Annotated in this window: 56 protein-coding genes, 2 tRNA genes, 1 pseudogene and 1 riboswitch (1 of these 60 only partly in view); of the genes and pseudogenes, 23 read left to right on the top strand and 36 right to left on the bottom strand. The window is 59.8% G+C overall.

The genetic code is table 11. The features are described 5' to 3' along the window. Positions 1-29, bottom strand: the 5' portion of a protein-coding gene (locus G5380_RS03860) for an NAD-dependent malic enzyme (RefSeq protein ID WP_421352391.1). Its footprint begins 1,666 nt before the window's first position; the window shows 29 of its 1,695 coding nt (coding positions 1-29); its start codon is at positions 27-29; its stop codon lies off the left edge, out of view. Positions 30-98: 69 nt separating this feature from the next. Continuing rightward, on the bottom strand, positions 99-956 hold the full coding sequence (locus tag G5380_RS03855; protein ID WP_421352390.1) for a helix-turn-helix transcriptional regulator: 858 nt from the start codon (positions 954-956) through the stop codon (positions 99-101). Positions 957-1,076: 120 nt separating this feature from the next. Here G5380_RS03855 and G5380_RS03850 point away from each other — a divergent pair, with 120 nt between their 5' ends. Next, positions 1,077-2,456, top strand: coding sequence for an MATE family efflux transporter (locus tag G5380_RS03850; protein WP_103251498.1), 1,380 nt, complete (start codon positions 1,077-1,079; stop codon positions 2,454-2,456). Between the two features lie 123 nt (positions 2,457-2,579). Continuing rightward, complete coding sequence (locus G5380_RS03845) at positions 2,580-2,828, top strand: DUF2498 family protein (RefSeq protein ID WP_043818864.1); 249 nt, start codon at positions 2,580-2,582, stop codon at positions 2,826-2,828. 32 nt (positions 2,829-2,860) lie between these two features. Here the strand turns inward: G5380_RS03845 and G5380_RS03840 are convergent, their stop codons facing one another. Further along, the gene (locus tag G5380_RS03840; RefSeq protein ID WP_421172541.1) at positions 2,861-3,982 is read right to left on the bottom strand and encodes a GGDEF domain-containing protein; all 1,122 of its coding nucleotides are present in this window, start codon (positions 3,980-3,982) and stop codon (positions 2,861-2,863) included. 246 nt (positions 3,983-4,228) lie between these two features. On the opposite strand from G5380_RS03840, the gene G5380_RS03835 reads away from it, so the two are divergent. Further along, positions 4,229-5,626 carry a nucleobase:cation symporter-2 family protein gene (locus tag G5380_RS03835; protein WP_421316587.1) on the top strand — a complete coding sequence of 466 codons (1,398 nt, stop codon included), beginning with the start codon at positions 4,229-4,231 and terminating at the stop codon, positions 5,624-5,626. A 103-nt stretch (positions 5,627-5,729) separates the two neighbouring features. Beyond that, entirely contained in the window at positions 5,730-6,446 is a 717-nt protein-coding gene (locus G5380_RS03830) for a lipoyl protein ligase domain-containing protein (RefSeq protein ID WP_421352389.1), read from the top strand. Positions 6,447-6,560: 114 nt separating this feature from the next. Here the strand turns inward: G5380_RS03830 and G5380_RS03825 are convergent, their stop codons facing one another. Beyond that, positions 6,561-7,937: an alanine/glycine:cation symporter family protein gene (locus G5380_RS03825; protein ID WP_005338391.1), complete on the bottom strand. Its 1,377-nt coding sequence runs from the start codon at positions 7,935-7,937 to the stop codon at positions 6,561-6,563. A gap of 107 nt (positions 7,938-8,044) precedes the next feature. Then, positions 8,045-8,160, bottom strand: a riboswitch (glycine riboswitch). A gap of 507 nt (positions 8,161-8,667) precedes the next feature. Between G5380_RS03825 and G5380_RS03820 the strand changes: the two genes are divergently transcribed. Continuing rightward, the gene (locus tag G5380_RS03820; RefSeq protein WP_058059164.1) at positions 8,668-9,834 is read left to right on the top strand and encodes a type III PLP-dependent enzyme; all 1,167 of its coding nucleotides are present in this window, start codon (positions 8,668-8,670) and stop codon (positions 9,832-9,834) included. A gap of 68 nt (positions 9,835-9,902) precedes the next feature. Here G5380_RS03820 and G5380_RS03815 read toward each other — a convergent pair whose 3' ends face one another. After that, positions 9,903-10,871, bottom strand: coding sequence for a calcium/sodium antiporter (locus G5380_RS03815; protein ID WP_216951830.1), 969 nt, complete (start codon positions 10,869-10,871; stop codon positions 9,903-9,905). A gap of 125 nt (positions 10,872-10,996) precedes the next feature. After that, positions 10,997-11,470 (bottom strand): peroxiredoxin, encoded by a 474-nt coding sequence (locus tag G5380_RS03810; protein WP_100646526.1) that lies wholly within the window; start codon positions 11,468-11,470, stop codon positions 10,997-10,999. A gap of 126 nt (positions 11,471-11,596) precedes the next feature. Here G5380_RS03810 and G5380_RS03805 point away from each other — a divergent pair, with 126 nt between their 5' ends. Then, complete coding sequence (locus G5380_RS03805) at positions 11,597-12,523, top strand: phenylacetate--CoA ligase family protein (protein WP_216979277.1); 927 nt, start codon at positions 11,597-11,599, stop codon at positions 12,521-12,523. A gap of 83 nt (positions 12,524-12,606) precedes the next feature. Here G5380_RS03805 and yfcD read toward each other — a convergent pair whose 3' ends face one another. Further along, a complete protein-coding gene (gene yfcD / locus G5380_RS03800; protein WP_047435956.1) occupies positions 12,607-13,089 on the bottom strand; it encodes an NUDIX hydrolase YfcD in 483 nt (160 codons plus the stop codon). Between the two features lie 203 nt (positions 13,090-13,292). Between yfcD and G5380_RS03795 the strand changes: the two genes are divergently transcribed. Further along, a complete protein-coding gene (locus tag G5380_RS03795; RefSeq protein WP_005338403.1) occupies positions 13,293-13,511 on the top strand; it encodes a DUF1107 family protein in 219 nt (72 codons plus the stop codon). Positions 13,512-13,563: 52 nt separating this feature from the next. On the opposite strand, the gene G5380_RS03790 is transcribed toward G5380_RS03795, so the two are convergent. The 12 genes from G5380_RS03790 to G5380_RS03735 all read right to left on the bottom strand — a co-directional run bounded on the left by G5380_RS03790 (position 13,564) and on the right by G5380_RS03735 (position 24,028). Further along, a complete protein-coding gene (locus G5380_RS03790; RefSeq protein ID WP_005338404.1) occupies positions 13,564-13,878 on the bottom strand; it encodes a DUF2845 domain-containing protein in 315 nt (104 codons plus the stop codon). Between the two features lie 188 nt (positions 13,879-14,066). Continuing rightward, the gene (locus G5380_RS03785) at positions 14,067-14,678 is read right to left on the bottom strand and encodes an FKBP-type peptidyl-prolyl cis-trans isomerase (protein ID WP_005338405.1); all 612 of its coding nucleotides are present in this window, start codon (positions 14,676-14,678) and stop codon (positions 14,067-14,069) included. Positions 14,679-14,828: 150 nt separating this feature from the next. Continuing rightward, complete coding sequence (locus tag G5380_RS03780) at positions 14,829-15,554, bottom strand: copper homeostasis protein CutC (protein WP_421209561.1); 726 nt, start codon at positions 15,552-15,554, stop codon at positions 14,829-14,831. Positions 15,555-15,595: 41 nt separating this feature from the next. Next, positions 15,596-16,498 carry an ROK family protein gene (locus G5380_RS03775; protein ID WP_421209563.1) on the bottom strand — a complete coding sequence of 301 codons (903 nt, stop codon included), beginning with the start codon at positions 16,496-16,498 and terminating at the stop codon, positions 15,596-15,598. A 108-nt stretch (positions 16,499-16,606) separates the two neighbouring features. Then, positions 16,607-17,113, bottom strand: a complete 507-nt coding sequence (locus tag G5380_RS03770) for a GNAT family N-acetyltransferase (protein WP_005358874.1) — start codon at positions 17,111-17,113, stop codon at positions 16,607-16,609. Further along, positions 17,101-17,907 (bottom strand): M48 family metallopeptidase, encoded by an 807-nt coding sequence (locus G5380_RS03765; protein ID WP_216951834.1) that lies wholly within the window; start codon positions 17,905-17,907, stop codon positions 17,101-17,103. The genes G5380_RS03770 and G5380_RS03765 overlap by 13 nt, the downstream gene beginning before the upstream one ends. A gap of 181 nt (positions 17,908-18,088) precedes the next feature. Then, positions 18,089-19,063: a PstS family phosphate ABC transporter substrate-binding protein gene (locus tag G5380_RS03760; protein WP_216951835.1), complete on the bottom strand. Its 975-nt coding sequence runs from the start codon at positions 19,061-19,063 to the stop codon at positions 18,089-18,091. 178 nt (positions 19,064-19,241) lie between these two features. Further along, the gene (phoR, locus tag G5380_RS03755) at positions 19,242-20,537 is read right to left on the bottom strand and encodes a phosphate regulon sensor histidine kinase PhoR (protein ID WP_421209566.1); all 1,296 of its coding nucleotides are present in this window, start codon (positions 20,535-20,537) and stop codon (positions 19,242-19,244) included. Between the two features lie 8 nt (positions 20,538-20,545). Then, positions 20,546-21,235 (bottom strand): phosphate regulon transcriptional regulator PhoB, encoded by a 690-nt coding sequence (gene phoB / locus G5380_RS03750; RefSeq protein ID WP_026457670.1) that lies wholly within the window; start codon positions 21,233-21,235, stop codon positions 20,546-20,548. Between the two features lie 101 nt (positions 21,236-21,336). After that, the gene (locus G5380_RS03745; protein ID WP_167572379.1) at positions 21,337-21,750 is read right to left on the bottom strand and encodes a VOC family protein; all 414 of its coding nucleotides are present in this window, start codon (positions 21,748-21,750) and stop codon (positions 21,337-21,339) included. A 35-nt stretch (positions 21,751-21,785) separates the two neighbouring features. Then, complete coding sequence (locus G5380_RS03740) at positions 21,786-23,066, bottom strand: diguanylate cyclase (protein ID WP_421352388.1); 1,281 nt, start codon at positions 23,064-23,066, stop codon at positions 21,786-21,788. 167 nt (positions 23,067-23,233) lie between these two features. After that, entirely contained in the window at positions 23,234-24,028 is a 795-nt protein-coding gene (locus G5380_RS03735; protein ID WP_421206202.1) for an AraC family transcriptional regulator, read from the bottom strand. A gap of 233 nt (positions 24,029-24,261) precedes the next feature. Here G5380_RS03735 and G5380_RS03730 point away from each other — a divergent pair, with 233 nt between their 5' ends. Then, positions 24,262-25,161: a DMT family transporter gene (locus G5380_RS03730; RefSeq protein ID WP_421352387.1), complete on the top strand. Its 900-nt coding sequence runs from the start codon at positions 24,262-24,264 to the stop codon at positions 25,159-25,161. Positions 25,162-25,237: 76 nt separating this feature from the next. On the opposite strand, the gene G5380_RS03725 is transcribed toward G5380_RS03730, so the two are convergent. From G5380_RS03725 to G5380_RS03710, 4 genes are read right to left on the bottom strand one after another with little or no spacing between them, the layout of a single operon-like run. Then, positions 25,238-25,933: a response regulator gene (locus G5380_RS03725; RefSeq protein WP_075115718.1), complete on the bottom strand. Its 696-nt coding sequence runs from the start codon at positions 25,931-25,933 to the stop codon at positions 25,238-25,240. A 3-nt stretch (positions 25,934-25,936) separates the two neighbouring features. Further along, positions 25,937-27,505, bottom strand: a complete 1,569-nt coding sequence (locus G5380_RS03720; RefSeq protein WP_069526286.1) for an ATP-binding protein — start codon at positions 27,503-27,505, stop codon at positions 25,937-25,939. A gap of 17 nt (positions 27,506-27,522) precedes the next feature. Beyond that, positions 27,523-29,073 (bottom strand): NAD-dependent malic enzyme, encoded by a 1,551-nt coding sequence (locus G5380_RS03715; protein ID WP_421209571.1) that lies wholly within the window; start codon positions 29,071-29,073, stop codon positions 27,523-27,525. A gap of 23 nt (positions 29,074-29,096) precedes the next feature. After that, positions 29,097-30,413 carry a 2-hydroxycarboxylate transporter family protein gene (locus tag G5380_RS03710; RefSeq protein ID WP_421209573.1) on the bottom strand — a complete coding sequence of 439 codons (1,317 nt, stop codon included), beginning with the start codon at positions 30,411-30,413 and terminating at the stop codon, positions 29,097-29,099. Between the two features lie 986 nt (positions 30,414-31,399). Here G5380_RS03710 and G5380_RS03705 point away from each other — a divergent pair. The 5 genes from G5380_RS03705 (at position 31,400) to G5380_RS03685 (ending at position 35,490) form a co-directional block, all read left to right on the top strand. Then, a complete protein-coding gene (locus tag G5380_RS03705) occupies positions 31,400-31,912 on the top strand; it encodes a MarR family transcriptional regulator (RefSeq protein WP_421312437.1) in 513 nt (170 codons plus the stop codon). Position 31,913: 1 nt separating this feature from the next. After that, complete coding sequence (locus G5380_RS03700) at positions 31,914-32,969, top strand: HlyD family secretion protein (protein WP_376888632.1); 1,056 nt, start codon at positions 31,914-31,916, stop codon at positions 32,967-32,969. Beyond that, positions 32,959-34,056, top strand: coding sequence for a DUF2955 domain-containing protein (locus tag G5380_RS03695; protein ID WP_421352386.1), 1,098 nt, complete (start codon positions 32,959-32,961; stop codon positions 34,054-34,056). Before G5380_RS03700 ends, G5380_RS03695 begins: the two co-directional genes overlap by 11 nt. A gap of 171 nt (positions 34,057-34,227) precedes the next feature. Next, a complete protein-coding gene (locus tag G5380_RS03690) occupies positions 34,228-34,992 on the top strand; it encodes a substrate-binding periplasmic protein (protein WP_043818896.1) in 765 nt (254 codons plus the stop codon). Positions 34,993-35,133: 141 nt separating this feature from the next. Continuing rightward, positions 35,134-35,490: an MliC family protein gene (locus G5380_RS03685; RefSeq protein ID WP_421352385.1), complete on the top strand. Its 357-nt coding sequence runs from the start codon at positions 35,134-35,136 to the stop codon at positions 35,488-35,490. Positions 35,491-35,546: 56 nt separating this feature from the next. Here the strand turns inward: G5380_RS03685 and G5380_RS03680 are convergent, their stop codons facing one another. The 4 genes from G5380_RS03680 to nrdD all read right to left on the bottom strand — a co-directional run bounded on the left by G5380_RS03680 (position 35,547) and on the right by nrdD (position 39,079). Continuing rightward, positions 35,547-35,939: a TonB family protein gene (locus G5380_RS03680; RefSeq protein ID WP_108542479.1), complete on the bottom strand. Its 393-nt coding sequence runs from the start codon at positions 35,937-35,939 to the stop codon at positions 35,547-35,549. A gap of 177 nt (positions 35,940-36,116) precedes the next feature. Next, entirely contained in the window at positions 36,117-36,287 is a 171-nt protein-coding gene (locus tag G5380_RS03675) for a YqaE/Pmp3 family membrane protein (RefSeq protein ID WP_005338440.1), read from the bottom strand. Positions 36,288-36,351: 64 nt separating this feature from the next. Continuing rightward, positions 36,352-36,861, bottom strand: a complete 510-nt coding sequence (gene nrdG / locus G5380_RS03670; RefSeq protein ID WP_421206197.1) for an anaerobic ribonucleoside-triphosphate reductase-activating protein — start codon at positions 36,859-36,861, stop codon at positions 36,352-36,354. 100 nt (positions 36,862-36,961) lie between these two features. Then, complete coding sequence (nrdD, locus tag G5380_RS03665) at positions 36,962-39,079, bottom strand: anaerobic ribonucleoside-triphosphate reductase (protein ID WP_257687142.1); 2,118 nt, start codon at positions 39,077-39,079, stop codon at positions 36,962-36,964. A gap of 445 nt (positions 39,080-39,524) precedes the next feature. On the opposite strand from nrdD, the gene G5380_RS03660 reads away from it, so the two are divergent. Continuing rightward, positions 39,525-40,499 (top strand): ABC transporter substrate-binding protein, encoded by a 975-nt coding sequence (locus tag G5380_RS03660; RefSeq protein WP_216951845.1) that lies wholly within the window; start codon positions 39,525-39,527, stop codon positions 40,497-40,499. A gap of 73 nt (positions 40,500-40,572) precedes the next feature. On the opposite strand, the gene G5380_RS03655 is transcribed toward G5380_RS03660, so the two are convergent. The 3 genes from G5380_RS03655 to G5380_RS03645 all read right to left on the bottom strand — a co-directional run bounded on the left by G5380_RS03655 (position 40,573) and on the right by G5380_RS03645 (position 42,666). After that, a complete protein-coding gene (locus tag G5380_RS03655; RefSeq protein WP_216951846.1) occupies positions 40,573-41,124 on the bottom strand; it encodes a hemerythrin domain-containing protein in 552 nt (183 codons plus the stop codon). A gap of 72 nt (positions 41,125-41,196) precedes the next feature. Continuing rightward, on the bottom strand, positions 41,197-41,874 hold the full coding sequence (gene ung, locus G5380_RS03650) for a uracil-DNA glycosylase (RefSeq protein ID WP_266134094.1): 678 nt from the start codon (positions 41,872-41,874) through the stop codon (positions 41,197-41,199). A 69-nt stretch (positions 41,875-41,943) separates the two neighbouring features. Next, entirely contained in the window at positions 41,944-42,666 is a 723-nt protein-coding gene (locus G5380_RS03645; RefSeq protein WP_421352384.1) for a substrate-binding periplasmic protein, read from the bottom strand. A gap of 384 nt (positions 42,667-43,050) precedes the next feature. Between G5380_RS03645 and grcA the strand changes: the two genes are divergently transcribed. Next, positions 43,051-43,431, top strand: a complete 381-nt coding sequence (gene grcA, locus G5380_RS03640) for an autonomous glycyl radical cofactor GrcA (RefSeq protein WP_216951849.1) — start codon at positions 43,051-43,053, stop codon at positions 43,429-43,431. Positions 43,432-43,575: 144 nt separating this feature from the next. On the opposite strand, the gene kdsA is transcribed toward grcA, so the two are convergent. The 6 genes from kdsA to hemA all read right to left on the bottom strand — a co-directional run bounded on the left by kdsA (position 43,576) and on the right by hemA (position 49,093). Next, on the bottom strand, positions 43,576-44,430 hold the full coding sequence (gene kdsA / locus G5380_RS03635) for a 3-deoxy-8-phosphooctulonate synthase (RefSeq protein WP_421352383.1): 855 nt from the start codon (positions 44,428-44,430) through the stop codon (positions 43,576-43,578). A gap of 97 nt (positions 44,431-44,527) precedes the next feature. After that, positions 44,528-45,328 carry a SirB1 family protein gene (locus tag G5380_RS03630; RefSeq protein ID WP_005334938.1) on the bottom strand — a complete coding sequence of 267 codons (801 nt, stop codon included), beginning with the start codon at positions 45,326-45,328 and terminating at the stop codon, positions 44,528-44,530. 12 nt (positions 45,329-45,340) lie between these two features. Continuing rightward, positions 45,341-45,724, bottom strand: coding sequence for a SirB2 family protein (locus G5380_RS03625; protein WP_005334939.1), 384 nt, complete (start codon positions 45,722-45,724; stop codon positions 45,341-45,343). 56 nt (positions 45,725-45,780) lie between these two features. After that, complete coding sequence (gene prmC, locus G5380_RS03620; protein WP_144714537.1) at positions 45,781-46,632, bottom strand: peptide chain release factor N(5)-glutamine methyltransferase; 852 nt, start codon at positions 46,630-46,632, stop codon at positions 45,781-45,783. Between the two features lie 61 nt (positions 46,633-46,693). Further along, the gene (gene prfA / locus G5380_RS03615) at positions 46,694-47,782 is read right to left on the bottom strand and encodes a peptide chain release factor 1 (RefSeq protein ID WP_005353897.1); all 1,089 of its coding nucleotides are present in this window, start codon (positions 47,780-47,782) and stop codon (positions 46,694-46,696) included. Positions 47,783-47,833: 51 nt separating this feature from the next. Further along, entirely contained in the window at positions 47,834-49,093 is a 1,260-nt protein-coding gene (hemA, locus tag G5380_RS03610; protein ID WP_120415613.1) for a glutamyl-tRNA reductase, read from the bottom strand. A gap of 126 nt (positions 49,094-49,219) precedes the next feature. Here hemA and lolB point away from each other — a divergent pair, with 126 nt between their 5' ends. From lolB to G5380_RS03570, 8 genes and pseudogenes are all read left to right on the top strand, one after another. Beyond that, the gene (gene lolB / locus G5380_RS03605) at positions 49,220-49,798 is read left to right on the top strand and encodes a lipoprotein insertase outer membrane protein LolB (RefSeq protein WP_005334955.1); all 579 of its coding nucleotides are present in this window, start codon (positions 49,220-49,222) and stop codon (positions 49,796-49,798) included. Next, a pseudogene (ispE, locus tag G5380_RS03600) lies at positions 49,798-50,668 on the top strand (4-(cytidine 5'-diphospho)-2-C-methyl-D-erythritol kinase). Before lolB ends, ispE begins: the two are co-directional and overlap by 1 nt. Further along, a tRNA-Gln gene (locus G5380_RS03595) sits at positions 50,648-50,722 on the top strand. Before ispE ends, G5380_RS03595 begins: the two are co-directional and overlap by 21 nt. Before the next feature lie 195 nt (positions 50,723-50,917). Then, positions 50,918-51,865: a ribose-phosphate pyrophosphokinase gene (locus G5380_RS03590; RefSeq protein WP_005343846.1), complete on the top strand. Its 948-nt coding sequence runs from the start codon at positions 50,918-50,920 to the stop codon at positions 51,863-51,865. 116 nt (positions 51,866-51,981) lie between these two features. Further along, positions 51,982-53,970 carry a bifunctional metallophosphatase/5'-nucleotidase gene (locus G5380_RS03585; protein ID WP_421352382.1) on the top strand — a complete coding sequence of 663 codons (1,989 nt, stop codon included), beginning with the start codon at positions 51,982-51,984 and terminating at the stop codon, positions 53,968-53,970. A 218-nt stretch (positions 53,971-54,188) separates the two neighbouring features. After that, complete coding sequence (gene pth / locus G5380_RS03580) at positions 54,189-54,785, top strand: aminoacyl-tRNA hydrolase (protein WP_005334960.1); 597 nt, start codon at positions 54,189-54,191, stop codon at positions 54,783-54,785. Between the two features lie 116 nt (positions 54,786-54,901). After that, the gene (gene ychF, locus G5380_RS03575; protein ID WP_005353921.1) at positions 54,902-55,993 is read left to right on the top strand and encodes a redox-regulated ATPase YchF; all 1,092 of its coding nucleotides are present in this window, start codon (positions 54,902-54,904) and stop codon (positions 55,991-55,993) included. Between the two features lie 234 nt (positions 55,994-56,227). After that, positions 56,228-56,304: transfer RNA gene (locus G5380_RS03570), tRNA-Met, on the top strand.

The following is a 56,304-nucleotide window of genomic DNA, read 5'->3' as shown; positions in this document are numbered from 1 at the left end:
GGACGTTTCTGGTTATTATCTTCAAACATGGATCTTGGTACCTAAACGGTTAGCTAGACGCAGGGACCCGCCGATCCTAGGGGCTTGTGTCATTAATTTCAAAGAGTTTGCACATCCGTTGCAAAAGGTTTGCGACCCAGTCGACGAAAGGCGCCGGGGGTCTGACCAGTCAGACGGCGAAAGCAGTTGGCAAAGTTGGCCCCATCGCTGTAACCGACCCGGGCCGCCAGCTCGCCAAGTGGCCAGTTGGTATAGAGCAGCAGCTGGCGTGCCTTGTTCATTCTGAGCTCGGTCACCCTCGCCATCGGCCCCATACCGAACACTTGCTGACAAAGCCGGTGCAGATGGGGGACGGAGCAGGCCATCTGTCGGGCCAACAGGGCGACACTCCAGGGCTCGTCCAGGCGCGCCTCCACCCGGCGAAACAGCGCCTGCAATCTGAGTTCAGGGGTGCCGCGCACCTCCCCTTGCAGGGTACGCTCCAGCAGCGCCAGCAACAGGCTAAGCAGTTGGGGTTGCAGCGAAGAGCGAACCCCCTCCCCCTGCATCAGGCTGAGCAGATGATAGAGCCGATCGCCGCCATCCCCTTGCCAGATACGGTGACCAAGGCGGTGCAGGTGCTGCCAGCGCGGCACGTCATCGAGCAGAATCCAGCTGATCTGCCAGCTTTCGCCAATCAGCTTGAGACCACCGGGCACGGCGGCGGGCAGGAAAATCAGCGACCCGGCCGGAATGGCTTGCTCCCCCTCGTCGGTGAGCAGTGCGCCCCCCTCATCGTGACTCACCATCAGGATGTGAAACTCGGGGCGATTGCGACGGATCAGGTAGTGATCCCGCACCCGAGAGAGGCCGGTCAGGAAGATCCCCGCCTCGCCGAGCAGGGGCAGCCCTTCACGTCCCAGCATCTGCTCTTCACAGGCTGGCGCTATCTCCAGACACTCGCTGGCAAATGGCATAACACCTCAACAGGATAGTTTTACACAAGAAAACCGAGAGCTACTCACAGTGAGAAGAGCCTCGTCAGCCCCTATCATACCCCTGACAAACCTTGCTTTTCTCATACCCGGTTAACAACTATGAATTATTGGCAAGCGATTTTAAAACAAACCACCGATCGCGAGTTCATGACCCGATTGTGGCGGCTGGCCCTGCCTGTCTCGCTGCAATCCATGATGTTCTCCCTGCTCGGCCTCATCGATATCATGATGGTGAGCCAGCTTGGCACCACGGCTGTGGCGGCGGTCGGCTTGGGTAACCGGGTCTTCTTCTTCAATCTGCTGGTGATAGCGGGCCTCGCGGGCGGGGTCTCGGTATTGGCAGCACAATACTTCGGGCGCGGTGAGATGGCCGGGGTGCGCCGCTCCCTGGCGCTGGCCATAGTGGGCGCCTTGCTGGTCACCCTGCCCTTTGCCTTCATCTATGTGTTATCACCGGGCAGCGTACTGGGTTTTGCCAGTCAGGATCCGGCACTGCGCGAGCTGGCGGATCAATTTTTGATGATCACCGGCGCCACCATCCTCTGTACCGCTATCGTGGTGCCGCTGGAGTCAGCCCTGCGCTCGGTCGGCAATGCCGCCGCGCCAACCCGCATCGGCATTATCGCCATCATCGCCAACGTCATCCTCAACTACGCCCTCATCTTCGGTCACTTCGGTTTCGAGGCGATGGGGGTGGCCGGTTCGGCCTGGGGCACCACCATTTCCCGGCTGCTGCAGACAGCCCTGCTGCTGCTCTACGTAAAGCGCTATGAAGCGCGCCTGATCCCGCGCGCACCAGACTGGCTGGCCGCCTTCAAGCGCAAGGAGGTGGTGCGCTTTACCCTGATCGCCCTGCCGCTGCTGTTCCATGACGGCCTCTGGGCCTTCGGCATGCTGATTTACGGCTTTCTCTATGCCCATCTTGGCACCGATTCGCTGGCCATCATGACCACCCTCGGCACTCTGGAGAGCATCCTTATCTCCCTCTTCTTCGGACTGGCGGTGGCCTGCTCCACCCTGCTCGGCCACCGGCTCGGGGCCGAGGAGTACGAGGTCGCCTGGCAGCACTCCCAGCTGTTCCTGCTGCTGGCACCGATTGGCGCGCTGCTGGTGGGGATCATCGTCTGGCTGCTGCAAGCCAACCTGCTGCAGTGGGTCGGCAACCTGCCCCCCGAGCTGATGACGGAAGCGGGACAGGTGCTCGGCATCATGTGTCTCGGGATGCTGCTCAAGGTGTTCAACATGGTGGGGATCATCGGGGTGCTGCGCTCTGGCGGTGATGTGAACTACAGCATCTTTATCGACATCGTCGGCATGTGGTGCATCGGCATCCCGCTCGCCTGGGTGGCGGTCACGCTGCTCGGCTGGCCCCTCTCCTGGGTGGTGGCGGTGGTCTTGCTGGAGGAGCTCAGCAAGGTGCTGCTGGTGCAGCGCCGTATTCGCCAACGCTGCTGGTTGAAGAATCTGGTGATCGGATAAACAACCACAAATCGGGGTCATATCAATGACAGAAAAACCCTGTTTGCAGTATGCTGGGCGCCTCTTCAATCAGAGACAGGGATCCACGATTTCCCTGTCCAGTAGTCGTTTAAGGAGACGAGCATGCAACCACAGAAAGAGCTGATCACCGAGACGGCCCTGCTTGAGATGGCCAACAAGATCATCAAAGAGCATGAAGACTTCATCCACGGTATGCACGCCGATTCGGTGGAGCAGAAGGGGGATATTCTGGTGTTCAAGGGGGAGTATTTCCTGGCCGAAGATGGTACCCCGACCGGCAAGACCATGGCGGTCTTCAACATGTTCAAGCTGCTGGCCCAGCAGCTCTCCGGCAAGTACAAGCTGGCCTGATCTCGCCAGTTCATTGCCAACAGATGCCGCCCTCAGGCGGCATCTGTTTTTGCGCGGTTTTGCCCCTCGACCACCACGCAGTTGCGTCCTGCCATCTTGGCCTGATAGAGACACTCGTCGGCACGGTTGATCAGAATATCGATGGTGTCATCGGAACGAGCCATGGCAATCCCGATACTCACCGTCACCTCCAGCAATTCGTCCGAGGTGGGGCTCTTCACCAGCCGCGCCTCGACGGCAATGCGCAGCCGCTCAGCCATTTTGCTCGCCAGTGCCGGATCGGCGCAGTTGTGCATCAGGATGGCAAACTCTTCGCCGCCATAGCGCCCCAGCACCATGTCAGGCTCCAGCTGCTCGCCCAGGGTGGTAGCCACCTCCTTGAGCACCGCATCCCCCGCCAGATGGCCGTAGATATCGTTGATCCGCTTGAAGCGATCGAGATCCAGCAGCATCACCGCAAAGGACTTCTTCTTGAGTTGCAGCCGGATTCTGGCCTGCTCCAGCTGCTTCATCAGCAGGCGGCGGTTCATCATGCCGGTCAGCTCATCGGTGGTCGATTCCCGATAGAGCCGCAGCAGCATGTTGAGTTGGCCGCACTGCACCCAGCAACTGGCCATGGTAAACATGCCAAGCACCCACACCTGATTCAGGGTGGCCTGACTCCAGATGCTCTGGCCCACCAGCAGCCAGTGGCCCAGCAGCATGGTCACCAGTACCACGCCTGCCAGTTGCAAGCCGAGGGAGAGGGGGATGGGGAAGATGGCAAACAGGGTGATCAGCAGATAGGGAAAGGCCGCATAGCCCGCCTGCAACTCCTGTCCTACGCCAAAGCTGTTCAGGCAAAAGAGGGAGAAGAGCATCATCACGGCCATCAGGTAGCCAAGGGCCAGCTTCATTCGCTCTCGCTTGAAGTGGATGAGGTACGAGAGCGGAATAAGTGGCGAGAGCGCCAGGGTGCAGAAGATCCTTGCCTGGAATAGCTGCTCGAAATGAACGGCGGGCAAGGTCAACCAATCCACCACGGCCCAGGCGGGCAATCCAAGCATCAGCAGGCAGGTCAGCAGGCGCAAACGCACCGTCATAAAGCCCATGCGAGTACGAGTAAAGTCTTCGGAGTGAACCCTCGCACTCCAGAACTCTGACAACTTGAGCATCCAGAGTCTCCACGATGAATACTGAGGGCTCATTCTACACCTACAAAGTGGTAAAAATGTCATTAGCGGGGAGAATAAAAAGGAGAGGTCGGTCACACAAACCGACAGATGATAATCGCAGTGCGCAAACGTTTCAACCCATCAAAAAATAAACCTTTTTTTGCATAATTAGCGCTGGTCAGCCTCATTTCAATCACTACAATAGCGCCCAATTTTCTCCCCCTCCCCACACAATTCGAGGTACTTATGGAACAGGCTGCTGTCACACGCGCCAATCGAGAGGCACATCCACCCAGGCGAGCCCATAGCGAACTGGTCTATGGCATAGAGGATGTCCCGCCTCTGCCCCAGACGCTGTTCGCCGCCCTGCAGCATATGCTCGCCATGTTTGTCGCCATCATTACCCCGCCCCTGATTATCGCCAATGCCCTCGGCCTCCCTGCCGCCGACACCCGTTATATAGTCTCCATGTCGCTGGTCATGTCCGGCATCGCCTCCTTCATTCAAACCCGCCGCTTCGGCCCCATCGGTTCCGGCCTGCTCTCGGTACAGGGCACCAGCTTCAACTTCCTCGGCCCCATCATCGCCTCCGGTCTCGCCCTCAAACAGGCGGCCATGCCCACCGAGGATCTGTTGGGCACATTGTTCGGCACCATGCTGGTTGCCGCACTCACTATCGTGGTGATGAGCCGCTTCCTCCATCTGGTGAAACGGATCATCACCCCGCTGGTGACCGGCATAGTGGTGCTGCTGATCGGTCTGACCCTGATCAAAGTGGGCCTGATCAGCATGGGCGGCGGTTATGCAGCCCTCTCTGATGGCAGCTTCGCCAGTCACACCAACCTCTTCCTCTCCCTGCTGGTGCTCGGCCTTATCGTGTTGCTGCAACGCAGTCGCAACCCCTGGCTGCGTCTCTCCGCCATCATGATCGCCATGCTGGCGGGCTATGCCGTGGCGCTATTGCTGGGCAAAGTGAGCGCCCCCTCCTTCGACGGCCCCCTGGTGATGGTGCCCATTCCGCTCCACTACGGCCTCGGCTTTGACTGGCAGCTGTTCGTGCCGCTCGCCATCATCTTCGTGGTGACGGCGCTCGAAGCGATCGGCGACATGACCGCCACCTCGGATATCTCCGGCGAGCCACTGGAAGGGCCTGTCTATATGGAGCGGATTAAAGGCGGCGTGCTGGCTGATGGTGCCAACTCCATGCTGGCGGCGGTTTTCTCCACCTTCCCCATGTCCACCTTCGCCCAGAATAACGGCGTTATTCAGCTGACCGGCGTCGCCAGCCGCCATGTCGGCCTCTTCATCGCCGCCATGCTGGCCCTGCTCGGCCTGTTCCCGGCTGTCGCCAGTCTGGTACAGCAGATCCCCGAACCTGTGCTGGGCGGCGCCACCATCGTCATGTTCGGCACTATTGCCGCCGCTGGTGTACGCATCATCTCCAGCGAGGAGCTGGATCGCCGCGCCCTGATGATCCTGGCAGTGTCGCTGGCCATGGGGCTGGGAGTCGCTCAGGTGCCGGAAGTGCTGCAACACCTGCCAGAGCTGGCCAAGAGCGTGCTCTCCTACGGCGTCGCCACCGGTGGCATTACCGCCATCGTGCTCAACCTGCTGCTACCAAAGCGCGAAGCGCGTCACTCCTGAGACATCGTCCACCGATAGCCAACCCAAGCCCCGCACTTGCGGGGCTTTACCTTGCCTGTCGCCACGGGTAGTGTGCTGGGCAGCCTTTTTTGAGGATGCCGCCATGCCCTATCGCCTGCTCTCTCCCCTCCCCGACACCGCTTCACCCGCACAGATACTGGCGCAAGAGCAGCACTGGCTGCGCGACTGTGCCCATGACGGCCAGCCCCGCGCTCACCTGTGGCAGGCGCCCCAATGCCTGATTGTCACTCGCAAAGATACCCGCCTCCCCCGTTACGAAGCCGCCTGCAAACAGCTGGCAGACGAAGGCTGGCCGGTGCATGTGCGCGACAGCGGCGGTACCGCCGTGCCCCACGGGGCGGGGATCCTCAACCTATCCCTGCTGCTGCCCCGCACCACCACTGATCTCGCCCACTACTACCGGCTGCTGGGGGCGCCGCTGCTGACCCTGTTGGCGGAGTACGGCCTTGAGGGAAGCTATGACTTCGTGCCCGGATCCTTTTGCGATGGTCAGTACAATCTGGTGATCGGGGGACGCAAGATCACCGGCACTGCCCAGCGCTGGCTGGCGCCGGGGCAGGATCACCAGGGCGCCGTGCTGGCACAAGCCATGCTGCTGGTGGCGGGTGATGTGGATGAGGGAACCAGGAAGGCGAGCCGCTTCTACGAGCTGGCGGGCGGCGAGCTGCGTTTTATGGCGGGAACCTCCACCACGCTGGCAAGCTGCATCGATTGGCGCGGTAGCGATCAGGCACTGGTGGATAAGGTGCGAGCACGTCTGGATAGCCTGCTGAGCGAGGGGCTATCCCCCTCATCCTGACCTTATCCCGAAGGGAGAGGGAAAGTCCCCGTCCATAGACACGGCGCACAAAAAAGCCACGACCGGAGTCGTGGCTTGTTCTTTTCAATGGGAACGTGAAACGGGCTGAGGCATTCAGGCCGTCTGCGGCTCCGGCTCGGCTTCGCTATCCAGATCCCGGCTAAAGTAGGCGCGGGTCTCGGCGATCACCACATGGCGCAGGCCAATCAGGCCGATGAGGTTGGGCACCGCCATCAGACCGTTAACGATATCGGCCAGCAGCCAAATCATGTCCAGATGGAGGAAAGCACCGCTCGCTACCAGCGCCAGATAGACCAGACGATAGGGCTTGATTGCCTTAACCCCGAACAGATACTCGGTGCAGCGCTCGCCGTAGTAGTTCCAGCCAAGGATAGTGGTAAAGGCGAAGAACAGCAGGCCAATGCTCACCAGATACTGGCCAACATGGGCATCGAGCCCCTGGGCAAAGGCCAGACTGGTCATGGCCGCGCCGCTTGCATCGCCACTCCACACCCCGGTCACCACCAGGGTCAGGCCGGTCATGGTGCAGATGATGATGGTGTCGATGAAGGTACCTGTCATGGAGACCAGCCCCTGCTCCACACACGAATCGGTCTTGGCTGCCGCCGCCGCGATGGGCGCAGAGCCCAGTCCCGATTCGTTGGAGAAGACCCCGCGCGCCACCCCTGACTGAATGGCCAGCATGATGCTGGCACCGACGAAGCCGCCGGTCGCCGCATGGCCGGTGAAGGCACTCTCGATAACCAGCATGACGGCATCGGGCAAGGCGCTGGCGTTATTCACCAGCACGCCCAGACAGGCGACGATGTAGAAGATGGCCATGAAGGGCACCACCTTGCTCGACACGCTGGAGATGGACTTGATCCCTCCCAGGGTCACCAGCGCCACGATCAGGGTCAGCACCACGGCGGTCGCTTCACGGGGCACCGAGAAGGAGAGACTCATGGCGTCGGAGATGGCATTGACCTGAGGGAAGGTACCGATGCCGAAGAAGGCGACACCGATGCCGAACAGGGCAAACAGCTTGGCGAGTGGCTTGGAACCGAGCCCCTTCTCCAGATAGTACATGGGGCCGCCAGCCATCTGGCCGTTGGCATCCTGCTCGCGATATTTGACCGCCAGCAGACACTCGGCGTACTTGGTGGCCATGCCGAACAGCGCCGCCATCCACATCCAGAACAGGGCACCGGGACCACCGAGCTTGATGGCAGTGGCAACCCCCACGATGTTGCCGGTACCAATGGTGGCAGAGAGGGCGGTACAGAGGGCGCCGAAGCTGGAGACATCCCCCTGCTTGCCCTGCCCCTGATCGCGGCCAAAGACCAGCCGCAGCGCGAGTGGCAAGCGCACCACCTGAAGCAGACCCAGACGCAGGGTGAGATAGATACCGGTCCCGACCAGCAGGATCAGCAGGGGCGGGCCCCAGATAAAGCTATCGATGGCGGTTAACGCCGATTGAATTGATGACATGCATCCTCCTTAAGAAACAGAAATTAAGGAGGAGAAGGATGATCTTCCCATAGGTGTCGCGATCGGCCAGAGGCGATCGGATGCGGGCCAAGCCCAGGTACAACCATCCCATCCCCTCTGTCCTTTTGCCTGAGAGTTTCCGGCGCCAGCCTGCCCTTGCGGGTAGTCATGGTGCCTTGCTCCTTCGGCGCCCGATTTAACGGGTCTCTCCAGAGTATCGTCCAGTAGCAGTCCACACCGGTTGCCCGGTACCTGAAAGATTCACTTCTTCGGTGGATGGTTGCCCATCGCTCTCCTGCTACCTTCATCCGAACTAGTTTGGATTAGGAAGTCGGCATGTTAATCCAAAAAATGTGAGCTGTCTCGCACTTGGCCGCCCCCATTTATATTTTTTTAGTGACCACCAGAATCGCAGCAAGAATGTTAAATGTTAGTTAACTATCAACAAGTTAGGCTTTCACGGATCAAATGTGGCCCAAACGGGAAAAATGGCGGATAGAGAACAGTGATCCCTCTCGTTTCGCCAAGAAAATCTTGCCGACATATCCAATCAAAATGCTTGCACACAGAATCAATAAGCCGATAATCCGCCGCATAACCAAGCACTTTGTTATCAATTTATGCACTGTGTTCGGTTGGTCCCACCGGACCGCTCGCCTGACCCGGCCGTCGCCGGTTCAATCGCATATGGCTTGGGCATATCACGCCCCCTAAGGATGACCAAAAGAGAATGAACGAGACCCTGGTTGCAAAAGATGTGGTCGCACAAGATTACCGTCAGCTGGTTGAACAATTCGGCTCCCCCCTGCTGCTGCTCGACAAGGCAGCCGTCCGCAAACAGTATCGGGCCCTGGCCGCCGCCCTGCCCGATGTACGATTGCACTATGCACTCAAACCCCTGCCCCATGAGGCGGTGGTCTCTGTCTTGAAGGAAGAGGGGGCCTGTTTCGATCTGGCCACCAATGGCGAAGTGGATCTGGTGCGCAGTCAGGGGGTTCGCCCGGGACGTTGCATTCATACCCATCCCATCAAGCGCGACAGCGATATCCGTTATGCGCTGGAGTTCGGCTGCACCGTGTTTGTCTACGACAACCCGCTGGAGCTGGAGAAGTTCATTCCCTACAAGGACGAAGTGAAACTGCTGCTGCGGGTCAGCTTCCCGAACCCCGAGACCAAGGTCGATCTCTCCAAGAAGTTCGGCTGCACTCCGGAGCAGGCGCTGCCGCTGCTGCAACTGGCCCACGCCAAGGGGATCAAGGTGATGGGGCTGTCGTTCCACGTCGGCTCGCAAGTGCCTCATGCCCGTCGCCATGTGCAGGCCATCGACGCCTGCCGCGAGATCATGGAGCAAGCCTGGGCGCTCGGGCTCAAGCCCTGGGTGCTGGATATCGGCGGCGGTTTCCCGGTCGATTATGAGGGGGGCGAGTTCGATATCGACGGCTTCTGCGCCCCGATCCGCGAAGCGCTGGCCAAGCTGCCCGCTACAGTGCAGAAGATTGCCGAACCGGGCCGCTTTATCAGTGCGCCGGCCATGACTTCGGTATCCAGCGTGATGGGCAAGGCCCACCGTGGCGACAAGATCTGGTACTACCTGGATGATGGCCTCTACGGCAGCTACAACGGCCAGCTCTATGACCACGTCACCTATCCGGTGAGCACGCCTTATGCCAGTGGCGAGCTGCATAACTCGGTACTCTCAGGCCCCACCTGCGACAGCGTGGACGTGATCCGCGATGGCATCATGCTGCCCGATCTGGCTATCGGCGAACTGGTGGTTGGCAAGGTGATGGGCGCCTATACATGGGCCTCCGCCTCCACCTTCAACTTCTTCCCCAAGGCGAGCATCCTCATTCTGGACAGCAGTCAGAAGGGGCAGAAACTGGTGGCCGTCGCTTAAGACCGACACCCGAATGCAAAGAGGGGAAGCCAGGCTTCCCCTCTTTCGTTTTATCTTGCCAGATCTGGCTAGACGAACTGACTGGTCAGCAGCCAGCCGGTGTAGGCGACGAAGCAGGTGAGCAGCACGCCCCCCTCCAACCGGTTGATACGGCCCTGCCCCTTGCGGCCCAGACACATCACCAGCAGCAGCAGGGTCAACCCCATCATGATGCTCCAGTCGCGGGAGAGCACTTCCGGCGCCACATCCAACGGATGAATACCCGCCGCGATCCCCACCACCGCCAGGGTGTTGAACAGGTTGGAGCCCAGCACGTTGCCAAGGGCCAGATCATGCTCGTTCTTGCGAATGGCGATGAGAGACGAAGCCAGCTCCGGCAGCGAAGTACCGATAGCGACGATGGTGAGACCAATCACCAGATCGCTGATACCAAGCGCCTGAGCGATGGTCACCGCCCCCCAGACCAACAGGCGGGAAGCGCCGATCAGCAGCACCAGCCCGACCACCAACCAGAAAACGGCGCTCTTGAGGGACATCCCCTCGCTCTCGATATCCTCGGCGGTCTCGGTATCCAGCGCATCTCCCTTGCCATTCATGCCAGCCCAGATGGACCAGCCCATCAGGGCAACGAAGACGGCCCCCAGAATGACCGCATCCATCCGGCCCAGATGACCATCAATCAGCAGGGCACCTGAGAGCAGGGTAATACCGAGCAGGATGGGGATCTCCTTGCGCACTACCTGAGAGGCCACCGCGATAGGGCTGATCAGTGCCGTCAGACCCAGGATCAGCGCGATATTGGTGATGTTGGAGCCATAGGCATTACCAAGCGCCAACCCGGGATTGCCCTGTGACGCCGCCAGCGCCGAGACCACCATCTCAGGGGCCGATGTACCAAAACCGATGATCACCATGCCGATCAGCAGCGGTGGCATCCCCGCATAACGGGCGGTCGCCGCAGCACCATCCACAAACTTGTCAGCACTCCAGACCAGCAGCGCCAGTCCGGCAATCAGGGCAACAACAGCCAGGGTCATAACATCTCCATCCCATCGCCAGTAAGCAACAGAGTCAGGACAAGCTCCTGACCCAATTCAAAAGTGGCGCCAGTGTAACGAGCCAGCCTCCCATTTCAAGGGAAAATCAAACTGCGATTAACATTTCACAGCACAGCCAGCAGACTCGCGGCATCGGAGACCTCAAACTTGCCAGGCGCCTCCACAAACAGCTGCTCGACCACGCCATCGTTGGCGATCAACGCAAAGCGCTGGGCGCGGATACCTCCAAAGGCGCCGGTATCCTTGGCCAGACCCAACGCCCGGGTCCAGCTGCCGTCACCATCCGCCAGCATGGTGATCGCCTCGGCATTCTGGGCCGTCTGCCAGGCCCGCATCACGAAAGCATCGTTGACCGACAGGCAGCAGATGGCATCCACCCCTTTGGCCATAAACTGATCGGCCAGCACCACATAACCGGGCAGGTGGGCATTGGAGCAGGTGGGAGTAAAAGCACCGGGCACGGCAAACAGCACTACTTTTTTACCGGCGAACAGCGTCTGGCTATCCCGCAGCTGCTTGCCCTCGGCGGTGATAAAGGTAAATTCGCCCGAAGGCAGAGTCTGACCCATCGCAATCATTGTGCTCGTCCTTAAGTGGAGGGAGGAGGCCCCAGTCTACCCCACTGCCGAGCTGTGACACAGACCTCCCTTTGCCGGGATCATTTGAACTAACCTTGAGCAGGATCAGCCGACCAAGGAAGCCTCATGCAGCACTATTACGATGGACTGGAAATTCGCCCCCCCGCCTTGCGCGAACAACAGCAGCTGGAGCAGCTCAATCATCAGCTTACCCATGTCAGTCAATATTGCGCCGGTTACTCCAGCGTCTATCGCCAGTGCCGCCTCGAGGATCTGGCAGAGCTGGCCACCCTGCCACTGCTCGACAGCAAAGAGCTGTTTGCCGCCCAGCAGGCTCACCCTCCGTTCGCCGGACTCACCGGCCGCCCCGCCAGTCAGGCGTTGCGGGTCTTCTCCTGTCCGGGCCAGCTGGCCATCCCCGAGTATGCGGGAGCAGACTGGTGGGGGGCCGCTCGAGCACTGTTTGCCGCCGGCTTCAAGCCGGGTGAGGTAATACTCAATGGCCACGACTATCATGCCGGCCCCACCGCCTTTATCTTCGATAACGGTGCCCGACAGCTGGGTGCCCCCGTGGTACCTTGCGGGCCCCACGATACCCAGCGCCAACTGGAGGCGCTGCTGCGCTATCAACCCACCGGCTACGTCGGTCCGCTGGTGACCCTGCTCGATCTGCTGGAAGCGGCCGAAGCGGCCGACATCCCGACCGACTCACTGCGCCGCGCCCTGCTGTGTGAAGCCACTCACCCGGAAACCGCGCCGCTGCGCGCCATTCACGGCATTGCAGCCCTCAACTGTCTGGTGTGGCAGGATGTGGGGGTGGTGGCTTACGAGAGCCGACCAGGAGAGGGATTTATTGTGAGCGAGAGTTGCATCATCGAGATCATCGATCCCGCCAGCGGCGAGCCGGTGAGCGGCGACGAGACCGGCCAGCTGGTGCTGACCAGGCTTGACCTGGAGTATCCATTGCTGCGCCTCGTCACCGACTGGCAGGGGCACTGGCTCACGACGCCAAGCCCGTGCGGTCGCTCCAACCGGCGCCTAAAACTGGTGTAGCAGGCCAAGTAAATTCACAAATGCAGACGGGCAGCCATCAGGCTGCCCGTCTTCTCTCTGGCGAAGAAAATGTGCGGCGCTTGTCAGCGTCTCGCCTGCCAAGTGGCGATGGCGAGCAGGGAGTCGGGGGTAAATTCGCTGGCACGCTCCGCGATCTCGGCCAGGCTCATCCAGTGCACCGCGCTCACCTCTTCGGCCTGCAACTGCAGCGGCCCCTGATAACGGCAACTGAAGAGGCCACCCCAGACCCGGTAGCCCTCCCCTTCCGCATAAAAGCTGCCAAAGCCCTGCAGAGGAACATCCATAATCCCCAGCTCTTCGGCCAGCTCGCGGCGGGCGGAGCGCTCCATCTCCTCACCGGTGGTGACCACGCCACCGGCGCAGGCATCCAGCATGCCGGGGCAGAAATCTTTGCTGAGGGTGCGTCGCTGCACCAGGATCCGATCCGCGTCGTCGAGCACCAGAATATAGCTGGCGCGATGGCAGAGATTCTCCCGCCGCACCTTGGCTCGCTCGGCCACGCCAATCACCCGGTTATCCTCGTCCACCACATCAACCCATTCCACGCACAGGCCCTTTTATTTGTTCCATTCAAGCCCGCAGTATATCGGTGCGGTGGTTTGTCATGGCACAACTTTTTCGATGATGCCGTCAATTTGCCGAGCTCACTGGCAAAATAAGGATTCATGCAAATCTTTATAAACCGTCATATCAGTGTCATCGACCGACACCATAGTGTGCCCTGTCCAGGCAATCAGGGAACCGTGTGATGAAGGTATTCAAGCAGTTATCCCCACGGCAGATCGCTCGCTACATCAAGAGCTTTCATCGAGGCTATTTTGCCATCGAGTCGCTGGGGACATTTGAATTCAACGCGGGTAGGATCAGCCTCCATGGCCTGACCTGCCGCCAGCGGCTAAGACTGGCTCGCCAGATCAATCTGGCGGTCAGACAACTTGGTCACCGCGACCCCTTGCCGGACATGTGAGTCAAAGGGTCTTGCCCTACTGTCTGTTGTGCATCCATGCTTTGCCCGCCGGCTACTGGCCGCGCGGGCCGTTTTCGATATCGGTAATGATGCCGTTGCGCACCGTCACAAAGCGCATGAACTCGTTCTTGCCGAAGTTGTAGGTCCAGCGTTCACCATATTTGACCTGCACCATGTTGCCAAACTGGTTCTCCTCGTTGCGGTTGAGCTCTTCACGCAACATCGGCTCACCGCACTTGAGCAGCATCTCGGCGGTGGTGTCTCCCTCGGTGATCAGGGCGTTCTTGCAGCGCATGGCATCAGCACTGGCCGGAATGCTCAGCAGCAACAGAGCAAGCCCCGCTACTTTCTTCATCTTCTTGCTCATCGGGTTCTCCTTATCCTCTCTAATGAGTCGCAGTATGCCTGTTCCCGTTTCTGAAAAAACCAGTAAAAAGCGCAAAAGTGCCGCCCTTTTCTGCTCTCCAGCCCGCTGGTCGCGACAAATGCTGTCTATCACATAGCCCAAAAACAAACGGCGACCCGAGGGTCGCCGTTTGCATCAAGCCAGCAGGATCACAGGATGTCCAGCAGCTCGACTTCAAATACCAGTGCAGAGTAAGGCGGGATGGAGCCCGCGCCACGGGCACCGTAGGCCAGATCGTGGGGGATGTAGAGCTTCCATTTGGAACCAACCGGCATCAGCTGCAGCGCTTCAACCCAGCCAGCGATCACGCCGGTCACCGGGAATTCAGCCGGCTGGCCGCGAGCGACGGAGCTGTCGAATACGCCACCGTGGGTGAAGGTACCGTGGTAGTGCACACGCACGGACTGACCGGCTACCGGAACGGCACCGTTGCCTTCTACCAGCACTTCGTACTGCAGACCGGAGTCGGTCACCTTCACTTCAGCGCGCTTGGCGTTATCAGCCAGGAAGGCTTCGCCGTCAGCAGCGGCGGCCTTGGCGGCGGCTTCCTGCTCTTCTTGCATACGCGCAGTGATGACCTGGAAGGCATCATTGATATCGTCACGGCTGACCGCGAACTCCAGACCATTCAGGGCATCTGCCAGACCTTGTTGCAGGGCCGGGATATCCAGACCGGCGAAAGCTTGCTGCGCCAGCTGATCACCCATGTTGCGGCCGATGCCATAGCTGGCCTTCTGTTCGATAGAGTCGTATTGGGACATTGAGATGTTGCTCCAGATCCATGTAGTAAAGAGGCGGGATAATATCAGACTTTTGGCCTGGGTGCTGCCGGGGGCGCCCCTGATTTCCCCGTCAGTGGGAGGAACTTCACACAAGATGCGGATGAACGCCGCCCAACGGCGGCGATCTGCTTAACCGCGATCCAGCAAGGCTCTGACCGCAGCCACCTTGGCGCCATCGGTGATATTGACCCGACCATCATCCGAAGTGCCCATATTCACTCCGTGCGGCACCATGCCACCGCGCCAGCCCATGCCGGACATATGCACTTCGCTCACCCCGGTGAACTCGATGATGGTACGCACGTTGTCGGCATTGACCCCGGCGCCCGGCATCAGGCTGGCACGTCCCGCCAGCGCCTGCTGCATCTCCTGCAGGGTCTCGAGCCCAGCCAGCGCGGTTGCGGCGTGGCCCGAGCTCAGAATACGCTCGCAGCCGGCCGCGACTATGGTCTCCAGATCCAGACGCCAGTCGGAGGAGAGGTCGATGGCGCGATGGAAGGTGACCCCCAACGATCCTGCTGCATCCACCAGCTGTTTGAGCTTGGCGGCAGGCACCCGCCCCTCCTCATCCAGCAGACCGACCACCACCCCTTGCAGCCCCGCAGCGCTTGCCGCCGCGATATCTTGCAGCATCATCTCGAACTCACCGTCGTTAAAGCAAAAATCCCCGGCGCGCGGGCGGATCATGGCATAAACCGGCACGGTGGCATGGCGGGCCGCCTGCTGCATAAAACCGTAGGAGGGGGTCAGACCACCGAGACCCAGCGCAGAGCAGAGCTCGATGCGATCCGCCCCGGATTGCTGGGCGGTGAAGAGGGATTCCAGGTTGTCGATACAGATTTCAAGACGGGTCATGAGGACTCCTTTTTCGGGGAGATCAGACCCCACATCTGATCTCATAGATTGAGCAAGGCTGCGCCGCGCACACCACCGGCACCACCGAAGCGGGCCTGGCGGATCTCGGGCAGGGCGACCCCGGGCAGCAAGTGACCGGGCAGACGCAGCGGCAGCTGTTCATAGAGGGCGGGCAGGCCGCTCAGGCCGCCCCCCAACACCACCGCCTCGGGATCAATCACCGAAATGGCGGTGGCAAGCCCGGCGGCCATGATCTCCAGCCAGCAGTCGACCGTCTCGACCGCATGGGGTTCATGGGCCTCGAAGCGTCCCACAATCTGGTGACCCGTGGCGCGCTGGCCATGGAAATGGTGATAGAGACGCTCCAGACCGGTGCCGGAGGCATAGGTTTCAAAACAGACCAAACGGCCGCAGCCGCAACGGGGACGGGGCAACTCGGGGTACTTCATCAGCATGGTCGCGGGCAAGGGGTAGTGACCAATCTCGCCAGCCAGCCAGTTGCGCCCCTGAATAAGCTTGCCCGCCAGATAGACGGCGCCGCCGATGCCGGTGCCGATGGTGACACCAAGCGCACTGCCTGCGCCGTCGGCGGCACCCTGATGCACTTCGGACCAGAGGAAGCAGTTGGCGTCGTTATCCACCTTGACCGGCCGCTCCAGCAGCTCGGCCAGATCGGCGCCCAGATGGCGACCATTGATGGAGGGCAGATTGGCCGCCACTATGCTGTGATCCTGGCTGTTGATGACACCGGGGAAACCGATACCGACCGAGCCCCGAGCGCCGAAGCGGGCATCTGCCTGCTCGACCCGGGAGCGGATCAGCTGCTGCAACCCCTCGTAATCGTTGCCCGGGGTACTCATGCGCTCCTCGTGGCAGAGGTTCAATGCACCGTCATAGACCGCGAAGGCGATCTTGGTGCCACCGATATCAAAGCCGTAATACATGCCAGCACTCCCTTGTCAGCCCGTGTTTATCCAACTCTGTTTCAAGGGGGACATTGTATTAATTCGCAAAAAAAATAAAGTGACCGGGGACGAAAAACGGGAGAGTGATCAGAGCAAACGGCTCATTTGTCGCTGCAGGCAGGGCTGCCCGAGGCTTATCAGGGTGCGCTCTGCGCCATCAAAGACGAAGCCGCGGCGCAGGTAGAACCCCTCGCCGATGTGGTTGCCATCGAGCAGCCACAATTTGACGCTATGGCAACCGGCGCGGCGCATCTGCATCGCCACCGCCTGCCACAGCCGTTTGCCATAGCCTTGTCGCCAGTGGTCGGGATGGAGGTAAAATGCGCGGATCAGGGCGCTGCTCTGCCCCGCTTCCTGCTGTGGTTGCCAATAGAGCAGGCCAATCACTACCTCATCGAGACAAAGCAGCATGGGCCTTGGGCCCGGCTCGGCCAGACGGCTCTGCCAAATCTGTAGATGAGCGGTAACGTCCAGCTGCTCCAGCAGGTCAGCACCGAGCACCTGGCCATAGGCAGCGAGCCAGCTGGCTCGCTGCATCACCGTCATGGCGGCGGCATCATCGCTGCGCGCCATGCGCAGGCTTATGCCTTGCATTGGGGCACCAGACCATTGGCGCGGGCCTGCTCATAGAGCGGCAGCACTTGCGCCTGTTGCGCCTGCAACTCGGCGATCCGGTTCTCGTTGCTCGGGTGGGTGGAGAGCAGTTGCGGCGGGGTGTTGCCACCGGCAGCGGCACTCATGTTTTGCCACAGGGGGATCGCCTCGGCCGGATTGAATCCGGCGCGCGCCATCAGCTCAAGCCCGAGCCGATCCGCTTCGCTCTCCTGAGTACGGCCATAGGGCAACATCACCCCCACCTCAACCCCGAGGCCAAGGGCGGCCATGGTGGCGCCGCGATACTCGCTGGTGCCCATGGCAATGTCCGCAGCCGCCAGACCGATCCCCGCCAACTGGCTGCGTGAGAGTCGCTCGTTGGAGTGCTGGGCCAGCACGTGAGTCAACTCGTGACCGATGACGGTCGCCAGCTGATCCTGATTCTTGGCCACCTTGAGCAGGCCGCTGTAGACCCCGATCTTGCCGCCGGGCAGGGCGAAGGCGTTGACCTGCTTGGAGTCAAACACCACCACTTCCCAATTGGTGATGCCATAGCTGGCCGGCACCTGGGCGGTCACCGCCTTGGCGACACAGGAGACATAGGCGTTGAGTTTGGCATCCTTGCTCACCTTCTCCTGCTTTTTCATATGCTCGAAGGAGTCGGCACCAAGCTGGTTCATCTGCTGGGGGGAGTAGAGCAGCATCTGGCTGCGGCCAGTCGGCGACTGGGCGCAGGCGACCAGCAGGGAACTACAGAGGGCTACCAGGCCAAACTTGGAGAGGGACGCAATCATGAAGGGATCCTTTGCCATAACGTTGCCCTATTCTCGGAAATGCAGCCCTGCTACGCAAGGGAACCTGCCCCCGGCTGGCGGAAAAACATCCATCCAGCGCTATTAACAGAACTGACAGTCACCAAAAACAAAACGAGCCCGATTGGGGCTCGTTTTATCAGTAGATGCTGGCAGCAAGCGGTTACATGATGCCCAGCTTTTTCAGATCCGCCTGCACCACCTTGGCCGGTACCGGTACGTAGCCATCTTTGGCAACGATGTTCTGGCCCGCCTTGGAGAGCATCATCTTGACGAACTCCTGCTCCATCGGAGAGAGCGGCTTGTTCGGATGCTTGTTCACGTAAACGTACAGGAAGCGTGACAGCGGATATTTGCCGGTGATGGCATTATCGGCAGTAGCATCGACAAAGGTCTTGCCATCCTTGGAGAGCGGAATGGCACGAACGCCGGAGGTAACGTAACCAATACCGGAGTAACCGATACTGTTGAGGGAAGCGGAAACAGACTGCACCACGGAGGCGGAACCCGGCTGCTCGTTCACACCGCTCTTGAAGTCACCATTACAGAGCGCATGCTCCTTGAAGTAACCGTAGGTGCCGGATACCGAGTTGCGACCGAACAGTTGCAGATCCTTGCCGGACCAGCTGCCATCCAGACCCAGATCAGACCACTTGGTAGCCGCCTTGGCTTCGCCGCACTTGAGTGTGCTGGAGAAAACGGCATCAACCTGCTGCATGGTCAGCCCCTTGATGGGGTTGTCCTTGTTGACGAATACCGCCAGGGCATCGACGGCAACGCGGATAGCGGTCGGCTTGTAGCCATAACGCTTCTCGAACGCTTCGATTTCACCGGCCTTCATGGCGCGGCTCATGGGACCAAACTGGGCAACCCCTTCGGTCAGGGCGGTCGGTGCGGTAGAAGAGCCGGCCGCCTGGATCTGGACATTGACGTTGGGGTAGACACGCTTAAATTCTTCTGCCCACAGGGTCATCATGTTGGCCAGAGTATCAGAGCCGACAGAGGACAGGTTGCCTGAGATACCGCTGGTCGGAGTGTAATCCGGCAGATCCTTGTCGACACCATAGGCCAGGGTGCTGGCAGAAAACAGGGTTGCTGCGGTAAATCCTATTACACCAGCCAGTTTGTTGAGTTTCATCCAATCTCTCCAAAGTTACAGAAGGTCCGTTCTTAAGACGGCGCCAGTATCTGACCTGGCAGTGACAAATTTATGGATTAAATGTGACACTTTAATGACATGACAACAAAGTTGCACAAATGCAGAGAGGGCCCGCATTGTGGCCCTCTCGAATTTACTAACCCATTGTCATAAAAGGCTATTTTAACACCACCATACGAGCCGGTATCATGAAGCTGAAGCGACTGCCAAGGCCGACACGACTTTCAATCTCGAGCTGACAGTCATGATGACTGAGGGCATGCTTGACGATGGCAAGGCCGAGTCCGGAGCCACCGGTGTGGCGGGAGCGGGCCTTGTCGACCCGATAGAACCGTTCGGTCAGCCGCGCCAGATGCTCGGGGGCAATCCCCTCCCCCTCATCCCTCACGGCAAACAGCGCCATTGCCCCCTGCTTGCGCCACTCCACGCTGATCTTGCGCCCTGCCGGTGTGTAGTGGATGGCGTTGTAGACCAGATTGGAGACGGCGCTGCGCAGCTGCTCCTTATCCCCGCGCACAAACAGGTCTGGCTGCACCATGAATTCGATCTGGTGGGCCCGTTCGCCCGAGAGCGCCCGCGCCTCCTGCTCCAGCAGTCCGAGCATGGCAGGCATGTCCACCAGATGGGAGAGATCAACGGTCGGTGCCGCCTCGATGCGCGACAGGGTGAGCAGCTGGTTGACCAGATTGTCCATCCGGATGGTCTGCTCCATCATCACCCGGTGCGCCTTGGCCCACATGGCAGGCGGGGGCGGATTTTCAGTCATCTCCAGATAGCCCTTGAGCACGGTGAGCGGAGTGCGCAGCTCGTGGGAGACATTTGAGACAAAGTGCTTGCGGGTCTTCTCCAGACTGCGCAGGCGGGTGACATCGCGTACCACCAGCATCGCCTGATCGGAGGCGTAGGGCATAATGCGAAACTCGAGAAACTTCTCTTCGTTGATCGGAGAAGTCATCTCCAGTGGTTCATCATAGCTCCCCTTCCCCAGATAGGCGGCAAAGGCAGGATGGCGGATCAAGTTGCCAATGTGCTGACCTGCATCTTCCGGCCAGCGGAAACCGAGCAGTTGCTCTGCCAGCCGGTTGCACCATAGGATGCTGCCATCTTCGCGAAACACCACGGCCGCATCGGGCAGCGCCTCGGCCCCCTCCCGAAAGCGGCGGATCAGCCCCGCCAGCTCGCGCCGCCGAGCCCGGTGACGCTGTTGCAATTTGTAGATCCCGTTGAAAATGTGCTCCCAGCTGCCACTGCCGTTAGGTGGTACCAGGCTGCGGTCGTGCCACAGCCAATCAGACAGCCGCTTCTGAAAACGGTAATGCCAGCCCAGATGCAACACTGCCGCCACCAACAGGCAGAGGGCAAGATGATCAATCAACCAGCCAACCAATGCGAAGGGGGCGTAGAAAAACGCCATTCGCCACAACTGTCGCCGCCAGGCGTAAGGTTGCAACATAACTGCCTCTAGAGACGGGTTGAGAAGCGGTATCCGGCTCCACGCACCGTCTGGATCAATCTGTCGTGCCCTGTCTCTTCAATCGCCTTGCGCAGGCGCCGAATATGCACATCCACGGTTCTGTCCTCGACGTACACATTGGTACCCCAGACATTGTTGAGCAACTGCTCACGGCTATAGACCCGCTCGGGGTGAGTCATGAAGAAATGCAGCAGCTTGAATTCGGTCGGCCCCATGTCGAGCGCCTTCTCCTCGGCACTGACCCGGTGGGAGACGGGGTCCAGCTTGAGCCCCTGCACCTCGATCACCTCGTCTACCGAGGTGGGGGAGACTCGGCGCATCACCGCATGGAGGCGAGCGGTGAGCTCCTTGGGCGAGAACGGCTTGGTGATATAGTCGTCGGCACCGGCCTCCAGACCACGCACCTTGTCCTCCTCCTCACCGCGGGCGGTGAGCATCACCACCGGGATCTGGCGGGTCACCTCATCCTGCTTGAGCTGTTTGATAAACTGGATGCCACTGCCGCCTGGCATCATCCAGTCCAGCACGATAAGTTCCGGGTAGGGTTCACGCACCTTCGCCAGTCCGTCGGCGAAATCTTCCGCTTCAATCGTCTCATACCCCTTCTGCTCCAGCACGAAACAGAGCATTTCGCGGATCGGTGCTTCGTCCTCGACCACCAGAATTCGCTTAGCCATTCCCTTCTCTCTCCTCTGTGAAGATGGGTGCGCCAATTATTAGAATTTTCTGTGACACTTTTATGACTTTATGACAGGCGGGATGATAAACGTTTTCAGATTCAGTTGGCAGCAGCGCGTTGCAGCAGGTCCCAGCGGTTGCCACTGATATCCTCGAACACTACCACGGTGCCGTAGGACTCCTGTCGAGGCTGTTCACAAAAATGGACACCATACTGCTGCATCCGCCGGTAATCCCGCCAGAAGTCATCGGTCTCGAGGAACAGAAATACCCGTCCGCCACCCTGTTTGCCAATGGCGGCCAGCTGCTCCGGGGTCGCAGCCCGCGCCAGCAGCAACGAGGAACCCGAGCTGCCAGCGGGAGCAACCCGCACCCAGCGTTTGCCCGGTTTGCCCGGTTCGTCGAGCCGGGTATCTTCCAGCAGCGCAAACCCCAGCCCCTCGGTGAAAAAGGCGATAGCCTCGTCATAGTCGGCCACCAGCAGGGTCAGGGCACCAATAGATTGTCTGGTCATCTTGCTCTCGTCTTTAACATGTCATGCTACCGCCCTCAATGCGCCACTACCCGGTTGCGTCCCTGCGTCTTGGCCTGATAGAGCGCCTCGTCGGCACGTTTGAGTACGCATTCCCATGGCTCTCCCCCCCGCTCGGCCACCCCGAACGAAGCGGTCACCCGCAAGGCCAGCGGCCAATGGGCAGATGCCTCCAGCAGGGTACGCAGCCGCTCGGCCAGGATACACGCCCGCAACTCATCGTAATCAAGGCAGACCAACACAAACTCCTCTCCCCCCCAGCGCACCAGATGGCAGAGGGGATCGCAGTGGCGCAGGATCTCGCTGACCAGCAGTTTGAGCACCTCGTCTCCCACCGGATGGCCATGGCTATCGTTGATCTGTTTGAAGTGATCCACATCGATATAGACAAGAGTGCAGGGCTGCTCACCTATCTCGAGCAGCAGTCGCTCACCGCCGAGCCGGTTGAGGGCGCCGGTCAGGGCATCATAACAGGCCTCCTCGCGGGAGCGGCGATTCTCTTCACTCAAGGTCCGGTTGAGCGCCTCGGCCTCCAGTTTGGCTTGATGGGCATGCTGCAAGCGCTGCTTCATCAAAAGGTGGTTGATCAGAAAAACGGTACAACCGTAAAGAAACCAGACAAACAGGATCAGCCGATAGAAGAGGGTGGCATCGAGCCAGCTACCGTGAAACTGCAGCGCTTCGATCACCACGCCATGCTTACCGGGCGGCATATCTGAACCAGCCATAACCTCGATGGCATAAACCCGATCCAGATTGACCCCCTGCTGCTGCAACGGCACATTGTAACGGGTGATCCACCAGGTCGCCGGGGTAAACACATCCAGTGGCACCTCGTGATCCCGGCCGTAATCCGCCGGCCGAAAAATGATCTCGTTGAACTTGGATTGCTCAGGCTCATCAACCCGGTCATAGACCGGATTGTAGTTGCGCAGATACAAGCGCCAATCCTGCTCGCCAGCCCCGGTTACGCTCAAACGGATATGAAGTGTGCCAAAACGGGTCAGATTAATCCCCTTGTCACGGGGGGTCAGGGTGAGGATAAGGCCGCAACTTGGGTAGCTGGCCGGATTGGCGGTTAACGTACAGACCACTCCGGGATGATCATCCGCCGAGGGTTGATAGCGCACCGCCCCCGGCCCAGCATCCCGTGGCTGCTGCACTGTGATGGAGAGCGGCCACTCCTTGATATCGAGAACTCGCTCTGGCCCGAACTCGAACAGCAGGATGGCACAACCGGTGAGCGCCAGCAGATACCAGAATAGTGACTCGGCCAAACGGGAACCGGACGCGATCATGCTTACCCTAACCCCTGAATATCAAGGCACAGCCATTCACTCGGGCAAACAACCGATCGTTGCTGCCAGATGGCCCATGATAACAAGGCTCTATGATAATCCCTGTAACGACAAGAAACAGGCTACTTATCATGGCATTCACACTGCATCGCTCCCATTTTTTCCCATTAGAGCCCCCGTTCTGCCGATTGCTGGCGATAACGCTGAGGGGAGCAGCCCAGCTCCCGGTTGAACATGGCGATAAAGGCCGAGGTGGAGCCGTAACCGAGCCGCCAGCTGATCTCCTGAATGGGCATGTCGCCCTTGAGCCAGGCCAGCGCCTTGAGCAGCCGCAACCGCGCCCGCCACTGACCGAAACTCATCCCCAGCTCCCGCAGGCAGCGCCGCGCCAGGGTGCGCTCTGTGGTATGCAGTTGTCCGGCCCACTGGGCCAGAGTTCGGGGATCGGCAGGATCGCTGTGTAACGCCGCCAGCATGGGAGCCAGCAGCTTGTCCTGACTCATCGGCAGGTAGCTCTCCTGACAGCGGGTGCGCGCCAGTCGCTCCACCAGTAACTCGGCCTGACGCTGATCCCACTCATCCGCCATATGGCTCACCCGCCGTTCGCAAAAATCGCTCAGCAGGGCGCGGATCAGCGGGGTGAGCAGCAGCAATCTGGGCTCTGGCGGCAGCTTGGCCGCCAGCTCGTGGCTGACGTAGATGGAGGTGTAGTCGAGGGTTTGCTCGTTGTAGGAGGTGTGGTCGAGATCCGCCGGCACCCAGATCAGGTAGTCGGCAGGGGCCACCAGTCGCTGATCCCCCAGCTCTATCTCCATGATCCCCAGACTGATCATGTTGAGCTGGCCCCAGGGGTGGGAGTGCAGCACGGTCGCGCTGTCGGCCAGCATCTGCTGGTAACTGAAATAGAGCGGATTGGGAGCGGGCAGAACGACATCTACCGGCTGAAAGTGGTGAGTGGCCATCAGCGCCCCTTGTCAGCGAGAGAGAGGAGCAGGCGTGATGCAACGCCCTGTTGGCTCGGTCTCCGGCACAGGTCAAAAGCAGCCATCAGTTGCGAGCAAACGCAGCCCGTGTGGGCCGGAAAAAGGTGCATCAGAAAGAGTTGTCTTTTCTGCTGGGTCATCTGTCTGTTTTACGCTACTTGATAATATAAAGACAAGGGTAGACTTGGCCCCCTGTTAATAAGGAGCCTCTGATGCGAATCTTTTCCCCTCTTCTCTTTCCGCTGATGGCGGTGCTGATCTGGGCTACCAATACCGTGGTGTCCAAGGCGGCCGCCAGCGTGCTCGACCCCGCGGCTATCTCCTTCTATCGCTGGGTGATCGCCGCTCTGGCACTGACCCCCTTCTGCCTGCCGCAGCTGTGGCGCCGCCGTAGCGAGGTTCGCCCCTGGTTCGGCAAGCTGCTGGTGCTGGCGGCGCTCGGTATGGTGCTCTACCAGTGCCTCGCTTACTACGCTGCTCACAGCACTTCGGCCACCAATATGGGGGTGATCGGCTCCCTCATTCCACTGCTCACCCTGCTGCAAGGGGCGCTCTTCTTCGGCCAGCGTCCCGACAAACAGGCACTGCTCGGCATGAGTATCTCCCTGTTCGGAGTGCTCTGGCTGCTTGGCAAGGGCGAACCGCTCGCCCTGCTCCATAACGGCATCAACCCGGGGGATGGCATGATGTTGCTCGGCTCCGCCAGCTACGCCCTTTACGGCCTCTTGATCCGCCGCTGGCAACTGCCGTTTGGCCCCTGGCTCAACCTCTACATGCAGATCCTGCTGGCCGTGCTACTGCTGGTGCCGCTCGCTCTCAGTGCCGACTCGATGGCGGTGCCGGCCGAAGGGTGGGGTCTGGTGCTCTTCGCCGGGCTCGCCTCCTCCCTGCTGGCGGCTTACTGCTGGATGCGCGGCCTCGCCTGTATGGGGGCAGAGCGCACCTCGGTCTTTATGAACCTGATGCCGCTCTGTACGGCACTGATCGCCGTCGTCAGCCTGGGTGAACCGATCCACGGCTATCACCTGCTGGGGGGCGGGCTGATCCTGGGCGGGGTGATGGCCTCCCAGCTGAAGGGGCGTGCACCGGTAGCAGAACGGGAAGCCGCCTGAGAACCAACATCGTCCGGAAACAACAAGGGAGCCATGGGCTCCCTTGTTGTTTCTGCAATGCACGTCAGTGAGCACCTCAACCCGCCCGGCGCCAGCGGTAGCGCCGCTCCGGCCGCCCCCGCTGACCATAGTTGAGATCCACATCAACCCGGTCTTCCGACTCCAGATACTCCAGATAGCGGCGCGCCGTGGTGCGGCTGAGGGAGAGTCGCAGCGCCACCGTGTCGGTGGAGAAGACGCTCTCCGGCTCACCCGCCAGCAGGTCCAGCACCTGACGCAGGGTGATGCTGTCGATCCCCTTGGGGGTGACGCGCATCTCCTTAATCTGGGAGCGCCCCCCCTTGCCCAGCAGCTTGTCGAGATCTTCCTGCTCCAGCCGACCCCGCTCGCACAGACGGCTGTGCAGTTGCAGGATCTCGTCCAGACTCTGCTGGATGCGAAACAGCCGCAATGGTTTGATGACGTAGTCATGAACCCCCAGATTGAGGGCCTGCTGGATGGTCTCCACATCCCGCGAGGCAGTCACCATGATGACATAGGCTTCGCGGTTGTGACTGCGCAGGCGGCTCACCCACTCAAGGCCGGAGCCATCGGGCAGGGAGACATCCACCAGCAGCAGTTGGGGCACCACACCGGCCATCATGGCATCGGCCTGGGCCAGGGTGCCGGCCCGCCCCAGCAGGGAGAAACCGGGTGTCGCCGCCACCAGTTCTGACAAGATGGCACCGATCCGATCGTCATCTTCAATAACAAGCGTGATTATTGGGTCCATGGCTCACATTAATTGGTTTTTATTCAAGTAGATACCAAACAGGGTGGTCTGCTCGGCGGTTCGCCGCCATTCTATCACACCCTCGTGCCGACCCACGGTCTCCTTGACCAGGAACAGACCCACCCCGTGATCGCCGCTCTGGCGACTCACTCCGTAATCGAACAGATGATCGGCCAGCTCCTCGTCGACCCCCTCGCCGCTATCCTCCACCTCGATCACCAGTCGCCGCCCCACATCGCACAGAGAGAGCAGCACCCGGGGCGGCCGCTGCTGGCGGTTGCGCCAGGCCGCCTGCAGGCCGTTGTCCAGCAGGTTGCCAATGAGGGTGATGAGATCGGCCGAGACCGAGGCCGGATACTCCGCCAGCGCCGAATCGGGATCGAGCTCCAGGGTCACCCCCAGCTCGCGAGCCCGGCTGAACTTGCCGAGAATAAGCCCCGCCACCGGCTTGTTGTCGATCAGCCGCAGCAGCTCCTGCAGCATGGTCTGGCACGCCTCATTCTCCTGCTGGATCAGCTCCACCGCCTGATCCACATGGCCCAGTTGCAACAGGCCGGAGAGGCTGCTCAGCTTGTTGGCGAACTCGTGGCTCTGCATCCGCAGCATCTCGGCGTACTGGCGCAGGTGGGTCACCTGCACCCCCAGACTAGCGGCCACCTCCGGACGACTGAAGATCAGCAGCCGCCCCGGCGCCTTGCCCTGCACCGCCTGCCAGCGACCGACAAAGGACTCCCCCTGAATGGTGAAGCTCACTTCCCCCCCCTCCTGCTCCAGACAGGGGGCAAGGGGTGGCACCAACTCCGCCAGCGACTGCCCCTGCAGGGCATGGCGCCCGGTGACCGGCAGCCGCAGCTGATAGCTGGCGGTGCTGTTGATCATGTTGATGTTGCCGCGGCCATCGAGGGCAATCACCCCTTCGGTGATGTGCTCCAGCACCAGATCCTGCAGGGTGAAACGGCGCACGATTGCCTCCGGCTCCAGATCGAGCAGGGTCTTGCGCAGCAGGTATTGCACCCAGAGTGCCAACAGCAGGCCGCACCCCAGCACAGCAACGATGGCGCAGATGAGCAGGGCCACCCGCTCCATATAGATGCCCTCCACCTGCTGCATCAGGTAGCCCACCACCACGGCCCCCATGACGCGCCCGTCTCCGCCAACCACCGGGGAAAAGCAGCGGATCGCCGGTCCCATGGTGCCCCGATCCTTGGAGCAGTAGCTGCGCCGCTCCTGCAGCGCGGGCCAGATATCCTCGCCGCGAAACTTCTGCCCCACCAGCTCGGGGTTGGGGTGGCTGAGGCGGCGACCATGCTCATCGGTCACCACCATATAGGTGGCGTCGGTGCGGTTGCAGACCGCCTCCACATAGTCGCGCAGGGTAGGATCACTGCCCTGACGCAGGGCCTCGACCACCCGGGTGTCCGCCGCCATAACCCGCGCCAGATCGCTCCCCTTATCCTGCAGATTGCTCTCCAGCAGATGGCGGATAAAGAGGGCCAGCAGGCTGCCCAGAATGAGGATCAGCAGCAGGGAGAGCCCAAGAGAGAGGGTGACCAACTGATGGCGAAGTTTCATGCACATACCTTAAAACGTCAGGACGCTGCCCAATAGTGCGGATGCCACCAGGTCTGGTCAATCAAAGGTGCCGGATCGCCGACAAAATCGGCCAATCCTTCCTCGCGGGCGCAGAGCGCCACCGCTCTGGCGACGGCGCGGGCCACCTCTCCCACCTGCTCGATGGGGGGCAACAGCCGGCCCGCCACCAGCGGATAGGCGCCGACAGCCCGCACCGCGGCCAGCAACATGCCATCGCTGATGCGGCGCGCCTTGACGGCGCAGGCCCCGAGACCAATCCCCGGGAAGACATAGACGTTGTTGCACTGGGAGACTACCCGCCGCTCCCCGGCCACCGTTACCGGCGCAAAGGGGCTGCCGGTGGCCAGCAGGGCGCGGCCATCTGTGGCGGCCCACACCTGCTCGGGGGTAGCCTCGGCACTGCGGGTCGGGTTGGAGAGTGGCAGGATCACCGGCTGATCGCACACCTCCCCCATCGCCTGCAACACCTCGCCAGTAAAGAGGCCGCCCTGACCGCTCACCCCGATCAGCACCGCCGGGCGCACCTGACGGATGGTCTCCAGCAGCGAACTGCTCCCCTCCTCCACGGCACGGGCAAATGGCTGCTGGGCACGGGTCAACGCAGGGCGATCGCAGCAGACCGCCCCATCCTGATCAAACAGCCAGATGCCATCGTGACTCCCCGCCAGCTGGGCCAGCATGGCGGCGATGCCGCAACCGGCAGAGCCCGCCCCGACGATCAGCACCGGGGCATCACTGAGGGTGGTCCCCGCCTGTTGCAACCCAGCCAGCACGCAGGCGGAGGCGACCGCCGCCGTGCCCTGAATATCGTCGTTGAACATGCAGAGCTCGTCCCGATAACGGGTCAGCAGGTTGGCGGCATGCTTGCCGGCAAAGTCTTCAAACTGCAGCACCACCTGCGGCCAGCGCTTGCGAATGGCGGCCACCACCTTGTCCATGAAGTGGTAGTAGCTCTCGCCGTCGATGCGCGGGGATTGCCAGCCGAGGTAGGAGTCATCCTCCAGCAGCTCGGGATTGTTGGTGCCCACATCGACACAGAGCGGCAGGGTGCGCGCCGGATTGATGCCGCCAGCAGCGGAGTAGAGCGCCAGCTTGCCGATACAGATCCCCATGCCGCCGATACCGAGATCGCCAAGCCCCAACACCCGCTCGCCATCGGAGATGACGATCACGTCCACCTCCTGCTCCACCGACTCGAGAATATCGTCGAGATCGTCCCTGTCATGCCAGGAGAGATAGAGACCGTGACTGCGCAGATAGAGATCGCTGTGGCGCTGACACGCCTCCCCAACCACTGGGGTGTAGATGATCGGCAGCAACTCAGGCAGGTGGTGGCGCACCAGATCGTAGAAGAGCACCGGGTTGTCCTCCTGCAGTTGGCGCAGCAGCAGATGCTGGTCAAACGGGCTCTGCATGGCGCTGACCAACCGGTAGATCCGGCGCCGCTGCTGGGAGAGGGACTCCTCCTTGTGGGGCATACGCCCCCGCACCCCCTGACGCTTGCGCTCGGCATAGGGCAGGCTGGTGCCCATCATGATGTCGTTCATTTTGTTTGTTCCTCAATCCGGTATCAGGCGAGCAGGGAGATAAGGGCGGTGGCCAGGATCAGCATCACGGCGCCGCCGAGACGGGAGGAGATCTGGGCAAAGGGCATCAGCTTCATCCGCTGGGCCGCCGAGAGCACGGCTACGTCGCCTGTGCCGCCCATGTTGGCCATGCAGAGTCCGCCGGTGATGGCCGCCTCGATGGGATAGAAACCGATCATCCGGCCCACCAGCGCCGCGCCGAGGGCGCCGCCAATCACTGTGACCATGACCAGCACGAAGTAGCTGATGGAGAAGGCACTGATCAGCTCGGGAATACTGGTATAGGCGACGCCGATCCCCACCAGCAGGGAGGGGGTCAGGTTGCTCACCACAAACTGATACCAGTCGGCCGCAGCCTGCTCATAACGACGCGGCAGCAGGCCGCTCACCTTGATAAAGGCAACCGCCAAAATCATCAGGGCGAAGGGGTGCATCGGGATAAAGTTGCCAAGCAGGGAGCCCAGCACAAACATGCTGGAGCTGATGAAAAGCCCCATACCCAGACTCTGCAGGGTCGGCGCTTCGGCCTGCTCATCGGCAATGCTCTGGCTACTTTCCTTGATCATCAGCTTGCCGTTGCCGGTCAGGGAGGGGTAACGGCGACCAAGGCGCGCCAGCAGGGAGCCCACCAGAATGGCCAGGGTATTGGCGATCACCACCGCCGGCACCATGCGCGACAAGAGATCCGCACTGGACATCTGCATCGGGCCGGAGAGGATCTCCACCAACGGCACCGCACCAGCCCCCATGCCACCGCCCATGATGGGCAGGCCGATCAGCAGCACCGCATTCTTGAAGCCATACCCCATCAGGGAGCCGACCAGCCCCACGCTCAGCAGCGCCAGTGCGACGCCGCCGAGAATGACCGGCAGGTAGCGCATGGCGGCATTTTTCAGCAAAGCGCCGCTCATACCGAACACAGAACCGGTCACCAGACTGGCGATAAAGAAGTTGAGAAAGCCTCCCTCCTTCATGAAGTTGGTGATGACCTGCCCCGCCTGCACCGGCAGCAGCTGGTATTCGAACAGAGCGGCGCCGCCAAAGATGGCGAGGATGGTGCCGCCCCCCAGATATTCACGGATCGGCATGATCCGCTCGCCCAGCTCGGTCAGCAGGGTGCCCAGCACAAACATCAGTGCCAGCGCACCGACCATGCCCAGCGGCAGCGAGCCGTTCCAGCCGGAAAAGAGAACGCAGGTCGCCAGCCCCAGAAATATAAAGAGCGGCATACCGGCAATTTGTTGGCCGCCCATTAAGGCGGCCTTTTCTTGTGTGGTTTGTAGGGGTGAGAGGTTTTTCATTGTTATGTACTCTGCGTGTGATTGTGGCCGCTACTTTATTGATCCCCCTCTCCCCTGTCGGTTAGCCAGACTGCAAAGCCATATAAAAACATTAAAAACTTAAACGTCATGGTGCCGCCAACGTGCGCTGCACAATAGAAAACCAGACCATCGATGCCCTGCTTGACCAAGAAATTGGGCGATAAAAAGAGCGAGCCCAATGGCGGATATTTGGGTGATCAGCAGTAATAACGATGCGATGTTCTCCCCCCTTCGGGGAAATAACAGAGCCAGATGACAAGCTCTGCGACCATTTATCGCCACAGATCCTGTGAGTGATAATCAGCGGGCAACGTCATCGCCATAACGCGAGTGCCACGGCATGCCACATCAGGGTTTAAGTCGGCGTGCAGGAAGCTCTCACGATGAAAAATGGTGAGAAGAAAGATGCAAAAAGGGGAGACTGAAATAGTGATGAGTCAAGCCAGCGAATACCAGAACACTGGCTTGAACTCACAAGGATCACACACGGTCAGGTCTATTCTGCCAACAGCAACGGAATATTGGCGGGGTCAAAATCATGACTGATATCGGTACTTCTGATAGCGCCTTCCCGATTCACGCCATGGTGTGACTCTGCACCATATTCCCCATCACTCAACAGCGTTTCAATTGCCAGATACACACATCCACTGTCATATCCATCCACAACCCGTTTCCCCCTTGTTTTATAACCCCATCAATATTAGCGGATAAAAAAAGAGCTGCTCGCTGAAGCTGAAAATTTCATGAAAATAATCGCCGGATATCCTCCATTCACGGCGCAATATCCGAATCGGCAAGGGAGCCTCGAGTGGATCAGCCCCGAGAATAATATCAGGGGCTCGAATGCTGCTAACTCGCACCAGCGAAAGATTCGACCAGAAACATGATCAGCATCACACTATTTACTTAGCCTGCTAAACAAGTATGATAGTTAGCAGGCTAAGTACATTGAGGATGAGAAGATGACGGATCTGGAAAGGTTGCGCGAGCTGTCGCTCGCCGAGCAGATAGCGCGGATGCACCGGCTATGGCGTACTGCCGCCGACCTGGAGCTGGCTCCCCTTGGCCTCACCCATCCCCGCTGGACCGCGCTGTGGAAACTCTCCCGCATGGGGAACCATGTCAGCCAGAAGACCCTGGCCGAAGCCCTCGAGATAGAGCTCCCCTCCCTGATGCGCACCCTGGGCCAGCTGGAAGAGCAGGGACTGATTGAGCGTCACTGCTGCAGTCAGGACAAGCGGGCCCGCATCGTCTGCGTGACCCCGGCTGGCCAGACCCTGCTCAATCAGATCGCCGACCGCATCATGAATATCCGCCGCGAGCTGCTGGGGGGCATCGATGAGCAGACCCTGCAGCTGTTTGAAGCCACGGTGCAGCGGATCTCGGCCAACGCCCTCAGCAAAATTGAACAACACCACGACCGACAAGCCGGAGGCGATACAAGCCCTCCCGAGACCGACACAGAGAGAGAATAAGATGACTCCGGATCAACAATTTACCCGCTGGATCAAATGGTCCATGGCTGGCTTTGCCACATTGTTTGCCTATTTTCTGATAGCCGACCTGCTGATGCCCCTCACCCCTCAGGCGATGGCGACCCGGGTGGTCACCAAGCTGGCCCCCCAGGTGAGCGGCAAGGTGATCGAGGTCGCCGTTCACAACAACCAGCAGGTCAAGAAAGGGGATCTGCTGTTCAGGCTGGATCCGGCCCCTTTTGAACTGGCAGTGGAGCAGGCCCGCCTTGCGCTGGCGCAGGCTGAGCAGCAGAACAGTGAACTGGATGCCGCCCTGACCGCCGCCGTTGCCGAGATCAACGCCAAAGAGACCCTGGCCAGCCAGAAGTGGCGCGAGGCTGAGCGCATCGATGCGCTCTACCAACGTCACATGGTTTCGCTGCAACAAAAAGATGAAGCTGACAGCGCCCTGCGCAGCGCCCAGGCCAACCTGCGCGCCAGTCAGGCCAAACTGGCCCAGATCAAGGCCAGTCGTGGCGTTACCGGTGAGGATAATCTGTTGCTGCGCCAGGCCCACAACAAGCTGGCGCAAGCGCAGCTGGCCCTCTCTTACAGCCAGGTCCACGCGGATCAGGATGGCACCATCACCAACCTGCAGCTCAAGCCGGGCAGTATCGCCAGCGCCGGCAGCCCGCTGCTGGCACTGGTGTCGGAACAGGTGGACGTCATTGCCGATTTTCGGGAGAAGAGCCTGCGCCATGTTGGCGAGCAAACCCGCGCACTGGTGGCCTTCGATGGCGAGCCGGGTCAGCTCTATCCTGCCCGGGTAAGCAGTCTGGATGCAGGAGTGAGTGCCGGTCAGTTTGATGCCAACGGTCGACTGGCCGCACCGGTGGAGTCTGATCGCTGGGTACGGGATGCCCAGCGGATGCGGCTGCACCTCGAGCTGGACCAGCTCCCCGATCATCTGCCAGCCGGGGCGCGGGCCACGGTGCAACTGCTGCCGGACAATGCCCTGACCGCAATGCTGGCACGGGGCCAGATCCACCTGCTCAGCCTGCTCCATTATGTCTACTAACCACGCCACTCACCTGTCGGCCAATCCTGCCTCGGCCCACCTCGCCGGTGGTGCTGCCGCTCACCTCTGGTATCGGCCCCTCACCGGCAACGAGCTGCGCCAGTGCCTGCGCATCGCCTTTGGCTGCACCACGGGCTTTTTGCTCTGCAAGCTGTTTGGCTGGAATTACGGGGTATTCTATACGGTCACACCGGTGCTGCTGCTGGGGATGGTGCCTGTGATGAATGGCCATGCCGCACGCCAGCTGATCGCGGCGGCGGTGGTCTGTGGGGTGGAGGTCGGGCTGCTGGGGGGGCTGTTTGGCAGCCATCCGGCGCTGATGACTCCCATCGCCTTTCTGCTGTTTCTCTACCGTTTCGCCGCCATGTCGCGGGGCAGCCTGTTTCTGTTCGGGGCCAACGGGGTGCTGAGCCTCAGCATCATGCTGCACTTTGCCAGCTATCCGCAGACCGACCTCAACGACCTGATCCTCAACAATATCTGGGCGAGCGTGCTGTCGGTGCTGATCGCCTACCTGATGACCATGCTGATCCCGGATGTGGAAGCCAGACCCAAGCCAGCCTCGGCCCCCAAGGCGCCGCACCGGATGCGCCATGAAGCTCTGCTGGGGGCCACTGTGGCCACCCTGTCGTTTCTGGTATTTCAGGTATTTGACCTGCGCGACTCCATGTCTGCCCAAGCTACGACCCTGCTGGTGCTGTTTCCCATGCACTGGAACGGTGCGCTGAGTTATGCCCGTAAACGGGCGATGGGTACCTTGCTGGGGGTCACCTTCGGCCTGCTCGGCCAGTTGCTGCTCTATGACTGGTCAGGGCAACTGTTGCTTGTCGCTCCACTGCTGTGGCTCGGCGCCATGCTGTTCAGCCATGCCCACGTCAAGGAGGCTGGTGGCTCCGGGGTCGGCTTTGGCGCCCTCACTACCCTCGGCATCCTGTTTGGCCAGTACCTCACTCCGGGCAACGATCTGGTGTTCAGCGCCCTCTACCGGGTGAGCAGCATACTGTTTGCCATCGTGGTCACCCTGCTGGCCTGCTACCTCGTCCACCGGTTGCTCAACCGCTTCGAGGCGACCCGCTTCGGTTATTGATTTCCTGTTGTAAGCACTGTTGTCAGCCCATGGATGAGCTCTCTTTCGCCCCGTCGCCTGCCGGGGCGTTTTTTCTCTCCCTCGTATTCCTCCCTTGTCATCCCCCCGCCGCCACAGCTCAGCGCAGAAGTACGGCTATGCTTGTAAGGCTGCTGTCGATGAGGTGTACCTATGGTCGCGTTGTTAAAAAAATGGCTGGTTTGTCTGGTACTGTTGGCTACCAGCCCGCTCGGGGCCACCCCGCTTGTCATTGGTGCCGAAGATGACTGGGCCCCCTACTGCGAGCGCGACAAGGACAATGAGGATGACCAGCCCCACGGACTGGCGCCTGAGCTGGTCAAGGCGGTGTTCGCCGCCGAAGGGATCGAGATTGTCTTTCGCACCCTCCCCTTCGCCCGCTGCATGCACGATGCGAAAAGCGGCAAACTTGCGGGGTGCTTCAACGCTACCATCACCGAAGAGAACCGCTACCAGTACCACTGGCACGATACCCCCATGTTCGAGGAGGATCTGGCCATCTTCGCCCTTGCCAGCGACCCGCAACGGGATCTCAAGCTCACCTCGCTGGAAGGCAAGCGGGTGGGCATCACCCTCGGCTACACCTACCCCACCGATTTTATGGAGAACCCCAGGATCACCCGCTTTCAGGCCAAATCCGATGCCCAGATCCTCGAGATGCTGGTACGTGGCCGGGTCGACTACATCCTGATGAACGGCATGCCGGGCTACCTCAAGATCCAGCAGAAGCAGCTGACCGGCAAGGTGGTCAAGGTTGGCAAGCTCTCCACTGATGGCTTCTGGCTCGCCTTCTCCCGCCACCACCCGCAAGGGGAAGCGCTGGCCAAACAGTTCGAGCAGGGGCTGCAGAAGATCAAAAACAACGGCATCTATGAGACGCTGATCCGCCAGTTTGAAACCAGACTTGGCCTCTACTGATGGCGATGCCTTCCTGATTGCACCCTCTCATACTCGCGCGGTATGCCGGACAGCCAGCGACGCACCGAATGGCCGTGCGGATTGCACAATAACGGCAACCTGTTAGGCTCACGCCCGTATGACACCAATGGAGCTGTAATCATGAATAAGGTACATATGATAGCCGCTGGTGCGCTGGCCCTCGGCCTGCTCGCTGGCTGCAATCAGGGCAATACCCTCTCAGTCACTGGTGGCGAACCGGTCAGTTACCAGTGCGAGCAGGGCAAGAAGGTGCAGGTGCGCTACTTCTCCCTCTCCGATGAAAGCCTCAACTTTATCAAGCTGTCATTGCCGGACGGCAAGGATTACACCCTGCCCCAGGCCATTTCGGCCTCCGGTGCCCGCTATACGGACGAACATGAGGCCGTCTGGTGGAACAAGGGGGATGAGGGCTTTGTCGAGCTGCGGGATCAGGATGGCGAGTGGCAGACCGCCTACAACGACTGCAAACAGCAATAAACGTGACCCCGGCTTGGCCGGGGTCTCTCTTTCTCTGCCATCAGAGTGGTGGGGGATCAGTTGATCTCGATCTCGAAGCGGTTGGTTACCTCGACCGGAATGGCATCCGGGTTGCCCTCTGCCGGGCTGTAGCGGATCCGCGAGAGGGTCGCCAGCGCACTCTGTTCCAGCTCGCCGGGGGGCTCGGCCGCCACCACTTCCGGCTTGACCGGCGTGCCGCTGGCGTCGATTTGATAGCGAACTTCCACATACCCCTTGACCGGTTTGGCCGGCAGGGCGGGCTCGTCATTGCCAAGCCATGACCACTGCTTCTCCTGAACCCAGTAGCTGGACAACTGCTCGAGAGAGATAGCGATCGGAGCGCGCTCGTGCGCTACCTCCTGACGGGATGAGCACCCCAGCAACAGTGTCACTGCCAGACCTGACCATACTGCGACTTTCCACTTCATGTAACGCTCCTTGTTCTCTGCCGGTACTTATTGCCGGACTGCAGGCCGCTCAACACGCGCCCTTTTGGTCAGTCACCCATCCTAACGAAAAAGTATTCGTATGAACATGAACAAAAGGGCCCCCCCCGAGAGGTTGGCCCTTTTATCGTCAATAAGCTCACTAACCATCCGCTGGCATCAGCCGCGCTTGTCGCTCACCACCAGCCAGAGCGCATGGACCATGCCCGGCAGACCGCCCATCAGGGTCAGCACTATGTTGATTAAAAAGTGCAGGCTAAAGCCCACTTGGATAAACGCGCACACCGGGGGCAGGAAAATGGCCAGCAGGATCTTGAGCAGATTGTTCATCTCGGCTCTCCTCTTCATGAATGTCGTCAGGATTGGAATGGGCTAACCATAAACATCCCGGGCTTCAACTGCAAACCAGACAGGGAACTAGCTCACCCGCATCACGCCAGGCGTTGAGGTCGTGGATCTGCTGATTGCTGCTGCCACGCCAGAGCAGGCCGGGGTCTGCCAACTCCTTTTCATACTTGCCATCCACCAGCACATCCAGCAAGGCCACCAGCTCGCGCTGGGCCTCTGACAGTTCGCCGAGCAGATAACCGGTCCAGCACCAGATATCCTTGCCCGGACACTCGGCGCGCACCCGTTTCACCAGCGCCAGCACGTGGGGCACGTTGGCCGGGTGGAGCGGATCGCCGCCAGAGAGCGACAGACCTCGCCGTTTGATGCGGCTGTCGTTGAGATCCGCAATGACGCGATCGCTCATCGCCTCATCGAACGGCTTGCCGCCATCGAGCCGCCAGGTGCTCTGGTTGTAGCAACCCGGGCACTGGTGCTCACAACCGGAGACAAACAGGGTGGCACGGGTGCCGGGGCCATTAATCACATCGACCGGGTAGTATTGGTGGTAGTGCATCGCTTTTTTCCTGCCTCGTTCACGGGAAGGCGGCATGGTTGCCGCCCTCCAATGAAAATGGCCCCTTGAGTCAGGGGCCAGCTCTTCATCGCCTGTGCGCTTACATATGTTTGACGCGGCGCTTCACCTCTTCCTGCTTGCCCGCATTGAAGGGGCGCGCATCCGGGCTGCCGAGGTAGCCGCAGACACGGCGGGTCACCGACACCTTGGCCGGGTCGTGGTTGCCGCAGCGCGGGCAAGTAAAGCCCTTGGAGGTACATTCGAACTCACCGGTGAAGCCGCAGTCGTAGCACTCGTCGATGGGAGTGTTGGTACCGTAGTAGGGCACCTTGTCATAGCTGTAGTCCCAGACGTTCTCCAGCGCTTCCAGATTGTGCTGGATGTTGGGGTACTCGCCGTAGCAGATGAAGCCACCGCTGGCGATGGGCGGATAGGGCGCCTCGAAGTCCAGCTTGTCGTACGGGTTGACCTGCTTCTCCACATCAAGGTGGAAGCTGTTGGTGTAGTAACCCTTGTCGGTCACGCCGGATACCACGCCAAACTCCTTGGCATCGATGCGGCAGAAACGGGTGCAGAGGTTCTCGCTCGGGGTGGAGTAGAGGCTGAAGCCGTAGCCAGTCTCCTCTTTCCACTCATCGATGGCCGCCCTGAGACGGGCGATGATAGCGATGGCTTTCTGTTGCAGCTCGGCGCTGTCAAACAGGTGCACCTTGTCACCAAACAGGGCGTTGATGGTCTCGTGAACCCCGATATAACCGAGGGAAATGGAGGCACGACCGTTCTTGAAGATCTCGCTGACGTTGTCGTCCGCCTTGAGGCGCACGCCGCAAGCCCCTTCCATATAGAGGATCGGTGCAACCCGTGCTTTCACCCCGTCCAGACGGGTGATGCGGTACATCAGCGCCTTCTTGGCGACCCGCAGGGAGGCATCGAGACGATCCCAGAAGTCCGCTTCGTCACGGGATTTCAGCGCAATGCGCGGCAGGTTGAGGCTCACCACCCCCAGGTTGTTGCGACCTTCGTGGATCAGCTCGCCATTCTCCTCGTAGGCGCCGAGGAAGGATCGGCAACCCATGGGAGTCTTGAAGGAGCCGGTCACCTTGACCACCTGGTCGTAGTTGAGGATGTCCGGATACATCCGCTTGGAGGCACACTCCAGCGCCAGCTGCTTGATGTCGTAGTTGGGATCGCCCTGCTTGTGGTTGAGGCCATCCTTGATGGCGAACACCAGTTTCGGGAACACGGCGGTCTTCTTGTTCTTGCCAAGGCCAGCGATGCGGTTGCTGAGGATGGCGCGCTGGATCATCCGCGACTCCCAGCTGTCCCCCAGACCAAAGCCGAAGGTGACGAACGGGGTCTGACCGTTGGCGGTGTGCAGGGTGTTGACCTCGTACTCCAGCGACTGGAAGGCGTCGTAGCACTCTTTCTCGGTGCGGGCCATGGCATAGGCTTCCACATCGGCAATGCCCCACTCTTCGGCCACTTCACGGTGCTTCTGCCAGCTGATGGTCACATAGGGGGCCAGCACTTCATCGATGCGGTTGATGGTGGTGCCACCATAGATGTGGCTCGCCACCTGGGCGATGATCTGGGCGGTCACGGCCGTGGCGGTGCTGATGGATTTCGGGGTATCGATCTCCGCATTGCCCATCTTGAAGCCGTGGGTCAGCATCCCTTTCAGATCGATCAACATGCAGTTGAACATCGGGAAGAAAGGTGAGTAATCGAGATCGTGGAAGTGCAGATCACCGCTCTCGTGGGCCTGAACCACATCACGGGGCAGCATGTGGCTGGTGGCATAGTGCTTGGCGACAATACCGGCCAGCAGGTCGCGCTGGGTCGGGATCACCTTGGAGTCTTTGTTGGCGTTTTCGTTGAGCAGGGCGGCGTTGGTCTGCTCGACCAGACCACGGATCTCCTGCGCCAGACGGCCGCGCGCCTCGCGAGCCTGATCCCTGTCGTGGCGATATTCGATATAGGCACGGGCGATGGCCTTGTCGTCGGAAGCCATCAGGTGGTTTTCGACCCGGTTCTGGATCTCGTGGATATCAACTTCACCACGCCCTTCCAGCTCCTGACTCACTGCATTGGCAATGCGGGAGGCGAGTGCCGGATTGGCCTGATTGACCGCTTCCGCCGCTCGGCTGACCGCATCGCGAATCAGCTGGGCATTGAATGGTGCGCGACATCCGTCACGTTTGATCACAACCGGTTTCATGGATTTTCCCCGTTAAAAGGCCAGGCATTTGCCTCTGGCTCACCCTTGTTGGGCCCCCCTCCCGGCATCTCGTCCTGGACGCAAATAAATTCAGCCGAGGCTTGACAAGCCTGGGCTGAAGATAGGAGGGGAACAGCTTATACACAGCTTAATAACACAACATATAGGGATTAAAAACGAATGCGTCCCTATATGTGGTGTCTATTAGGCACCAAAGCGCAGCCTCATTTCTTGATCCAGAACAGGTTTTTCAGCGAGCGGGACAGTTCACGACCAACCAAAAAAAGACTCAATAAAACCCGATCCCAAGCAGAGTGCGGGCTGGCGTCCGATCCGCTCAACCGAAAAAAAATCGCGCCCTGCCATACCGGTTTCGAGATGACAGTAACGGCAAACACTGCCCATACTGAGCATGCATACACTATCACTCGACAGGGGCCTTCCCATGCGCACCTCCCTGCTGTTGCTACTGCTCTCCACCCTCTCCCTGCCGCTCTGGGCCGCAAACATTCTGGTGATCAGCAGCTACCATCCCGAATACCTTTGGGACCAGAGCTACAACGAAGGTTTGCGCAAAGGGTTGCAGGGGGAGCACAAGATCTCTCACTTCTATATGGACACCAAACGCCATCCACGGGAGGCGTTCGACGACATCGCTCAACGGGCTATCGCTTTTTATCTCAAGAGCAAACCGGATCTGGTGGTGCTGGGGGATGACAATGCCATCAACTATCTGGCCAACGAGATCGCCTCGCTGGGTACTCCCGTTGTTTTTCTCGGCATGAACGAAAACCCCCGCCTCAAGGGCTTTGTCGGCCACCCCAAGATCACCGGGGTGCTGGAACGCCCCCTGCTCAAGCGCAACATCAGCGAAATAAGCCAGATGATGGGAGGGCTTGACAAGGCGCTGGTACTGTTTGATTCCAGCAATGTGGCCCTCACCGCTATCGAGGATGAATTCAAGACCCAGACCGAATTGCGAGTCGGCCAGACCCGGGTCAACAGCCAGCTGATGGGGGATTACAGCCTCTGGCAGGAGGCGGTGCTCAACGCCAAGAAGAATGGCTATCAGGCAATCTTCCTCGGCCTCTACCACACGCTGGTCGACGATAATGGCAAGCATGTGAGCGAACAGACGGTGCTGGAGTGGACCAGCGCCAACACACCGGTTCCTCTCTTCTGTTTCTGGGAGTTTGCCGTCGGCAAGGGGATGGCCATCGGCGGGCTGGTACTGGACGGCCACGATCAGGGGTTGCAGGCAGCGTCCCTTATCAACACCATACTGGCGGGCACCCTGCCCCGTACTATCTCCCCGCGAGCGGCCCTGCGCGGCGAATATGTCTTCAGCAAGAGCGAGCTGGCCCGCTGGCAGCTCACTGTGCCCGACAAATGGCACAACAAGATCATGTGGCGTGAGTAACAATAAGTAACCCGGCACATTGGCCGGGTAACACCTGCACAGTCAGATGACTGATGACCGAAAGCCGCGTGAGTCAGCTGGCAGCAAAAGGCAGGGAGAGGCGCTTGGCAAGCGCCTGGAAGTGCTGGCTGATCTCGGCACCAAACAGAGGATCACCGATAGCTCGGTTCTGCCAGTTTTGCTCCAGATGACGCCAGTCATCCTCGGTCAGGGAGTCACGCAGATGGGGGAAGATCACCCCCTCTTCGTAGTTCATGTGTGCCTCTTGCAGCTCCACGAAGCGCTCCAGCTTGGCGGTGAACTGATCGAGCGGGATCACCGCATCCATCAGGATCATCTCCACCATCTCCTTGAGCTCGGTCCCTGCCTCCAGCAACTTGAGATGCTCTTCATGCAAGCGGTTCGCGACATCCCCCTCCACCACCCGGTATTTCAGGTAGTAGTCATAGACAAGATCTTCCTTGGGGTGGTGATACTTGTCAGAGACCTCCCGCAGATAATCGATGACATCGCGCACCAGAAAATAGCTGATGGGTTGCTCGGCACGAATGGCGGCCAGCTTCTGCTTCAGCAGATCCAGCAGTCGGGCGATATTGAGGTGATCCTTGTGCAGACTCGATAACATGGGCACTCCTTGGCGCTGAAATAAAATGTTACTTTCCTGAGTATACGGTCATTTGTCGCCCGAACTTTGCACTCAATCAAGTGGTTGGCAGACAGATTGCCATTCGATCGGGCTTTTACCCTGCAATTCCAGCAGGCGGTTGGTCTCGGAAAAGTGGCCGCAACCGATAAAACCACGGTGGGCAGAAAGGGGGCTGGGATGGGGTGCCGTCAACACGTGGTGGCGTTGCCGGTCGATAAAACGCCCTTTCTTCTGGGCATGGGAGCCCCACAACAGAAATACCACCCCCTGACAACTGGCATTGATCTGCTCAATGACCCGATCGGTGAAGGTTTCCCACCCCAGATGGGCATGAGAGTGTGCCTGACCGGCCTGCACTGTCAGCACTGTGTTGAGCAGCAGAACCCCCTGTCTGGCCCAGGACTCCAGAAAACCGTGATTGGGTGTGACGAAACCAGGCAGATCCCGCTGCATCTCCTTATAGATGTTGACCAGTGAGGGAGGCGTACGCACGCCGGGCAGAACGGAGAAGCAGAGCCCGTGCGCCTGATTGGGGCCGTGGTAGGGATCCTGCCCCAGGATCACCACCTTGACCTGATCCAGTTCGGTCAGTTTGAAAGCATTGAACACATCGGCCGCGGGGGGGTAGATCACCTTGCCCGCTTCCCGCTCTGCCCTGACGGTCGCCAGCGTACACTTGAAATAGTCCTGCTCTTTTTCAGAGCCAATCACATCACTCCAGGTCAGCACCCCGGCCTCCTCACTTGATACGGCGAAGGAGTCAGGATAGGGGGGCAGCCCGCAAGACGCAACCGTGACTCACACTTTCCAGAGCCTGGCGAGCCGACCGGAGCGCTCCAGTTTGTGCAGACCGGCGTTAAACAGCAACATCAAGCGGCGGGCATCGGGATCGGCCTTGCGCATCAGCAGATAGCCCGGCTGGGACCAGATGGGATCGGGGGCACCACTCAATGCTGCCGCTTGGGGATGACGAGAGAGAACCTGCTGAAACAGAACCTGTGCCACCTGTTCATCCATGACCAGATAACGAATGCGTCCGGTGAGCAGTTTCTCCATGCTCTCCTCATCGGAGTCGGACCACTCAAGAGACAGCTCGGATTGCCTTGCTGCAAACCCTTCACCATAAAAATAGCCACGGGTAACCCCGACAGGCTCGTTTTTCAGCTCACCCAAACTGACCAATGGCGAACCATTAAGTGCAAGCAGACGGGTCGTAAATTTGCCCAGCGATGCAGAGAGATAGAAGTGCTGCTCGCGCTCGCGAGAGCGAAACCAGGGCATGGTAATCATATAACGCCCTTCAAGAGTCAGGCTGTATGCCTCAGACCAGGGGTAGAAATGAAAGCTGACATAGACCCCCTGCTCGGCAAAGGCCTCACGTACCACCTGACAGAGAAACCCCTGATTGGGCAGCGACTCACTGATATAAGGCGGCCATTCGCCCACCGCTATGCGTACTGTTTCGGCCCGGACCACAGCTGTGATTGCCCAGCAACAGAACAGGGCCAACCATCCCCACATTCGCCACCTGATATTCACCCGACACTCTCCTTGCTTTCTGCTGAGTGTAGCCAACTCCTCAATCCACCACAGAAAAGCCGAAAAAGATGTAGTTAAATTACTAGATTAAAAAGGTAAAAGATGCATAATTTTGATATCTTACAAAATCAGAAAAATGACCTATTTTTGATTAAACTCAAGAAATTAATCCCATTTAAATGGCGCTTTATTGATTTTTATTGATCTAGATCAATTTTAGTAATATTACCAACATGGTATATATGACCCCATCAAAGCAAAGGTGTAAGGCAAGGGCCCTTTAAGCAACCGCAATTAACGGTAGCTTAAATACATCAGGGTAATTTCCTTACAGTTGGATTCGCGTTCCCATTGAGGAGTCATACCATGATCAAAGGCATTCAAATCACCCAGGCTGCCAACACCGCCCTGCTGAACTCTTTCTGGCTGCTGGACGAAGAGAAGCAACAGGCTCGCTGCATCTGTGTCAAAGGCGATGCCTTTGCTGCCGATCAGGAAGTCGCACTCTCTGATCTGGGTCAGTTCGAATACCGCGAACTGCCTGTTCAGGCCGAACCGGCTGTTGAAGGTGGTCAGCACCTGAACGTCAACGTGCTGCGTCGCGAAACCCTGGAAGATGCTATCGCGAATCCGGAGAAGTACCCGCAGCTGACCATCCGCGTATCTGGCTATGCAGTGCGTTTCAACGCCCTGACCCCGGAACAGCAGCGTGACGTGGTTACCCGTACTTTCACCCAGAGCCTGTAATCAGCGTCCTGCAGTGAACCGCTGATACTTGCTGTATCAGCACAAAAAACGGCCTATCGGCCGTTTTTTTATACGTGCTTTCACTAGGCAAGCGCAAAAAACAAGGCCTCGCATTGCGAGGCCTTGTGATAAGTGCTTATCCCATCAAGCAGAGGTATCCAGGGGCTCAAAACCCTTGATCAGGTCATCGATGGCCTTCATCTGTTTGAGGAAGCCTTCCAGCTTGTCGAGCGGCAGGGCGCTCGGGCCATCGCAGCGGGCAATTTTCGGATCCGGGTGTGATTCGATAAAGAGACCGGCCAGACCGACCGCCATGCCGGCGCGCGCCAGCTCGGTCACTTGCTCGCGACGGCCACCGGAGGCGGCACCCAGCGGATCACGGCACTGCAGGGAGTGGGTCACGTCGAAGATCACCGGATAGCCACCGGTGCTCTTCTTCATCACGCCCAGACCCAGCATGTCCACCACCAGGTTGTCGTAGCCGAAGTTGGCACCGCGCTCGCACAGGATCAGCTGATCGTTGCCGCACTCCTCAAACTTGTCGGTGATGTTCTTCATCTGGCTTGGGCTGAGGAACTGCGGCTTCTTGATGTTGATGACGTTGCCGGTGCGGGCCATGGCTTCCACCAGATCAGTCTGGCGCGCCAGGAAGGCGGGCAGCTGGATAACGTCCACCACCTCGGCGACCAGCTTGGCCTGATGGGGTTCGTGCAGATCGGAGATGACCGGCATGCCGAAGGTCGCTTTCAGCTCCTGGAAAATCTTCATACCCTCTTCCAGACCCGGACCGCGGTAGGAGTGGATGGAGGAGCGGTTGGCCTTGTCCCAGCTCGCCTTGAAGACAAACGGGATGCCCAGCTTGCTTGTCACTTCCACGTACTTCTCGCACACCGCCATCGCCATGTCGCGGGATTCCAACACGTTCATGCCACCAAACAGCACGAACGGTTTGTCGTTGGCAACGTCGATCTGGTTGATCTTGATATTCTTCTGTTCCATCTAAGACTTCCTTAATGAAGGGGCCTGAAGCCAAGTTACTCCGTTGCAGCCGAGCGCTGCGGCCTTGATATTCTTCTGTTTCAGTTTCAAGCCGCCCTTAATGGAGGGGCTTGGGGCTCAGATCCAGCGCGGCCAGCTGTACTTTCAGCACATCGGCGACCGGATCGTCCGGGCATTGTTCAATAAAATATTCAAAATCGTCGGCGGCCTGGCGCGGGCAATCGAGCTGCTCGTAGATAAAGCCGCGATCCCGCGTCTCCAGCGGATCGCCGGGCTTCATCCGCAGCAACAGCTCGCTGCAACGCAGCGCCTCGGGCATGCGATCTTCCCGCAGCAGGGCCCCCTTGCTGACGTTGAGCAGCCGTTCGATGATCTCCCACTGGCCGGAGGGCTGCAGGTAGTCGGGAGTGAGGGTCGCCAAGTCCCCCAACGCACCGCGCAGCAGCAGCTCGATGCGGGCCAGGCTCAGCTCGTCGCCGGTAAAGGGGTCGACATAGACCTCCCCCTCGCCACCGGCAAAGCTCACCAGGAAGTGGCCGGGGAAGCAGATCCCCTCCACATCGAGCCCGAGCTTGCGCCCCAGCTGGATAATGAGAATGCCGAGGCTGACCGGGATCCCCTTGCGCTGAACCAGCACCTGATTGAGATCGCAGTTGTTGGCAGAGAAATAATCCTGCCAGTCGCCATGAAAACCGAGGCTGTGGTAGAAGCCCTGCAGCAACTGCTGGCGCACCTCGTCGCAGGTGCCCTCTTCGATCTGCTCGTCCAGCCACTCGTCCAGCAGGTTCAACTCGCGCATCCCCTCCTCGACCGAGCCATAAATTTCGTCACTGACTGACAACGCCAGCTCGGTGATGTCGTGGGCTTCGAAATCGGTCCATTCGTCTATGTGTAACATTCTCTTCATGCCTTAGCCGAACACACTCGTCTGTTTGAGCACTGCCAACTTGGCAATAAAGTAGATCCAGCCGAGCGCCCCCAGAAAGGAGCACCAGCGCACCAGATTGCTTTTGGCCAGCCGCAGCGCCATCGCCGCCAGAAATACCAGCACCAGAATGGCCATCAGCTTCTCGCTGAGCCAGGGCGTTCCGTTATTGAGCGGGTTGAGATCCAGCACCATGCAAAGCAATACGCCGGAGAGCACCACCAGACCGTTGAGCCAGCCGCTGACCTTCATCACCGGCGCACTATAGGCTCGGCCAGTGGCGGTCTGTACCCAGTAGAAGCGGAGCATAAACATCAGCACGGCCCCGGCAATCAGGGTGAGGTGCAGGTGTTTGAGCACAAAAACCATATTCAATCCTTGCATGGGGGCGCACAGGCAACCCGCCGATTAACAGTGAGGAACCGTCAGCGCAGCGGGCAGAGGCCCAGCGTCACCCTGTCGTTATCCCCGTAATCACGCACCGTGGCTACCTCGCGGTAACCGCCATCGCGCAGCAACTGACGCACCGCCTCCCCCTGATCCCAGCCATGCTCCAGCAGCAACCAGCCATCGGCCAGCAGATAAGCGGGGGCATGGGCCACGATGTGGCGGATATCAGCCAGCCCGGCGTCATCGGCAACCAGCGCCGAGCGGGGCTCAAAGCGCACGTCACCCTGCTCGAGATGGGGATCGGCGCCATCAATATAGGGGGGATTGGAGACAATCACCGCAAAACGTGGCGTATTGTCGCGATCCGGCTCGCCAAGGGGCTCGAACCAGCTGCCGTCACGCACCTCGATGGGTAACCCCAGTGCGGCGCTGTTCTCGCGCGCCAGTGCCGCGGCATCGGCCATCCGATCCACCGCCCACACATCGACCTCGGGCCGCTCGGACTTGAGCGCCAGCGCGATGGCGCCGGTGCCGGTGCCGAGATCCAGCACGGCGCAGGGCCCCTGCGGAATTCTGGTCAGCGCCTGCTCGACCAGCACCTCGGTATCGGGGCGCGGGATCAGGGTCGCCGGGCTCACCTTGAGGGGCAGCGACCAGAACTCCCGCTCGCCCACCAGATGGGCGATAGGTTCGCCATTGAGACGACGAGCCAGCCACCCCTGCAGGGTGGTCTGCTGGGTGGCATCCAGCTCACGCTCGGGCCAGGTCATCAGATAGCTGCGACGACAATCGAGCAGATGGCAGAGCAGTACGTCGGCATCGGCGCGGGGGGACTCCCCCTCAGCCAACACATTCATGATATGGGCGCGGGCCTGCTGGATCTGCATCAGTGCCACTCCACCTTATGGGCAGAACACTTAATGCGAGCTTGCCGGATCACCATTTGCATTAGTTGTTCTCGGCCAGCGAGGCGAGCTGATCGGCCTGATACTCCTGCACCAGCGGGGTGATGACGCAGTCCAAATCCCCTTCCAAAATTTCGGAGAGGCGATAGAGGGTCAGGTTGATACGGTGCTCGGAGAGGCGACCCTGCGGGTAGTTGTAGGTACGAATGCGCTCGGAACGATCGCCGGAGCCCACCAGATTGCGGCGGGTGCTCTGCTCGGCGGCGCGGTGGCGCTCATCCTCGGCCGCTTGCAGGCGGGCGGAGAGCACCGACATCGCCTTGGCGCGGTTCTTGTGCTGGGAGCGCTCGTCCTGACACTCCACCACCAGCCCGGTCGGCAGGTGGGTGATACGAATGGCCGAGTCGGTCTTGTTGACGTGCTGACCACCGGCACCGGAGGCGCGGAAGGTGTCGATCTTCAGATCGGAAGGGTTGATCTCGATCTGCTCGGCTTCCGGCACTTCCGGCAGCACGGCGACAGTACAGGCGGAGGTGTGCACCCGGCCCTGAGATTCGGTCTCCGGCACCCGCTGCACCCGGTGACCACCGGATTCAAACTTGAGACGGCCATAGACACGCTCGCCGTCGATCTTGGCGATCACCTCCTTGTAGCCACCGTATTCACCGTCATTGCAGCTGACGATGGAGACGCGCCAGCCCTGACGCTCGGCAAACCGTGAATACATGCGGAACAGGTCACCGGCAAAGATGGCCGCTTCGTCGCCACCGGCACCGGCGCGGATCTCCAGATAGCAGTTGTTGTCATCCTTGGGATCCTTGGGCAGCAACATCAGTTGCAGCTCCTGCTCCAGCGCCTCCAGATTGGCCTTGGCGAGCGGCAGCTCCTCCTGCGCCATCTCGCGCAGGTCGGCATCATCCTCCTCCAGCATCATCTGGGTGGTCTCAAGATCATCCTGCGCCTGACGGTAACGCTGGAAGGCGTGAACGATATCTTCCAGCTGGGCATATTCGCGGGTCAGGGCGCGGTAGCGATCCTGATCCGAGACCACATCCGGCTCGCCGAGCATGGCCTGTACTTCTTCGTGGCGCTCGATGAGGCCTTCCAGCTTTCTGATCAGTGACGGATTCATAACTCTTGCATTCTCAATGGAGGACGGGACAACCGGCAGGTTGCCCGAAAATTATGGCTCTTGTGACAACCCCAGCGCCTGCCGCAAGCGGGAGAGCTCGCTCTGATCCCCCTGGGAGGCAGCCTGGCGCAACGCCTGGGTCGGCGCGTGGATCAATTTGTTGGTGAGGCGATGGGCCATCGCCTTGAGCGCCTGTTCGGCACTCTCGCCCTGCGCCAATGCCAGCAGGGCCCGTTGCAACTCTTCATCAGCCACTTGCTGGGACTGATGGCGGTAATCGCGAATGAGGTCGACCGAGCTCTGGCCACGATACCAGCCCATAAACTCGTCGCGCTCTTCCTGCACGATCACTTCCGCCTGGGCGGCAGCCCGTTTACGGGTTTCGAGGTTCTGCTCAATGATCCCCTGCAAATCATCCACCGTGTAGAGATAGGCATCGGAGAGCTCATCGACTTCGGCTTCGATGTCGCGCGGCACGGCAATATCCACCAGAAACATGGGTTTGAAGCGGCGGGCCTTCAGCGCGCGCTCCACCATCCCCTTGCCGATGATGGGCAGTGGGCTGGCGGTCGAGCTGATGACAATATCCGCCTCGTGCAGATAGTCGGGGATCTCTTCGAGCGTCATCACCTGGGCACCGAATTCGGCTGCCAGGGTCTGGGCGCGCTGCAAGGTGCGGTTGGCCACCATCATCTTGGTGACGCTCTGCTCGCGCAGGTGACGGGCCACCAGTTCGATAGTCTCCCCCGCCCCGACCAGCAATACCTTGGTCTGGGAGAGATCGGAGAAGATCCGCCGACCCAGACTGACGGCGGCAAAGGCCACCGACACGGCACTGGCGCCAATCTCGGTATCGGTACGCACTCTTTTCGCCACCGAGAAGGATTTCTGGAACAGCCGCTCCAGCGCCCCCTTCACCGACTCCGCCTGCTGGGCGTGAGCATAGGATTGCTTGATCTGCCCCAGGATCTGCGGCTCCCCCAACACCAGCGAGTCGAGCCCGCACGCCACCCGCATCAGGTGGCGCACCGCCTCTTCATCGTGATGCTGATAGATGGCAGTGACCAGTTCGGCCGCGTCCAGCCCGTGGAACTGTTGCAGCCAGCGCAGCACTTGCTCCTGCCGCTCCTCCTCCAGATTGCAATAGAGTTCGGTCCGGTTGCAGGTGGAGACGATCACCGCCTCGCTGACACCGGGTTGGCTCACCAGCTCACGCAAGGCGCGATCGATGCAGTCCGGGCCAAAGGCGACCCGTTCCCGCAAGGCGACACTGGCGGTGTTGTGGTTGATTCCGAGGGCAAGCAAACTCATGAGTGGGCGACGATCATTTCATACGCTGGGTGCAAAGGCTGCCAATTGTACGAGAAAGGGTAAGTCTTTAAAAGCAATACGGCCGCCCCGTATACTGTGGCAAATTCCTCTCTCTGGAGCCGTCTCTTGCTGCTACGTATTTTTACCCTCACCTGCCTGCTGTTGCTGGCCGGTTGTGCCACTACCCAGCCCCAGCGTGACCAGGTGAACTGGAACCAGGAGCGGGCCCGCCTCGAGCAGCTGACCCACTGGCAGCTATCCGGCAAGATGGCCATCATCACCCCCCAGCAAAAGGGCAGCGCCCGTCTCAACTGGCAGCAGGATGGGGAGGATTATCGCCTCAACCTCACCAGCCTGATCGGCACCAGCATTCTGGAGCTCTCCCGCAGCAAGGGGGAGATCACCCTGCTCGACAGCGATGGCAATCGCCACCAGAGCCAGGATGCCGAAGCGCTCATCTATCAACTGACCGGCTGGAATATTCCGGTTGCGGGATTGCCAGAGTGGATCAAGGGGCTGCCGGGTCAGGCGGAGTTTGAACTCAACCCCGACAGCAGTCTGGCCAGCGTGCGCGACGGCCAGTGGCAGATCGTCTATGGCGATTATCGGGATCAGGATGGCTACCGCCTGCCACACCAGCTGACCATGACCGGCCAGAACAGCCGCCTCAAGCTTCAGATCAACCAATGGACTCTTGCACGTTAATGGCTTCCACACGCTGGCCGGCACCGGCCAAACTCAACCTGTTTCTACACGTCAATGGCCGTCGTCCCGATGGCTATCACGAGCTGCAGACCCTGTTTATCTTCCTCAACCACAGCGACTGGCTCGAGTTCGAGGTGATACCGAATAGCGACACTCTCACCCTGAGCCCGGCCATTCCCGGTGTGCCGGATGAGCAGAATCTGATTATCCGGGCGGCGCGCCTGCTGCAAGCAACCCTGCCGAGCCCGCAAGGTGCCCATATCCGGCTGGAAAAAGTGCTTCCCATGGGAGGCGGTATTGGCGGCGGTTCATCCGATGCAGCGACCACGCTGGTAGCGCTTAACCACCTCTGGCAGGCGGGTTTGAGTGAAGATGAACTGGCTGCGCTCGGCGTCCAGCTGGGGGCCGATGTGCCGGTGTTTGTCCGTGGCAAGGCGGCCTTTGCCGAAGGGGTGGGCGAGCGGCTGCAACCGGTCGAACTACCCGATGCCTGGTATCTGGTACTCAAACCCGATTGCCATGTAGCGACCGCAGCCGTATTCCAGGATCCGGAGCTGCCGAGAGCCACGCCGAAAATGTCGCTGGACAACCTGCTGGAAGGCGAGTGGAAAAACGATTGCGAATCACTGGTGAAAAAGCGCCACCCCGAGGTTGCCAATGCGCTCGGCTGGTTGCTAGAATACGCGCCGTCAAGAATGACGGGCACAGGAGCCTGCGTCTTTGCTCAATTTGAAGACGAAGTGACTGCTCGGGAAGTGTTGGCCTGCGTGCCGAAGGGACTTGATGGGTTTGTCGCCAAGGGCGAGAACATATCACCTCTCTTCTCCACATTGCAACAGTTCAAATGATTGGGGTATCGCCAAGCGGTAAGGCAGCGGGTTTTGATCTCGCCATTCCTAGGTTCGAATCCTAGTACCCCAGCCAATTTTACCGAACGGTATTGATGATGATTAACGTGGCCGGTTTTGCACTCGGCCACGGATTCGGGTTACCGGTATCATCACATTCATTGGGCAGCAGACACCTTGTACGTTATCTTGATAAATCGTTTGCCCCAAAACGATAGGGTCTGATTTCAGACTCCCCCACATACTGGATGCAACCCCGAGGTTTCAAACCGTGCCTGACATGAAGCTGTTTGCTGGTAACGCAACGCCGGAACTAGCCCAGAAGATCGCAGATCGCCTGTTTATCAAACTCGGCAATGCTGCCGTAGGTCGCTTTAGCGACGGCGAGATCAGCGTACAGATCAATGAGAATGTACGTGGTGGCGATATCTTCATCATTCAATCCACCTGTGCCCCGACCAACGACAATTTGATGGAATTGATCGTCATGGTGGATGCTCTGCGTCGTGCTTCAGCTGGCCGTATCACTGCCGTTATCCCCTACTTTGGTTATGCCCGTCAGGACCGCCGCGTCCGCTCCGCCCGTGTGCCCATCACCGCCAAGGTTGTCGCTGACTTCCTCTCCAGCGTCGGTGTGGATCGCGTGCTGACCGTTGACCTGCATGCCGAGCAAATTCAAGGTTTCTTTGACGTTCCGGTAGACAACGTGTTCGGTAGCCCGGTGCTGCTGGAAGACATGAAGTCCAAGAACCTCGAGTCTCCTGTCGTTGTCTCCCCGGACATCGGTGGCGTCGTGCGTGCACGCGCCATCGCCAAGCTGCTGGATGACACCGACATCGCCATCATCGACAAGCGCCGTCCCCGCCCGAACGTCTCCCAGGTCATGCACCTGATCGGTGACGTTGCCGGCCGCGACTGCATCATCGTTGATGACATGATCGACACCGGCGGCACCCTGTGCAAAGCCGCAGAGGCCCTGAAAGAGCGCGGTGCCAAGCGTGTATTCGCCTATGCTACCCACCCGGTCTTCTCCGGTTCCGCCGTCGAGAACATCAAGAACTCCGTTATCGATGAACTGATCATCACCGACTCCATCCCGCTCACTGCGGAGATGAAAGCGGTCGGCAAGGTCAAGCAGCTGACGCTGTCAACTGTACTGGCCGAAGCCATTCGTCGCATCAGCAACGAAGAGTCCATCTCTGCCATGTTTGAGCATTGATAGATTCAGCAATAACGAAAACCGCCATCAGGCGGTTTTCGTCTTTCTGGACCTTCTCTTTCCAACTTTCTGCTATCTGGTACGACCCTGCCCCCGGCAGGCTTAAGGATTTACCCATGAATTGCTTGCGTCCCCTCCTGCTCGCGACCCTTACCTCCGCCCTGTTCGCCTGTCAGCCCGTCAAAGAGAACCCGCCCTTCGTGCTGACCCTGGCTCACATGAACGACACCCACTCCCAGTTTGATCCGGTCAATGCCGAGATCAAAGGGCAGATCTTTGCCCAGCAGGGGGAGACGGACACCCTCTATACCCGCTTTGGCGGTTACCCGCGCCTGCTGACCATGGCGAAAGCCTATCAGGCCGATGCGCTGGCCAAGAACCAGCCCTTGCTGCTGCTGCACGGCGGCGATGCCTGGCAGGGCAGTGGCTACTTCAAGCTCAACGAGGGGATGGCCAACGCCGAGTTGCTGAGCCAGTTCGGCCTCGATGCCATGGCGCTGGGCAACCACGAGTTCGATCTGGATAACCAGAAGCTGGCCCGCTTCATCGAGGGGGTCAACTTCCCGGTGCTGGCCGCCAACCTCGACACCAAGGCCGATCCGGCCCTCAGCAAGGCTGACAACCTCAAGCCCTTCGTGGTCTACGCCTTTGACGGCAACCAGAAGAGCCCGGTCACCGATCTCGACAACCTGCCGCAAGGCAAACAGCTGGTCGCCGTCATCGGTCTGGTGCTGGAAGACATGGGCAATATCGCCCCCAACGTCGGCAAGCTGCGCTTTGGCAAGGAGGTCGCCTCGGCTCAGGCCATGGTCGACATGCTGCAAGCCAAGGGGATCCACCAGATCGTGGCGCTGACCCACATCGGCAACGAGCGGGATCTGGCGCTGGCGGCCAAGGTAAACGGCCTCGATGCCATCGTCGGCGGCCACTCCCACAGCCTGCTCGGCGATTTTCGCAATATCGGCTGGGGCAAGACCGGCGATTACGCCAAGCTGGTGACCAATCCGGATGGCATCGGCAAAACCTGCGTGGTGCAGGCGGGCTCCTACGCCCAGGCCATCGGTCTGGCACAGATAACCTTTGACAGCCAGGGTCAGGTGACCGACTGCCAGGGCCACAATAGCCTGCTGGCCAGCCGCGACTTCTTCGCCGATGCGGCGCGCAAGCAAGCGCTCGACGATGCCCGCAGCAAAGAGGCAAGCCAGTTTGTCGACAGCCAGCCCAATCTGGTCACCGTGGATGAAGATCCGCGTCTGCGCGGCATCATCGACAGCCACTACAAACCGGCGCTGGAGAAAGCCTACGGCCCGGTGATCGGCACCATCCCCGAGCAGCTGCAAAATGCCCGTCGCCCCGGCGACAACGGCAGCGACAGCCACGGCTCAGATGTCGCGCCGCTGGTTGCCGAAGGGGAGTTCTACTGGGCCAATACCCCAGCAGTGCAAGCCCTGACCGGCGGCCCGGTCGACTTCGCTCTAGTGGCGGTGGGCGGCGTGCGCGCCGACCTGCCCGCTGGCGAATGGCGCGAGGGGGACAGCTCCCTCACCCTGCTGCCGTTCAAGAACCAGCTCTCGGTGCTGACCCTGACCGGTGCCGAGGTACGCGCCCTGCTGACCGAGACCATCACCGCCACCCTGCCCGCCAGCGCCCATGCCGGCAAGTTCCCCTATGGCGGACACCTGCGTTACACCTTCCAGGAGACCGACGCAGGCAAGGCGGGCACTCTGACCCAATTGCAGCGCAAAACCGCAAGCGGCGAGTGGCAGGATCTGGTGGATAGCCAGCGCTATCGGGTGGTGATGAACGCCTACAGCGCCAACGGCAACGATGGCTGGCAGGCACTGGCCAATGCCCAGCGTCAGAAGAGCGAGCGGGTCGATATCGCCAGCGTCAATGGCAAGTTGACCGCCTTCCCGGTGTTGAAAGTGGCACAAAACGGCGAACTGCTGAGCGCCGTCTATGCCCCGGACCAGGCCCTCGATTGCAAGGCCAGCGGCGTGGATTGTGGCACCGATGCAGCGTCTTTCGTGGAGTATGTGCGCGATGCCCGTCCCACCCTGACCGCACTGGATGAAGAGACCGTCACCTTGCTGCGTGCCAAATAACGACGGTAGTCAACCGGGCACAATCCATCGGTAAGCTGAAACGGGCCTCTTGCAAGAGGCCCGTTTGCCCACCGTTAGCCACCCATTGGCCGCAATAATGCTGCAAATCCCGCCATAACATGCGCATTGGTTGAGTGATCGCCACTCGGCGGCTAGAATATTGCGTCCTATTGCCCTGGGTAGTGTGCCCACGGCAGCTGCGAGTGAAGACATCAAGCGTGACAAGCGAAATCAAACTGATCGTCGGACTGGGCAACCCCGGCCCGGAATATGCCAAGACCCGCCACAACGCGGGCGCCTGGTATGTGGAGCAACTGGCCCGCTGGCACAATGTCAGCCTGCGTGAAGAACCCAAGTTCTTCGGCCATACTGCCCGCATCCTGGTCGAGGGGCAGGATGTGCGGCTGCTCATCCCGAACACCTATATGAACCTCTCTGGCAAGGCGGTGGCCGCACTGGCGCGTTTTTATCAAATTGAGCCGGAAGCGATGCTGGTGGCCCATGACGAACTGGATCTGCCGCCAGGCATCGCCAAGTTCAAGCAGGGTGGTGGTCACGGTGGCCATAACGGCCTCAAGGACATCATCGCCAAGATGGGCAACAACAATAACTTCTTCCGGCTGCGTCTCGGGATCGGCCATCCCGGCAGCAAAGAGCAGGTGGCTGGCTTCGTCCTGACCAAAGCCCCCAGCAGTGAACAGAACCTGATCGACGCCGCGCTGGACGAGTCCCTGCGCGCCACCGACATCCTGTTCAAACAAGATATGACCAAGGCCATGAATCGCTTGCACAGCTTCAAGGCAGAAAAGGGTTAGGTCGGTTTGACCCTGTACGGGCATTGTGCCGGTACATGAGCGACGACCAGAACAAGCATGACATGGGCCGCCTGCGGGCGACCCCCAACAGCATCCATCAAGTAAGGTAACAATCCATGGGTTTTAAATGCGGTATCGTGGGCCTGCCCAATGTAGGCAAATCCACCCTGTTCAACGCGCTGACCAAGGCCGGTATCGAAGCCGCCAACTTCCCGTTCTGCACCATCGAGCCGAACACAGGTGTGGTGCCGATGCCGGATCCCCGCCTCGATCAGCTGGCTGCCATCATCAATCCGCAGCGCGTTGTGCCGACCACCATGGAATTCGTCGACATCGCCGGTCTGGTTGCCGGTGCCTCCAAGGGTGAAGGTCTGGGCAACCAGTTCCTGGCCAACATCCGTGAAACCGAAGCGATCGGCCATGTAGTGCGCTGCTTCGACGACGAAAACATCATTCACGTTGCCGGCAAGGTCTCTCCCGCTGACGATATCGAAGTGATCAACACCGAGCTGGCCCTGTCGGATCTGGACGCCTGCGAGCGCGCCATTCACCGTCAGTCCAAGCGCGCCAAAGGCGGCGACAAGGATGCCAAGCTGGAAGTGGAAGTGCTTGAGAAGATCAAGGTCGCGCTGGAAAACGGCCAGATGATCCGCGGCATGAAGCTGGATAAAGAAGAGCTGGCCGCCGTGAGCCACCTCAACTTCCTGACCCTGAAACCCACCATGTATATCGCCAACGTGGCGGAAGATGGCTTCGAGAACAACCCCTATCTGGACAAGGTGCGTGAAATCGCCGCCGCCGAGAACGCGGTCGTGGTCGTGGTCTGCTGCGCCATCGAAGCCGACATCGCCGAACTGGACGATGAAGATCGCGCCGAGTTCATGGCTGACCTTGGCATCGAAGAGCCGGGCCTGAACCGCGTTATCCGCTCCGGCTACCAGCTGCTCAACCTGCAGACCTACTTCACCGCCGGTGTGAAAGAGGTACGCGCCTGGACTATTCCGGTCGGTGCCACTGCCCCGCAAGCGGCTGGCAAGATCCACACTGACTTTGAAAAAGGCTTTATTCGCGCCCAAACCATCGCCTTTGAAGACTTTATCAACTACAAGGGTGAGCAAGGCGCCAAGGAAGCGGGCAAGATGCGCGCTGAAGGGAAAGATTACATCGTCAAAGATGGCGATATCATGAACTTCCTGTTCAACGTCTAATCCCATGACAGGCCAGCATTTGCTGGCCTGTTTTTTATCTGCCATTGCCCGGGCAATCATGGCAATGTCTTAAAAAAAACCAGATTGTTGGGCTTTTGCGCAACAGAGACCAATAACTGGTCAAACGCACTCAAATTGCGTTTTTCTGGCAAAAAAAGGGTTGACGCCCCAGAGCCAGATACGCATAATTCGGCCCGCACGGTGACGAGGTAACGACTCACCGGAAGCAAGGTTGGCTATGTAGCTCAGTTGGTTAGAGCATCGCACTCATAATGCGGGGGTCACAGGTTCGAATCCCGTCATAGCCACCA

It is taken from the genome of Aeromonas sp. 604443 (assembly GCF_049170315.1).
GTDB lineage: Bacteria > Pseudomonadota > Gammaproteobacteria > Enterobacterales > Aeromonadaceae > Aeromonas > Aeromonas veronii_A.
Note: the sequence above shows the minus strand (reverse complement) of the source record. Positions and strands in the feature narration are given on the sequence as shown.

Coding starts and splice junctions, on each gene's coding strand:
- prfA (WP_005353897.1), bottom strand. CDS start 47,782: ATGAATCCGTCACTGATCAGAAAGCTGGAAGGCCTCATCGAGCGCCAC.
- G5380_RS03710 (WP_421209573.1), bottom strand. CDS start 30,413: ATGAAAAACCTCTCACCCCTACAAACCACACAAGAAAAGGCCGCCTTA.
- hemA (WP_120415613.1), bottom strand. CDS start 49,093: ATGAGTTTGCTTGCCCTCGGAATCAACCACAACACCGCCAGTGTCGCC.
- G5380_RS03815 (WP_216951830.1), bottom strand. CDS start 10,871: ATGACCCTGGCTGTTGTTGCCCTGATTGCCGGACTGGCGCTGCTGGTC.
- G5380_RS03840 (WP_421172541.1), bottom strand. CDS start 3,982: ATGCTCAAGTTGTCAGAGTTCTGGAGTGCGAGGGTTCACTCCGAAGAC.
- nrdD (WP_257687142.1), bottom strand. CDS start 39,079: ATGAAACCGGTTGTGATCAAACGTGACGGATGTCGCGCACCATTCAAT.
- prmC (WP_144714537.1), bottom strand. CDS start 46,632: ATGCAGATCCAGCAGGCCCGCGCCCATATCATGAATGTGTTGGCTGAG.
- G5380_RS03765 (WP_216951834.1), bottom strand. CDS start 17,907: ATGATTGCGTCCCTCTCCAAGTTTGGCCTGGTAGCCCTCTGTAGTTCC.
- kdsA (WP_421352383.1), bottom strand. CDS start 44,430: ATGGAACAGAAGAATATCAAGATCAACCAGATCGACGTTGCCAACGAC.
- G5380_RS03655 (WP_216951846.1), bottom strand. CDS start 41,124: ATGTTATCGAGTCTGCACAAGGATCACCTCAATATCGCCCGACTGCTG.
- G5380_RS03855 (WP_421352390.1), bottom strand. CDS start 956: ATGCCATTTGCCAGCGAGTGTCTGGAGATAGCGCCAGCCTGTGAAGAG.
- G5380_RS03835 (WP_421316587.1), top strand. CDS start 4,229: ATGGAACAGGCTGCTGTCACACGCGCCAATCGAGAGGCACATCCACCC.
- G5380_RS03585 (WP_421352382.1), top strand. CDS start 51,982: ATGAATTGCTTGCGTCCCCTCCTGCTCGCGACCCTTACCTCCGCCCTG.
- G5380_RS03770 (WP_005358874.1), bottom strand. CDS start 17,113: ATGCAAGGCATAAGCCTGCGCATGGCGCGCAGCGATGATGCCGCCGCC.
- G5380_RS03785 (WP_005338405.1), bottom strand. CDS start 14,678: ATGTCCCAATACGACTCTATCGAACAGAAGGCCAGCTATGGCATCGGC.
- G5380_RS03625 (WP_005334939.1), bottom strand. CDS start 45,724: ATGGTTTTTGTGCTCAAACACCTGCACCTCACCCTGATTGCCGGGGCC.
- G5380_RS03810 (WP_100646526.1), bottom strand. CDS start 11,470: ATGATTGCGATGGGTCAGACTCTGCCTTCGGGCGAATTTACCTTTATC.
- grcA (WP_216951849.1), top strand. CDS start 43,051: ATGATCAAAGGCATTCAAATCACCCAGGCTGCCAACACCGCCCTGCTG.
- G5380_RS03740 (WP_421352388.1), bottom strand. CDS start 23,066: ATGATCGCGTCCGGTTCCCGTTTGGCCGAGTCACTATTCTGGTATCTG.
- G5380_RS03775 (WP_421209563.1), bottom strand. CDS start 16,498: ATGTATTACGGCTTTGATATCGGTGGCACCAAGATCGCCTTCGCGGTC.
- phoB (WP_026457670.1), bottom strand. CDS start 21,235: ATGGCTAAGCGAATTCTGGTGGTCGAGGACGAAGCACCGATCCGCGAA.
- G5380_RS03830 (WP_421352389.1), top strand. CDS start 5,730: ATGCCCTATCGCCTGCTCTCTCCCCTCCCCGACACCGCTTCACCCGCA.
- phoR (WP_421209566.1), bottom strand. CDS start 20,537: ATGTTGCAACCTTACGCCTGGCGGCGACAGTTGTGGCGAATGGCGTTT.
- G5380_RS03825 (WP_005338391.1), bottom strand. CDS start 7,937: ATGTCATCAATTCAATCGGCGTTAACCGCCATCGATAGCTTTATCTGG.
- G5380_RS03695 (WP_421352386.1), top strand. CDS start 32,959: ATGTCTACTAACCACGCCACTCACCTGTCGGCCAATCCTGCCTCGGCC.
- G5380_RS03805 (WP_216979277.1), top strand. CDS start 11,597: ATGCAGCACTATTACGATGGACTGGAAATTCGCCCCCCCGCCTTGCGC.
- G5380_RS03730 (WP_421352387.1), top strand. CDS start 24,262: ATGCGAATCTTTTCCCCTCTTCTCTTTCCGCTGATGGCGGTGCTGATC.
- G5380_RS03790 (WP_005338404.1), bottom strand. CDS start 13,878: ATGAGCAAGAAGATGAAGAAAGTAGCGGGGCTTGCTCTGTTGCTGCTG.
- nrdG (WP_421206197.1), bottom strand. CDS start 36,861: ATGCACTACCACCAATACTACCCGGTCGATGTGATTAATGGCCCCGGC.
- ychF (WP_005353921.1), top strand. CDS start 54,902: ATGGGTTTTAAATGCGGTATCGTGGGCCTGCCCAATGTAGGCAAATCC.
- G5380_RS03645 (WP_421352384.1), bottom strand. CDS start 42,666: ATGTGGGGATGGTTGGCCCTGTTCTGTTGCTGGGCAATCACAGCTGTG.
- G5380_RS03680 (WP_108542479.1), bottom strand. CDS start 35,939: ATGAAGTGGAAAGTCGCAGTATGGTCAGGTCTGGCAGTGACACTGTTG.
- G5380_RS03845 (WP_043818864.1), top strand. CDS start 2,580: ATGCAACCACAGAAAGAGCTGATCACCGAGACGGCCCTGCTTGAGATG.
- G5380_RS03675 (WP_005338440.1), bottom strand. CDS start 36,287: ATGAACAATCTGCTCAAGATCCTGCTGGCCATTTTCCTGCCCCCGGTG.
- G5380_RS03745 (WP_167572379.1), bottom strand. CDS start 21,750: ATGACCAGACAATCTATTGGTGCCCTGACCCTGCTGGTGGCCGACTAT.
- G5380_RS03690 (WP_043818896.1), top strand. CDS start 34,228: ATGGTCGCGTTGTTAAAAAAATGGCTGGTTTGTCTGGTACTGTTGGCT.
- G5380_RS03780 (WP_421209561.1), bottom strand. CDS start 15,554: ATGACCCGTCTTGAAATCTGTATCGACAACCTGGAATCCCTCTTCACC.
- G5380_RS03820 (WP_058059164.1), top strand. CDS start 8,668: ATGAACGAGACCCTGGTTGCAAAAGATGTGGTCGCACAAGATTACCGT.
- G5380_RS03685 (WP_421352385.1), top strand. CDS start 35,134: ATGAATAAGGTACATATGATAGCCGCTGGTGCGCTGGCCCTCGGCCTG.
- G5380_RS03850 (WP_103251498.1), top strand. CDS start 1,077: ATGAATTATTGGCAAGCGATTTTAAAACAAACCACCGATCGCGAGTTC.
- G5380_RS03760 (WP_216951835.1), bottom strand. CDS start 19,063: ATGAAACTCAACAAACTGGCTGGTGTAATAGGATTTACCGCAGCAACC.
- G5380_RS03660 (WP_216951845.1), top strand. CDS start 39,525: ATGCGCACCTCCCTGCTGTTGCTACTGCTCTCCACCCTCTCCCTGCCG.
- G5380_RS03795 (WP_005338403.1), top strand. CDS start 13,293: ATGAAGGTATTCAAGCAGTTATCCCCACGGCAGATCGCTCGCTACATC.
- G5380_RS03705 (WP_421312437.1), top strand. CDS start 31,400: ATGACGGATCTGGAAAGGTTGCGCGAGCTGTCGCTCGCCGAGCAGATA.
- G5380_RS03720 (WP_069526286.1), bottom strand. CDS start 27,505: ATGAAACTTCGCCATCAGTTGGTCACCCTCTCTCTTGGGCTCTCCCTG.
- G5380_RS03700 (WP_376888632.1), top strand. CDS start 31,914: ATGACTCCGGATCAACAATTTACCCGCTGGATCAAATGGTCCATGGCT.
- G5380_RS03725 (WP_075115718.1), bottom strand. CDS start 25,933: ATGGACCCAATAATCACGCTTGTTATTGAAGATGACGATCGGATCGGT.
- G5380_RS03715 (WP_421209571.1), bottom strand. CDS start 29,073: ATGAACGACATCATGATGGGCACCAGCCTGCCCTATGCCGAGCGCAAG.
- G5380_RS03630 (WP_005334938.1), bottom strand. CDS start 45,328: ATGTTACACATAGACGAATGGACCGATTTCGAAGCCCACGACATCACC.
- G5380_RS03735 (WP_421206202.1), bottom strand. CDS start 24,028: ATGGCCACTCACCACTTTCAGCCGGTAGATGTCGTTCTGCCCGCTCCC.